46 protein-coding genes (2 of these 46 only partly in view) are annotated in these 57,671 nt (G+C 46.1%); 14 read left to right on the forward strand and 32 right to left on the reverse strand.

Translation table 11 applies throughout. From position 1 onward, the window contains the following. The 4 genes from gspF to gspC form a co-directional block, all read right to left on the reverse strand. Nucleotides 1-460, reverse strand: the beginning of a protein-coding gene (gene gspF, locus AWH61_RS12175) for a type II secretion system inner membrane protein GspF (protein WP_075177186.1). It extends 767 nt beyond the left edge of the window; 460 of the gene's 1,227 nt are visible here — the first part of the coding sequence; it begins with the start codon at nt 458-460; the stop codon falls past the left edge of the window. Further along, a complete protein-coding gene (gene gspE, locus AWH61_RS12180; RefSeq protein WP_014980696.1) occupies nt 461-2,026 on the reverse strand; it encodes a type II secretion system ATPase GspE in 1,566 nt (521 codons plus the stop codon). A gap of 1 nt (nt 2,027) precedes the next feature. Further along, nucleotides 2,028-4,079, reverse strand: coding sequence for a type II secretion system secretin GspD (gene gspD, locus AWH61_RS12185; protein WP_014951306.1), 2,052 nt, complete (start codon nt 4,077-4,079; stop codon nt 2,028-2,030). 98 nt (nt 4,080-4,177) lie between these two features. Further along, a complete protein-coding gene (gene gspC / locus AWH61_RS12190) occupies nt 4,178-5,095 on the reverse strand; it encodes a type II secretion system protein GspC (protein ID WP_014951305.1) in 918 nt (305 codons plus the stop codon). A 129-nt stretch (nt 5,096-5,224) separates the two neighbouring features. Here gspC and hslR point away from each other — a divergent pair, with 129 nt between their 5' ends. From hslR to AWH61_RS12205, 3 genes are all read left to right on the forward strand, one after another. Next, a complete protein-coding gene (hslR, locus tag AWH61_RS12195; protein WP_014977772.1) occupies nt 5,225-5,629 on the forward strand; it encodes a ribosome-associated heat shock protein Hsp15 in 405 nt (134 codons plus the stop codon). A 23-nt stretch (nt 5,630-5,652) separates the two neighbouring features. Continuing rightward, on the forward strand, nt 5,653-6,552 hold the full coding sequence (gene hslO / locus AWH61_RS12200) for an Hsp33 family molecular chaperone HslO (protein WP_014951303.1): 900 nt from the start codon (nt 5,653-5,655) through the stop codon (nt 6,550-6,552). Nucleotides 6,553-6,998: 446 nt separating this feature from the next. Next, nucleotides 6,999-8,561: a phosphoenolpyruvate carboxykinase gene (locus AWH61_RS12205; protein WP_075177187.1), complete on the forward strand. Its 1,563-nt coding sequence runs from the start codon at nt 6,999-7,001 to the stop codon at nt 8,559-8,561. Between the two features lie 137 nt (nt 8,562-8,698). Here the strand turns inward: AWH61_RS12205 and AWH61_RS12210 are convergent, their stop codons facing one another. Further along, the gene (locus AWH61_RS12210) at nt 8,699-9,190 is read right to left on the reverse strand and encodes a hypothetical protein (RefSeq protein ID WP_075177188.1); all 492 of its coding nucleotides are present in this window, start codon (nt 9,188-9,190) and stop codon (nt 8,699-8,701) included. Nucleotides 9,191-9,472: 282 nt separating this feature from the next. Between AWH61_RS12210 and AWH61_RS12215 the strand changes: the two genes are divergently transcribed. Continuing rightward, complete coding sequence (locus AWH61_RS12215; RefSeq protein ID WP_075177189.1) at nt 9,473-11,896, forward strand: glycoside hydrolase family 31 protein; 2,424 nt, start codon at nt 9,473-9,475, stop codon at nt 11,894-11,896. A gap of 140 nt (nt 11,897-12,036) precedes the next feature. Then, nucleotides 12,037-13,209, forward strand: a complete 1,173-nt coding sequence (locus AWH61_RS12220; protein ID WP_075177190.1) for an MFS transporter — start codon at nt 12,037-12,039, stop codon at nt 13,207-13,209. A gap of 26 nt (nt 13,210-13,235) precedes the next feature. Here AWH61_RS12220 and envZ read toward each other — a convergent pair whose 3' ends face one another. The 5 genes from envZ to AWH61_RS12245 form a co-directional block, all read right to left on the reverse strand. Further along, entirely contained in the window at nt 13,236-14,555 is a 1,320-nt protein-coding gene (envZ, locus tag AWH61_RS12225) for a two-component system sensor histidine kinase EnvZ (protein WP_014951299.1), read from the reverse strand. 135 nt (nt 14,556-14,690) lie between these two features. Then, nucleotides 14,691-15,413 (reverse strand): osmolarity response regulator transcription factor OmpR, encoded by a 723-nt coding sequence (gene ompR, locus AWH61_RS12230; RefSeq protein WP_014951298.1) that lies wholly within the window; start codon nt 15,411-15,413, stop codon nt 14,691-14,693. A gap of 333 nt (nt 15,414-15,746) precedes the next feature. Then, entirely contained in the window at nt 15,747-16,892 is a 1,146-nt protein-coding gene (locus AWH61_RS12235; protein ID WP_075177191.1) for a DUF2855 family protein, read from the reverse strand. Nucleotides 16,893-17,085: 193 nt separating this feature from the next. Then, a complete protein-coding gene (locus AWH61_RS12240; RefSeq protein ID WP_014951296.1) occupies nt 17,086-17,991 on the reverse strand; it encodes a phosphoribulokinase in 906 nt (301 codons plus the stop codon). A gap of 122 nt (nt 17,992-18,113) precedes the next feature. Continuing rightward, nucleotides 18,114-19,049, reverse strand: coding sequence for an ion transporter (locus tag AWH61_RS12245; RefSeq protein ID WP_075177192.1), 936 nt, complete (start codon nt 19,047-19,049; stop codon nt 18,114-18,116). 157 nt (nt 19,050-19,206) lie between these two features. Between AWH61_RS12245 and AWH61_RS12250 the strand changes: the two genes are divergently transcribed. Continuing rightward, nucleotides 19,207-19,968: a sugar-binding protein gene (locus AWH61_RS12250; protein ID WP_075177193.1), complete on the forward strand. Its 762-nt coding sequence runs from the start codon at nt 19,207-19,209 to the stop codon at nt 19,966-19,968. 170 nt (nt 19,969-20,138) lie between these two features. On the opposite strand, the gene AWH61_RS12255 is transcribed toward AWH61_RS12250, so the two are convergent. From AWH61_RS12255 to prmA, 7 genes are all read right to left on the reverse strand, one after another. Beyond that, the gene (locus tag AWH61_RS12255; protein WP_075177194.1) at nt 20,139-20,891 is read right to left on the reverse strand and encodes a glucosaminidase domain-containing protein; all 753 of its coding nucleotides are present in this window, start codon (nt 20,889-20,891) and stop codon (nt 20,139-20,141) included. A gap of 468 nt (nt 20,892-21,359) precedes the next feature. Beyond that, complete coding sequence (purD, locus tag AWH61_RS12260) at nt 21,360-22,652, reverse strand: phosphoribosylamine--glycine ligase (protein ID WP_014977766.1); 1,293 nt, start codon at nt 22,650-22,652, stop codon at nt 21,360-21,362. A gap of 27 nt (nt 22,653-22,679) precedes the next feature. Beyond that, complete coding sequence (locus AWH61_RS12265) at nt 22,680-23,495, reverse strand: class I SAM-dependent methyltransferase (RefSeq protein WP_039228695.1); 816 nt, start codon at nt 23,493-23,495, stop codon at nt 22,680-22,682. A 311-nt stretch (nt 23,496-23,806) separates the two neighbouring features. Next, nucleotides 23,807-25,405 (reverse strand): bifunctional phosphoribosylaminoimidazolecarboxamide formyltransferase/IMP cyclohydrolase, encoded by a 1,599-nt coding sequence (purH, locus tag AWH61_RS12270; RefSeq protein ID WP_014977764.1) that lies wholly within the window; start codon nt 25,403-25,405, stop codon nt 23,807-23,809. 82 nt (nt 25,406-25,487) lie between these two features. Beyond that, nucleotides 25,488-25,781, reverse strand: a complete 294-nt coding sequence (gene fis, locus AWH61_RS12275; protein WP_012520109.1) for a DNA-binding transcriptional regulator Fis — start codon at nt 25,779-25,781, stop codon at nt 25,488-25,490. A gap of 30 nt (nt 25,782-25,811) precedes the next feature. After that, nucleotides 25,812-26,810 (reverse strand): tRNA dihydrouridine synthase DusB, encoded by a 999-nt coding sequence (gene dusB / locus AWH61_RS12280; RefSeq protein ID WP_014951289.1) that lies wholly within the window; start codon nt 26,808-26,810, stop codon nt 25,812-25,814. Between the two features lie 370 nt (nt 26,811-27,180). Continuing rightward, nucleotides 27,181-28,059 carry a 50S ribosomal protein L11 methyltransferase gene (prmA, locus tag AWH61_RS12285; RefSeq protein WP_014977763.1) on the reverse strand — a complete coding sequence of 293 codons (879 nt, stop codon included), beginning with the start codon at nt 28,057-28,059 and terminating at the stop codon, nt 27,181-27,183. Nucleotides 28,060-28,350: 291 nt separating this feature from the next. On the opposite strand from prmA, the gene AWH61_RS12290 reads away from it, so the two are divergent. Both AWH61_RS12290 and AWH61_RS12295 read left to right on the forward strand, forming a co-directional pair. After that, on the forward strand, nt 28,351-29,112 hold the full coding sequence (locus AWH61_RS12290) for a substrate-binding periplasmic protein (RefSeq protein ID WP_014951287.1): 762 nt from the start codon (nt 28,351-28,353) through the stop codon (nt 29,110-29,112). A gap of 129 nt (nt 29,113-29,241) precedes the next feature. Beyond that, entirely contained in the window at nt 29,242-30,861 is a 1,620-nt protein-coding gene (locus tag AWH61_RS12295; RefSeq protein ID WP_075177195.1) for an amidase, read from the forward strand. Nucleotides 30,862-30,959: 98 nt separating this feature from the next. Here the strand turns inward: AWH61_RS12295 and AWH61_RS12300 are convergent, their stop codons facing one another. From AWH61_RS12300 to AWH61_RS12310, 3 genes are all read right to left on the reverse strand, one after another. Next, nucleotides 30,960-31,253 (reverse strand): high-potential iron-sulfur protein, encoded by a 294-nt coding sequence (locus AWH61_RS12300; protein WP_014951285.1) that lies wholly within the window; start codon nt 31,251-31,253, stop codon nt 30,960-30,962. Nucleotides 31,254-31,475: 222 nt separating this feature from the next. Further along, nucleotides 31,476-32,105, reverse strand: a complete 630-nt coding sequence (locus AWH61_RS12305) for a flavin reductase family protein (RefSeq protein WP_014951284.1) — start codon at nt 32,103-32,105, stop codon at nt 31,476-31,478. Then, nucleotides 32,098-32,289 carry a zinc ribbon domain-containing protein gene (locus tag AWH61_RS12310; RefSeq protein ID WP_014980678.1) on the reverse strand — a complete coding sequence of 64 codons (192 nt, stop codon included), beginning with the start codon at nt 32,287-32,289 and terminating at the stop codon, nt 32,098-32,100. The genes AWH61_RS12305 and AWH61_RS12310 overlap by 8 nt, the downstream gene beginning before the upstream one ends. Before the next feature lie 186 nt (nt 32,290-32,475). Between AWH61_RS12310 and AWH61_RS12315 the strand changes: the two genes are divergently transcribed. The 3 genes from AWH61_RS12315 (at nt 32,476) to AWH61_RS12325 (ending at nt 35,382) form a co-directional block, all read left to right on the forward strand. Continuing rightward, nucleotides 32,476-32,763 carry a hypothetical protein gene (locus AWH61_RS12315; protein WP_230598863.1) on the forward strand — a complete coding sequence of 96 codons (288 nt, stop codon included), beginning with the start codon at nt 32,476-32,478 and terminating at the stop codon, nt 32,761-32,763. Between the two features lie 117 nt (nt 32,764-32,880). Further along, nucleotides 32,881-35,016, forward strand: a complete 2,136-nt coding sequence (locus AWH61_RS12320; RefSeq protein ID WP_075177196.1) for an exonuclease domain-containing protein — start codon at nt 32,881-32,883, stop codon at nt 35,014-35,016. 102 nt (nt 35,017-35,118) lie between these two features. Then, entirely contained in the window at nt 35,119-35,382 is a 264-nt protein-coding gene (locus AWH61_RS12325; RefSeq protein ID WP_014977757.1) for a TIGR03643 family protein, read from the forward strand. Between the two features lie 52 nt (nt 35,383-35,434). Here the strand turns inward: AWH61_RS12325 and AWH61_RS12330 are convergent, their stop codons facing one another. The 8 genes from AWH61_RS12330 to cutA all read right to left on the reverse strand — a co-directional run bounded on the left by AWH61_RS12330 (nt 35,435) and on the right by cutA (nt 43,208). Beyond that, a complete protein-coding gene (locus AWH61_RS12330; protein WP_075177197.1) occupies nt 35,435-35,875 on the reverse strand; it encodes a hypothetical protein in 441 nt (146 codons plus the stop codon). Nucleotides 35,876-36,125: 250 nt separating this feature from the next. After that, complete coding sequence (locus AWH61_RS12335) at nt 36,126-37,070, reverse strand: hypothetical protein (protein WP_061096455.1); 945 nt, start codon at nt 37,068-37,070, stop codon at nt 36,126-36,128. A gap of 376 nt (nt 37,071-37,446) precedes the next feature. After that, a complete protein-coding gene (gene accC / locus AWH61_RS12340) occupies nt 37,447-38,790 on the reverse strand; it encodes an acetyl-CoA carboxylase biotin carboxylase subunit (protein ID WP_039228980.1) in 1,344 nt (447 codons plus the stop codon). 14 nt (nt 38,791-38,804) lie between these two features. After that, nucleotides 38,805-39,269, reverse strand: coding sequence for an acetyl-CoA carboxylase biotin carboxyl carrier protein (accB, locus tag AWH61_RS12345; protein ID WP_014951276.1), 465 nt, complete (start codon nt 39,267-39,269; stop codon nt 38,805-38,807). A 14-nt stretch (nt 39,270-39,283) separates the two neighbouring features. Continuing rightward, a complete protein-coding gene (gene aroQ / locus AWH61_RS12350; RefSeq protein WP_014951275.1) occupies nt 39,284-39,724 on the reverse strand; it encodes a type II 3-dehydroquinate dehydratase in 441 nt (146 codons plus the stop codon). Between the two features lie 303 nt (nt 39,725-40,027). After that, nucleotides 40,028-40,837 (reverse strand): M23 family metallopeptidase, encoded by an 810-nt coding sequence (locus AWH61_RS12355; protein WP_075177198.1) that lies wholly within the window; start codon nt 40,835-40,837, stop codon nt 40,028-40,030. 106 nt (nt 40,838-40,943) lie between these two features. Continuing rightward, nucleotides 40,944-42,830: a protein-disulfide reductase DsbD gene (locus AWH61_RS12360; protein WP_075177319.1), complete on the reverse strand. Its 1,887-nt coding sequence runs from the start codon at nt 42,828-42,830 to the stop codon at nt 40,944-40,946. 63 nt (nt 42,831-42,893) lie between these two features. Beyond that, nucleotides 42,894-43,208 (reverse strand): divalent-cation tolerance protein CutA, encoded by a 315-nt coding sequence (gene cutA, locus AWH61_RS12365; RefSeq protein WP_075177199.1) that lies wholly within the window; start codon nt 43,206-43,208, stop codon nt 42,894-42,896. A 214-nt stretch (nt 43,209-43,422) separates the two neighbouring features. Here cutA and AWH61_RS12370 point away from each other — a divergent pair, with 214 nt between their 5' ends. The 3 genes from AWH61_RS12370 to groL all read left to right on the forward strand — a co-directional run bounded on the left by AWH61_RS12370 (nt 43,423) and on the right by groL (nt 46,193). Further along, entirely contained in the window at nt 43,423-43,947 is a 525-nt protein-coding gene (locus AWH61_RS12370; RefSeq protein ID WP_075177200.1) for an FxsA family protein, read from the forward strand. Nucleotides 43,948-44,224: 277 nt separating this feature from the next. Next, nucleotides 44,225-44,515: a co-chaperone GroES gene (locus AWH61_RS12375; RefSeq protein WP_012520088.1), complete on the forward strand. Its 291-nt coding sequence runs from the start codon at nt 44,225-44,227 to the stop codon at nt 44,513-44,515. A gap of 40 nt (nt 44,516-44,555) precedes the next feature. Continuing rightward, nucleotides 44,556-46,193: a chaperonin GroEL gene (groL, locus tag AWH61_RS12380; RefSeq protein WP_014951270.1), complete on the forward strand. Its 1,638-nt coding sequence runs from the start codon at nt 44,556-44,558 to the stop codon at nt 46,191-46,193. A gap of 89 nt (nt 46,194-46,282) precedes the next feature. On the opposite strand, the gene AWH61_RS12385 is transcribed toward groL, so the two are convergent. The 4 genes from AWH61_RS12385 to AWH61_RS12400 form a co-directional block, all read right to left on the reverse strand. Then, entirely contained in the window at nt 46,283-48,106 is a 1,824-nt protein-coding gene (locus tag AWH61_RS12385; RefSeq protein ID WP_075177201.1) for a DUF885 domain-containing protein, read from the reverse strand. A gap of 143 nt (nt 48,107-48,249) precedes the next feature. Continuing rightward, nucleotides 48,250-54,387, reverse strand: a complete 6,138-nt coding sequence (locus AWH61_RS12390) for a pectinesterase family protein (protein ID WP_075177202.1) — start codon at nt 54,385-54,387, stop codon at nt 48,250-48,252. Between the two features lie 98 nt (nt 54,388-54,485). Next, nucleotides 54,486-57,419, reverse strand: a complete 2,934-nt coding sequence (locus AWH61_RS12395) for a TonB-dependent receptor (protein ID WP_075177203.1) — start codon at nt 57,417-57,419, stop codon at nt 54,486-54,488. A gap of 147 nt (nt 57,420-57,566) precedes the next feature. Continuing rightward, nucleotides 57,567-57,671: the end of a pectate lyase family protein gene (locus AWH61_RS12400; protein WP_075177204.1), read on the reverse strand. 1,218 nt of this gene lie beyond the right edge of the window; 105 of the gene's 1,323 nt are visible here — the last part of the coding sequence; the start codon falls outside the window, past its right edge; it ends in the stop codon at nt 57,567-57,569.

Below are 57,671 nucleotides of genomic sequence, written 5' to 3' on the forward strand. Positions count from 1 at the left end.
GGTTAAGCACGGTATCAAGGTGACCTGATTTTTCACCAGCTGCAACCATCGCACGGTATAGCTCGTCGAACACACTTGGAAATTGACCCAATGCATCGGCAAGTCCATGTCCTTCCACGACTTTACTGCGTACTGCCATCATCATGTTTTTCTGACGAGGCTTTTCACACTGTTCAGCGACGGCAAGCAGTGCTTCTTCAACGGGAAGGGCCGATTCTACAAGGGTGGCGAGCTGACGCGTGAGTAGCGCTAAGTCTGATGCTGAAATACGGGGTTTAAATAAAGAAAACGACAGGCCTTTGCCTTCGCTTTGTGCGCGCTCTGCGACCTGCTCTACTTCTAAGGGAATTAAGCCTTTTTCGCGCAGCTGTTGGCGAACCTGGCGTGCATTATCTCCTTCAAGTACGCCATTTGTATTTTTACCGCGGGCATTAACCGCCTTAAAAGCGAATGCCGCCATTTAGTCTTCCCTCGTAACTCGAAGCACTTCTTCAAGTGAGGTAGCGCCCGCCAGCACTTTACTACAGCCGTCTTCACGAATGCTTGGTGTCGTCTTTCTGATGTAGCGTTCAATGGCTTGCTCACCTACACCTTCGTGCATCATCTCGCGCACTTTTTCATCTACCAACAATAGCTCGTGAATACCGGTACGACCGCGATATCCGGTTTGATTACACGCGGCGCAGCCATGGGGCTTGTAGATGGTGGTCTCGCTTGTGGCGTTTTGCCCTAATACTTCAAGCTCAGAAGCGTCAGGCGTATGTGGCTTTTTGCAATCTGGGCACAGGGTACGAACGAGCCGCTGTGACAAGACGGCCAATAAGCTCGAAGACAGCAGAAATGGCTCAATACCCATGTCTTCTAAACGGGTGATCGCGCCTGCTGCCGTATTGGTATGCAGAGTAGAGAGTACTAAGTGACCGGTTAAACTGGCTTGAACAGCAATTTGCGCCGTTTCGATATCACGAATCTCACCCACCATCACTACATCGGGGTCTTGACGCAAAATAGCGCGAAGGCCTCTGGCAAAAGTCATATCTACACGGGGATTAACCTGTGTTTGTCCGATGCCCGGAAGATCGAACTCAATAGGATCTTCAACGGTTAAAATGTTTCTGTCTCGCGAATTTATTTCGGTTAACCCTGCGTACAAGGTAGTACTTTTACCCGAGCCCGTTGGACCGGTAACCAAAATAATGCCGTGAGGCTTGCGAATAAGAGATGAAAAGTGGTTACGGTTTTGCAGCGTCATGCCTAAATCTTCTAGATTTAAGCGCGCATTGTTCTTATCCAATAAACGCAGCACCACGCGCTCGCCGTGACTTGAAGGCATAGTAGAAACACGCACATCCACCGCTCGCCCTGCAATACGCAACGTTATACGACCATCCTGAGGCACACGTTTTTCGGCAATGTCTAACTTCGCCATAACTTTTATACGTGACACCAACATGGAAGACAGCTTGCGGTTAGGACGTAAAATTTCGCGTAATACGCCGTCTACCCTGAAACGAACCACAAGCTGGTTTTCAAAGGTTTCAATGTGAATATCTGATGCACCTTCTTTGATCGCCTCGCCCAACATGGCGTTGATAAGCTTGATGATAGGCGCATCGTCTTCACTGTCTAACAGGTCTTCAGTGTCAGGCAAGTCTTCAGCAAGAGCGAACAAATCACTTTCGTTACCAAGGTCTTCCATAAGTTGTTTAGCCGCAGAACTATCGCGCTGAAAGGCGCTGGTAAGCAGGCTTTCAAACTCATTGGCAGGAATAGTTTTAGGAACAAAAGGTTCGCCGTAGAAGCGTCGCACTTCGGCAAATACATCAAACGGCGTATTCTCTGTGAAATACAAAACCGCAGGTGTTTCATTGGTTTCCAGCAACACCTGATTACGCTTTGCAAAGCTAAAAGAAAGCTGTCTTGGGCCGGCCTCTTCTTCAGGCAAACCGGCGTCTTCACCCATGGCTTCTAAGGCTTCTTCTTGTGCCTCTAATGCCTGAGTAATCTGTTCGTCCTGCCCTGCCATGTTAGTCGTTACCTTCTTCTTGTTTCTGCTTCTCTTTCTCCGAGAGGTATTCTTCAAATGAAGGAGGTAAAGCGAGTGCGTCATCCCATTGAGGAATGCTTGGCGTCTCTTCATAAGGCATTAGCGAAACACCTTCTTGCTGGCGTTTAAGCTGAAGTGCGCGAATGTAGTTGTATTTGCGATGGCTGATTGCGTTCATTGTTGCGCCGTCGCGGACGATAGTCGGCTTTAAGAATACCATCAAGTTACGCTTACGCTTGCTGGTTGATGTCGATTTGAATAAGTGACCGAGTATTGGAATGTCACCTAATAACGGCACTTTTGATTCACTTTCTTGCACGTCTTCGTCAATCAAACCGCCAAGAACAATAGTGCCGCCATCATCTACAATCACCGTGGTTTTAATTTCACGCTTGTTAATTGAAATATCTACCGATGTAGCGCCACTTACGCTAGACACTTCTTGTTCGATCAGCAGCTGTACCGCGTCGCCTTCGTTGATTTGTGGCGTAACTTTAAGTTTGATACCCACTTCTTGGCGGTCAACGGTTTGGAAAGGGTTAGAGTTGTTCGCCCCTGTAGTTGTGCCTGTGATAATAGGCACTTCCTGACCTACAATGAAAAACGCTTCTTCGTTATCCATAGTAGTTAGGTGAGGTGTGGCAAGAATATTTGAATTGGTGTCGGTACTTACTGCTTGTACTACCGCGCCCCAGCCATTTTCGATAACGCCGGCAATAAGGCCGTTAGCGCCGCCTAAAAGGCTCGCTAGTGCGGTGTAATCGCCTTCATCGGTGGTGTTAACTGTGACCACTTCGCCATCATCTGTTACATAGGCTTCGGTATCGGTATCGTCTTCTGCTTGCTTAAGGGCTACCGCCAATGATCCAACCGGTACAACACCGTTGCTGAACTGTGTACCGCCGCCGGCTTCAGAAGCCCACTGCACACCCAATGTAGTGCCGTCGCCTTCAAAGACTTCAACGATAATGGCTTCAACTTGTACCTGCGCACGGCGAATATCAAGCTGACGTACTACCTCTTCTAACGAGCGCATCATGTCTGGCTCTGCGGTAATAACAATGGCGTTAGAATCTTCATGTGCATCAATGCTGATTTCACGGTTTGAACCCGCTCGGCGCGATGTAGTGCCACCGCCTTGTTCTTCTGCTTGAATGCTAGCAGATACGCCCTGCAATACTTTTACTAAATCTTCCGCTTTAGCGTAGTTAAGAAACAGCACGCGGGTGTTGCCGTTTGATTCAAGCTCTTGATCCATGCGCTGAATAAGGTTGATAAGACGCTGGCGTGCTTTAATATCGCCGCTCACAATAACCGAGTTAGTTCTGTCGTCTGCCACAACGCGAGGCTCCGACTTAGTTCCTGTATTAGCTTTTCCTTGCGACTTATTAATGCTGTCAATGATGCGCACCATTTCTGATGCTGACGCATAGCGAAGTTTAACGATTTCTACTTCTTCGTCACCGGCACGGTCCACGCGCTCGATAATTTCTACTAGTCGGTTAACTACCGCAGCACGGCCGGTTAACATCATTACGTTCGATGGGTCGTGGCTAACCACGTTACCGCCGCCCGCCTGGTCATTTAGCTGACGTAAAATAGGTGCAAGTTCGCGCACCGGTACGTTATAAACAGGCACAACGCGAGTGATCATTTCATCGCCGTCGCGATTAGCGCCTTCAACAACAGGAATATTGGATGTTTTAGCGTCTTTCGAGCGAACCACTTTCAAAATACCGCTAGGCATTTCTACAACGGCGAAGTCATACACTTGTAGTACGTTTAGGAAAAACTGGTAGTACTGATCTTCATCGAGCATGTCATAGCTGCGTACGCTTATTTTTCCACGTACGTTAGGGTCGACAATAATGGTGCGCTCAAGATTTTTACCAACAATATTAATAAACTCGTTGATGTCAGTATCTTTGAAATTAGGCATGTACTCAGCGGCCGTCACCGAGAAACACAGAAGCGCTGTACACATGGCTGTGCTCAAGCGAGATAATAGTTTTTGGCTAGTGCGCCTTTTCATTCTAACTTCCTTCATTTCCTAACTTGTCGATGACCGAATTGCTTTATTTGTTATTTTGCTTACCTAGCGACAATATAGCGCTGCTACCGTTAGTGGTATTAAGACTCGGGTAAATCTAGGTATAGCGTAGTTAAACTGCCATCTCGAATAATCGTTAATTCTATAGTTTGTGCATTGCGTAGCTCAGACAGCGCCTCTTGCGATTGCTGCAAGTCGGTAAGGTCTAGCCCGTTAATCTGTGTAATGACATCACCAGCCTGAAGCCCTGCCGATTTAAATAATTCAGGCTCTTTGCCTGGGCTCACTTGGTAGCCGATAAGCTGGCCTTCTTCAGTTTTTGGCGATATTGAAATAAAGTCTGTGAAGTTGGCTGGACGCTCTCGCAGAGCTGCAGTTGCCTCTAATGCTTCGTCGCTAAGCTCAACGGTGTCTTCTTCTAATTCTTCTGGCTCAGGTCGGTTTCTTGCCTGCATTTCACGGCGACGATTAGCTTCGTCGTAGTCAATTCCGTCAAGCATCAGGGTTTCGTTTCTCACCCCGTTCTTAATAATAACGCGATCGTTGTACACTTTTTGCAACGTGGCATTGGTGCCTTCAATCTTCTCACCTAAGCCATAAACCGCTTGGCTGCCGCGATTTTCAATAATAGCGGTACCAGCCTCCTGCTCTGAACTGGCCACAACGCCCGTCAGTGTTAAGTTTAAGCGCGTTTCTGGTGCGTCGGTAACCTCGGCGACCGGTTCAGCAGGTTTGGCCGCAGCATTACCAAATAAATTCAGCTGTTGTATTTTGGCGATGTTGACCCCATTTTGGCCTGACGACGAAGAAATAACCGGAGCACGGCTTACTGTGGGTGTCGCAGATAGTTGAGGTTCGGGTATAATTCGCCACACGAGTTTGGCAGCAAATGCAATTAAATACAGGCTGAGCAGAACCACTACGATGGTATGTAGCTGTTTTTGATGCTGGTTCAGATAAACAACCAGAGATTGTGGGTTGGGTTTATTGAATGTCATGCTGCCACTGATGGTACTGCTTTATTATAATATAGTGAATTTTTGGTTAACCGCGCTTTAGCAAACCCATAATAGCCTAGTAAAGGTGAGGGTCACAACACTAAAGCCACACCATTACGAAAATATTACATGAGCCAATCGGATAGCAACAATACAACACAAAATGTCAGGCTGGACAAGTGGCTATGGGCTGCAAGGTTCTTTAAGACCCGCGCAATAGCAAGAGACATGGTGCAGTCGGGAAAAGTCCAGTACAACGGGCAAAGAGCCAAACCTGGTAAGCATGTAGAGCTTGGCGCCATGATTAAAGTTCCCTCAGGATGGGATAATCGTGAAATTAAGGTGCTAGGCTTAAGCGACAAGCGTTTGAGCGCGCCTTTGGCGCAGGCGCTTTTTGAAGAGACGATTGAAAGTGTAACAAAACGTGAAGAAAACCAAACGGCGCGCAAAATGAACGCCTTTCACAGCCCTAAACCAGATCATAGACCTGATAAAAAGCAGCGACGACAGATTATTAAATTTAAGCAGCAATAATGAGCTGCTCAACAGGATTAGTTATGAGCGATTTCGATAAATTACACCGCTTCTTATTTACCCAAGCTAACGTTCGTGGCGAATTGGTTCGTCTTGATGAGAGCTTAAATCAAATTGTGCACAGCTATGAATACCCTGTGCAAATTCAAACATTGCTAAGTGAAATGGCGGCAGCGACGTCATTGTTAACGGCAACGCTTAAGTTTAAAGGTGAAATTTCTCTTCAAATTCAAAGCAAAGGCCCAGTAAGTTACGCGGTGTTAAACGCCACTCACGAACAAACGCTTCGCGGTGTAGCGCGCTGGGACGAGACATTAGAAACATTGCCAGAAACGTTTTCAGAGTTATTGTCTCAAGCGGTATTGGTCATTACTATCACACCAGATGAAGGCGAGCGTTATCAAGGCGTTGTTGCATTAGATAAGCCTTCTTTAGCTGAATGTATTGAAGGCTACTTTGCTCAGTCAGAGCAGCTAGCGACCAGCGTGCACCTAATGACCGACATGAGCGACCCTAAAAACGCGAAAGCGTCGGGTGTGTTACTTCAGGTCTTACCGACTGATGCCAGCGCTACTGATGTGTCGCAAGCCAATGAGTTTGCTCATATCTCTAAACTTACTCAAACGTTGACCAAAGAAGAGATGTTTACGTTGTCGGTTGAAGACATTTTATATCGTCTTTACCACCAAGAAGACGTGGAAGTGTATCCAGCGAAGGACGTAACCTTTGCCTGCTCATGCTCAAAGGAGCGCAGCGCTGAAGCACTTCGTCACGTTGAGAAGTCTGAGCTTCACGCAATTATTGCTGAAGAAGGTGCGATCAAAATGAACTGCCAGTATTGTCATACCGAATATCGCTTCGATAGTATCGACGTAGAGGCTATTCACAGCGGCAACTTCGACGCACCGTCTTCAAATCAGTAACTACTTGTTTACTGCTGTGTTAAAGCACCTTCTTTCGAAGGTGCTTTTTTGTTTCTGAATCTCTCACCGTCTAGATAGGTTCATTTTCCCAACACTTCACTTGTGGTTAAAAAATGCCCAGTAGTAAGTGTTTAACTTTCCTACATCATCCTATTTTCCTTTTCTTCCTGTCGTGGTGAAAATTTTCACCTTCACTTTCTAAAAAAAATTGTCATTTTTTATTTTGAAATTCATCGATCAATATAGGTTTTCTACGCCCTATTTTTGCATTTATATCCAAGGAAAAGGCTTTCCTTGTAATTAATTTACAATATTTATGAAATTAACATATGAGAAATAGTGAGTATGTGTTTTATAAATGCGCGCTAGGCCTTGTTTACATTACACTCGAAGAGGTGATACTTTTTTGAAAGTGCTTTTGAAAAATTACATATAGGGTAACAGCCATGACCGCAGCAGCCTCAATTCAAACGGATCTGAAAGTAACGCCACTCACCGACCTGCCAAATGCAGAACTTATCGAGCGCGCCGTAAAGCGCGGCGAAGGTGTCCTTGACAAAAACGGGGCGCTTGTCGTTGAGACAGGAAAACGAACCGGTCGCTCTCCAAATGATAGATTTATCGTTAAAGAGTCAACAACCGAAAATGACATCGATTGGGGCAAGGTGAACAAGCCTTTTGACGCTGACAAATTTGATGCGCTGTGGGACCGCGTTGAAGCCTACCTGTCTACCCAAGAACACTTTCTTTCACACCTTCAAGTGGGCTCCGATCCTGAACATGCTTTGTCGCTTGAAGTAAGAACGCAAACCGCGTGGCAGCACGTTTTTGCCCGCAACCTTTTTATTATTCCTGAACAATGGAATGTTAAAGGCGACCAGCCTTGGCAAATCTTAAACGTACCTGGTTTCACTTGCGAGCCAGAGCGTGACGGCACAAACAGTGATGGCACAGTTATCATCAACTTCGCTAAAAAGCGTGTGTTGATTGCAGGCATGCGTTACGCAGGTGAAATGAAAAAAGCCATGTTCTCCGTGCAAAACTTCCTGCTTCCGGCAAAAGACGTGCTACCTATGCACTGTTCTGCCAACGTGGGTGAAGAAGGCGATGTGACTCTGTTTTTCGGTCTTTCAGGCACAGGTAAAACCACGCTTTCAGCCGATCCTAAACGCTTCTTGATTGGTGACGACGAGCACGGCTGGGCACCAGGTAGCGTATTTAATATTGAAGGCGGTTGCTACGCTAAATGTATCGACCTATCTCAAAAGAACGAGCCAGTAATTTGGAATGCTATCAAGTTTGGTACCATCCTAGAAAACGTAGTGCTTGATGAAACACGCACGCCGGACTATACCGACACATCGTTAACCCAAAACTCACGTGCGGCCTATCCGCTTTCACACATTGAAAAGCGCGTTGCTGAAAACCGAGGCGGCGAACCTCGCTCAGTTGTATTTTTGACCTGTGACGTAAGTGGCGTATTGCCTCCTGTTTCAGTGTTAAGTGAAGAAGCTGCGGCGTATCACTTCTTAAGCGGTTACACAGCGAAAGTAGGCTCTACTGAAATTGGCTCTACTAGCGATATTGAATCAACCTTCTCAACGTGTTTTGGTGCGCCTTTCTTCCCACGTCCAGCAGGCGTGTATGCAGAGCTTCTGATTAAGCGTGTTAAAGCGTTTGGCGCTAAGGTTTACTTGGTTAATACCGGTTGGACAGGCGGCCCTTACGGCACAGGTAGCCGTTTTGATATCCCTACTACGCGCGCCATCATCGACGCAATTGTATCGGGCAATTTGGCTGATGTTGAAACCCAGCACATTGAGGCGTTAAACCTAGATGTGCCAGTTGCCATTGAAGGCGTAGACAGCAATTTGCTTGTGCCACAAAACACGTGGGCAGACAAAGAGAAGTACAACGAATACGCCGCTAACTTAGTTAACGATTTTAAACAGAACTTTGAAAAATACGACGTTAGCGACGCTATCGTTAAAGCCGGGCCGGGTAACTAACACTCGGTTCGCCCCTTCCCAACGTTCATCACACTCAACGTGATTGATGTTTTGCCCGCACCGTGTTGCGGGCTTTTTTATGCGGATTGGTATTATTAGGCTTTCGAGAGCTAGCTGTTTTAATGGCACCTTTAATATTAGAGCATTGAGCTAAACCAATTTGTGGATACTGGAGTAAAGTTGATGTCGGCCTTGTACTGAAAAAGTGCGCTGTCCATATGACTATCTCTTATCCAGTATTTCTGTTTATCAATAGAGATAAGTCTTAGGGTGTAGGGCACGCCAAATGGATCTAGAGGAGCAGTTTCGATAAGTAGCGAAGTATCAAAAATACTAATCTCTCTTTGTTTATTGTTTGGTGGTGGAGTTAATTTGTTTTGAGCATCATAAATAACTGGAACATGTAAATACACAACGCCTTGTGGGAGGTTATGTTTACTGACAACCTCAAATAACTCTTCGCGATCAAATCCCGATTGTTGGATGTCCCAACTGGAGTCAATAAATACTGTCGCTAAAGCGACGGTATTATCTCCAACATGAATAAATGCGCTAGGCTGAAATAATCTGACAAAGCAATAAAACCCAAATAAAGATGTAATGACACCAAACAACATCCATCGCATCATTCATTTCGCTTTAGATTAACTTTATTAGGAAAGGTTGGCATCGGCGCATAAGGCATAACGAAGTATTCTCCAATGATTAATAGACTCCCTGTTTATACATCTTTTTATATCAGTAAGTGAGCCAAAGAGATAATCATTAATAAAGCAATTGTTGTTAACAAATTTAACATTATGAATACGTATGTTTATTTAAGTTGAGCAATGCACTGGCTATCATTCACCTTACACAAGTAGGCTTTAATTAAGCGCGCTTCGCATCGAAGCATAAAAAAGGTTTTAAGTATGATAGACAGGCAACTGCGTGTATCACTGGCATGTGCGGGTTTTGCACTCTTTTCGGCAAATGCGCTAGCGGAAGTTCAAACAGCAACACTTGAAAACGCAACGCTTACCATTGATACGGATACTAATGATTTTAAGATAAAGGCGCTGCGTAACAACAGTTTTCAGGTAACCTACCTTACCGATGGCAAAGGTGCGCCCTACGCAAACCTACCTTCTATGGCACTTCCTGAGGAAGCCACGAGTGCAGTTACAAAAGATATCGCAGGCGATGTTGAGCTAGAAGAAACCGCAACAACGCTTACCTTGAAATTCAATAATATTTCTGCACATGTCGATAAATCAACGCACGTTATCAGTTACTCGGTAAACGGCAAAGTAGTAGCAAAAGAACAAGATGGGCTAAACATTTCTGATAACGGCGTCAGCCTGTCGTTTGCGTTAGATGAAAACGAAAAACTCTACGGTGGCGGCCAGCGCGTTTTAGGTATGGATCGTCGTGGTCATAGCATGCCGCTTTATAACAAAGCACACTATGGTTACACCACGTCCTCAAATCAAATGTACTTTGGTTTGTCGGCTGTGATGTCGTCAAAAAATTACAGCGTATTGTTCGATAACACCGCTTCTGGTGAGCTAGATATTGGCAAAACGAACAGCGACGAGTTGCTATTTAAGGCACAAGGCGGCCGTGCTAGCTACATCATGGTGTTGGGTGAAAATTTAGAAGACACGGTTACGAATACCGTAGCAGTTACGGGAAAACAGCCGCTTCCTCCACGCTGGCTGCTGGGTAACTTTGCATCTCGATTTGGCTATAAATCACAAAATGAAGTGATGGATGTCGTCGATGCCTTTAACACGCAAGATATTCCCGTTGATGCCGTAGTGCTCGATTTATATTGGTTTGGTAAAGACATTAAGGGGCACATGGGGAACTTAAGTTGGGACGCCGCCACTTTCCCTGAGCCCGAGAAAATGATTAGTGAGCTACGCGCTCAAGACGTGAAAACCGTGCTTATAACAGAGCCTTTTATTCTTACGACGTCAAAGCAATGGGATAGCGCCGTTGCCAGTAATGCCCTTGCTCAAAACGATGATGGTGCGCCGTATACCTTCGATTTCTATTTTGGCAATACCGGCCTTGTCGATGTGTTCAGTGAAGCGGGTCAAAATTGGTTTTGGCAATATTATGAAAAGCTTGCTGCACAGGGTGTTGCCGGCTGGTGGGGCGACTTGGGCGAGCCTGAAGTGCACCCTGATGACATTCAGCACATGTGGCAGTCTACAAAAGTAAGCGGCGCAGAAGTGCACAATGCCTATGGTCACCAGTGGGCGAAAACCGTATATAACAACTTAACAGAGCTTCAGCCTGATACGCGCCCCTTTGTGCTGATGCGTTCAGGATTTTTGGGCAGTCAACGGTATGGAATGGTGCCGTGGACAGGCGATGTGAGTCGAAGCTGGGGCGGACTTAAACCTCAGGTAGAGTTGGCACTCCAAATGAGTGTTTTTGGAATGGCGTATACCCATTCCGACTTAGGTGGGTTTGCTGGAGGCGAAACCTTTGATCCTGAGCTTTATACAAGATGGCTTCAGTTCGGTACCTTTTCACCGGTATTTAGGCCTCATGCCCAAGATAATATTGCGCCAGAGCCAATTTTCCACGCCGATCCCGTAAAGTCTATTGCGCGCAAGTTTATCCAACTTCGCTACGACATGCTGCCTTATAACTATTCATTGGCCTTTGAAAATGCGCTTTACGGCACGCCATTAATGCGCCCGTTAGCTATGGCGTACGGTGAAAGCGATTGGTTTGAAAATGCAGACAGTTATCTGTGGGGCGATGGTCTGTTAGTTTCGCCTGTGACGAGCGCTAACCAAGCGGAGTGGCCGACTTTGCTTCCCGAAGGCGTATGGTTTGATTTTTTCTCTGATACGAAATACCAAGGTGGTCAAACCGTTAACTACCCGCTAAGCCAAGATAATTACCCAGTGTGGGTAAAAGCGGGAAGCTTTATGCCAATGACTAAAGGGCTTAGCCGCACAGAGCAGTTTGATGCCCGTAAAATAGAAATGCACTACTGGCATGACAATTCAGTGAATTCATCTTCATATACTTATTACGAGGATGACGGCAAAAATCCAGCGTCTGTCAAAAAAGGCTTATATACAAAGCTACTTCTTAATGCGTCAGTAGACGATAAGGCCGCATTAACCCTGACGCTTGATAGCGAAGGCAGCTATATAGGCATGCCAGAGCAGCGAGACATCACTTACATCGTGCACGGTTTAAGCGAAAAACCACAGAGCGTTTCAATTGATGGCAGGAGCGTGCCTGTAATGTGGGATGAAAAAGGGAAAACGCTTTCACTTGCAATTTCTTGCGATTATCAGCAATCTGTAAAGGTAGTGATTATGTGATAATTAAGGGCTGCTGTTCTTTCTTGCACAGTAAAGGTCAGCGCCCTCAAAAGGTTCACTTTGTGTTCAAGGGCATAACTACGCTGTGCCCTCACGCCTAAATCGGATGTCTTTCTACTGATATCAGCCATGGAGCCTAAATGAGCCGACTTCCTGCCACCATCGTTATTTTCGCTGGTTTTTTTCTAATTGGTAAATTGTTTCTCTTGTGGGGAATATTACTGCCAGATATTGCAGCCGATTTGCAAATGTCTGAAGTAGTCAGTGGCGCACTTTTTTCGCTCTTCTCTGTAGGCATGATGTTAGGCGCTGTGATTGGTGGCAAGTATGCCAGTCGCTTTGAGTATATGCCGCTATTAGCCACGTTATTCAGTATGAATACGGCGCTGTTGCTGCTTGTGTCAGTACTTACCGCTTGGCAGTGGTTTTTGGTGTTAGCGGTATTAATCGGTGTGGTGAGCTCAACAATATTTACTATTGGCCACACGCTTATTGCACGAATGTACGCAGAAAAGCGCTTTACTATGATGGGCTTAATGGATTTTATGTTCAGTTTAGGAACGTTTGCGGCGTCGTTCTTTGTAACGCTGTTATACCTTGTTGAGCACAACTGGCGTTTACCTATTCAGGTGTTGGCAGGCGTTATGATTGTGCTTTCGTGCTATGCATTTATTGCGGCGCGTTCTCAGGCAAAAGTGCTTAAAGGTCAGCCTAAAGCGCCTAAAAAGACCTTGGCATTTGGGGTCATTATTAAGCAGCCTGTTTTCATATTTCTAACTTTGCTTACCTTTGGCTATGGTGCTGTAGAATTTGGTAACGCGAACTGGTTTGTGAGCTATGCGCAAAACGGCTTAGGCTTTACTGGCGAGCAGTCGAGAACCTTACTGGCATTTTTTACCGCTGGCATGGTGATTAGTCGTCTTACCTTCCCGTTTTTACTGCGATTCGTATCGGTACACCGCATGATTGTAATCATGGCAACAGCCTCGCTAGCGGGTGTATTTGCACTGAAACTAATGCCTTCATTTTATGGGATTGGCGCTGGTAACTTACTGCTTGGCTTAGGGCTAGGTGGGCTCTTCCCGTTAGCACTTTCTGCGGCAATGAATATCGACAGTGACAACGGCCCCGTACTTTCTGGTATTTCTATTATCGGTAACTCTACTGGCGTGCAAGTGGCATCGTTTTCTACCGGACTATGGGCGAACTTCGCGCCACTTACTACGGCGTTTTGGGTAATTCCCCTTGGCGGCTGCGTGCTGTGGTTGGCGTCTTATGGATACAGCCGAAAAATTAAGTACCACCGAAGCTAATACCAATCCGTGTAGTGTTTTTGGGCTTAATGGGTTTGATAAGGTAAATAAAACTCTGCGACCAAGCCCTGCTGAGGATGATTTCGCAACGTCACCTCACCATCGTGAGCTTCTACAATTCGCCTTATTATGGCAAGGCCAAGGCCTGAACCTGACGAATTGCGGGCTTTGTCGCCTTGTGCAAACGGCATGAATACACCGTCGAGCTCCGCTTCCGGTATTCCCGGGCCAAAGTCGCGTACTTTGCAATACACGCGCTTTTCGTGGCGATTGTAAAAGCTGCTAATTGCAATATCGTCCGAGCCGTACTTGAAAGCATTTTCGATGAGGTTGTCGATCACGCGTTTCATTGCAATTCGCCGAAGTGACAGCGGAGGAATGGCGTTGAGTTTGAGTTCGATGTGGTGCTTGTCGTCTAAATGTCTGGCTTGTACCAGCTCTGCAATAATCGCGTTTAAATCAGTTTCTTGAGTGACTTCTTCGGTGTCGTAGCGCGCATAGTCAATGAACTGGTCGATGATGGCATTCATGTCTTCTATGTCATTTACAATGCCATCTTTAATCCAGTCTTGATCTTCTGGCAGCATTTCTGAGGCAAGGCGAATACGGGTAAGCGGTGTGCGCAAGTCGTGAGAAATACCTGCTGTCATGATATTTCGGTCATTCTCAAGCTGCTTAATACCTTGATTCATGCGGTTAAACGCCCGGGTAACCTGAATCATTTCGGTGCTGCCTTGTTCGCGAAGCGGCGCCGGGTGCTCGCCTTTACCCACCGCTATCGCTGCTTTTTGCAGGGCTGACAATGGACGGGTCATGCGTCTTACAAACAACCAGCCCCCGGCCACACTTAATATACCAATTACCATTAAATACATAGTCAGAGGGGATATATTCGCTTCGTTAAGTCCTGAAATAGGAATAGAGATCCACGTGTCTGGGTATCGGTTCAGGGATATCCACACAATGTAAGGTGCATTTTCATCACTGGCCTGCGTGGTAGTGCTAATACGTACATCAGCAAGTTGCCTGAGCTGCTCGCTAACTTGAGAAGAAATATAGCTATAGTATACGGCGCTTTCTAATCCGTTCTGTTTGGCAACACTTTCGTCAAAGACCTGCACCTGTGTTTTTTGAAAATAGCGGTCTCGGGTCTCTTGGTTAGTCACCAGCAAATCGTTTGCGAGCACAGATTTAACTTGGGTGGCCAATAAACTGTTAATTTGTTGGTAGCTGGGCTGAATAAAGTAATAGGTAACAGAGATGTAGGACACAATCTGATTAATAAGCAACAGCACGCCAATAAGCATGACGGTTTGGCCAAATGCACTTTTGGGAATTAAACGCATAACATGCCGTCGCTTTGAATCATAAGCCAGTGTTTGGAATGGCAGTAGGTGAACGCATAATTAGGGGTCATGAGTAAACATACTTCACTTGCGCACAGGCCAAGACGGTAGAGCCCGCCGTATCAGTCATAGGTGCTAAACTTGTTCGCCATCAGGCACGAATACGTAGCCCAATCCCCATACAGTTTGTATATAACGAGGGTTGGCAGGGTCTTCTTCAAGCATTCTTCGTAAGCGTGAAACCTGAACGTCAATACTGCGCTCTAATGCGCTGTAGTCGCGACCACGCGCTAGGTTCATCAGTTTGTCTCGTGACAAAGGCTCACGTGGGTGAGTAACCAGAGATTTCAATACCGCAAACTCACCGCTTGTCAGGGTTAAAGGTGTATCGCCAGCTGTCATTTCTCGGGTGGCAAGGTTCAGTTTGTAATTGCCAAATTCCACAATTTGCACATCTTTAGACGGCGCGCCCGGCGCTTCGCTGCTGCGTCTGCGCAATACCGCTTTAGCGCGTGCTAGTAGCTCGCGTGGGTTAAATGGTTTAGGCAAATAATCGTCTGCGCCCATTTCAAGGCCGATAATACGGTCAACTTCATCGCCTTTTGCAGTAAGCATAATAATGGGCATGTCGTTTTCTTGCTGGCGCAATCTGCGGCATATAGACAAGCCGTCTTCGCCAGGTAGCATAAGGTCCAAAACCATTAAGTGAAAATTCTCGCGCTCAAGCAGTCTGTCCATTTGTTCTGCGTTAGCCGCACTGCGAACTTGATAGCCCTGCTCAAGCAAATAGCGCTCTAATAGGCTGCGCAGACGCATGTCATCATCAACAACGAGAATTTTAGAGGTTTCCTGACCCATACTCATACCTTTCGTTTTACTTTTGTTTCACTATAACCACAAGATGTGAAATACAAAAGCGAGAAAAGCGTAAAAGGCTAGGGATGTTTGTTACAAATAGTGTCTAGGGCCTGTTGCTCTTTTATGTACAGCAAAATCCAGCAATGACCCAGCAATGACCCAGTAAAGACCCAGAAAAGACCCAGAAAAGACCCCGCAAGCTTTAGAGAAAAGGAGGCCGTTAAGCATTTCTCCTCTCTAAACTTATTGAGAACTGCCGTTGATTACAAGCTGTAAAAAACGTAGGCGCTGCAACAACACACCAGCAGTTCAAGTTGTAATCCATAAGGGGCGCTAATCAAAAGTGATGACGTTAAGGGCTTTTGTTTGCGCCGAGCCATTAAGCGTTTCTAAATATAACTGCGTTATAGCATCAGCTCCGCGGTGCGATTGCTCATAAAACTGATCGCTCACTTTCTCTGCGAAGCGTTTCCATGCACTGGCGTATTTTGCCAAAAAGGCCTCGTGCCCCCATTCATGTTGGCGCAGTTTCACGCGAGCTGGCGCGAAAAATATCTCTGCATTGAGCAATTTGGGGTTGGGCTTCTCTTGGGCTTTCCAATCTGTCGCACCAATGAGTGTAACGTCGCTCAGGCTGTCGCCAAGCTGCTTGGTAAGGTCATTAATCAACGTACCGTTGGCAGCGAAATCAAGCAGCCAGTAGCGCGCATCGCTGCTTTTACTGCTATTGCCTTCGCTACTTAGGGCTGAGAGTTCGTCATAACTATACACTTCATCGTAGCAGCCGGACGCTTTTACCAAATCCACGTTTTGTTTCGAGGTTAGCCCAACCACCTTGTAGCTTGCGTTTCGAGTGGCCTTTTGGTCTTTAAGTAGTTGCGCTGTACCCAGTGCGGTTTTACTCGAAGCGCTCGACAACAGTAAGGTTTCATTGTTTGCTTTCTCTGCCACATAGTCATCGAGAACAAACGAAGTCATATAAAGGGGTCTAAAATTAAGCTGCCATGCTTCGCGGTTTTTGTCGTAGCCGGGGTCGGCGGCACAGCGAAGATATTGATCGTAAACAGGGCTAATGCTCTTCCGTTTTTCGTGGATGTCTGAAAAACCGTGAGGGGCAACTTTGCCAGCTTTTATCACCCAATGGCTAGCCATAGGCAGGTAGCCGAACACCTTTTCACCTACTTTGATATCGCTATGACAAGACGCCTTAACGGTAGCAAAGCCCCAAACGGGCACAATACCGAAGCCATGTGCTTCATCAACGTCATTATCACTCTTTGCAGGGAAAAAGCCCCAATAGCCCATTTTAAAACCCAGTGCAGCATAGGTGATGTTGTTGGCAGAAAAGCCAAAGCTGTCTGTTTCAAGCAATACTTCGTCTTGCTGTAAGTCGCTGATGTTTATATCGCGGGAAACAACGTTAGTGTTGGCAAGGTTTTGCTGGTCTACCCAAATTTGTTGGCTTTTAATTGTGGTCATAATAGGAGCCTGCTGTGTCAAAAACTAGGTCGAGAAACTAAATCAAGAAACTAAATCAAGAAACTAAATCAAGAAACTAAATCAAGAAGCTAAACCAAGAAAGTTTCCGAATAGAACCTAGATTGACGCAGGGCATGAGCCATTACGACTTACTGTTTTAAATACATGCCTATAGAAGCGATGTATATTGGGCTTACTCGTCGCTGCTCAACCAATCCATCTGATGACCAGCTCTGCGCTTTTTATTTAAGATGTCTTCAAGGAGCGGAGTTAAAATGAGCTCCATGGCTAAGCCCATCTTTCCGCCGGGTACAACCAAGGTGTTGATGCGAGACATAAACGCGCCGTCGATCATTTGAAGGAGGTAGGGGTAGTCCACAGTCTTCATTTCCCGTCTAAAGCGCACAACCACAAAGCTTTCATCTTGGGTTGGAATTTCCCGTGCACTGAAGGGGTTGGAGGTATCAACGGTTGGTACGCGCTGGAAGTTAACGTGGGTGCGTGAAAATTGTGGCGTGATGTAGTGGAAATAGTCGTCCAGTCCTCGCACTATGCTGCTCATTACCGCTTCACGAGAATGTCCTCGGTCAGTGGTGTCGCGTACAATTTTTTGGATCCATTCTAAGTTTACAATCGGCACCATGCCGACCAGTAAATCTACATGTTTTGCTACGTCATTTTCTTCCGTTTTTACACCGCCATGTAAACCTTCATAGAACAGCAAATCAGTGTTTTTGGGTAAATCTTGCCAAGGTGTGAAGGTGCCGGGCATTTGATTAAAAGGCACGGCTTCATCGAACGTGTGAAGGTATTGTCTAAACTGTCCTGTACCCGAGCTGCCGTATTCCCTAAACAGGGATTCCAGTAGCTCAAAGTCGTTGGCTTTAGGGCCAAAGTAGCTGATATGCCTGCCTTGCTCTTGGGCTTTGCGAATTTCCACTTCCATTTCCGGGCGGGTAAAACGGTGAAAACTATCGCCTCCTACAACCGCAGCATTAACACTTAAGTTCCTGAAAATATGGCGTATAGCGTTGGTCGTGGTAGTAGTACCCGCGCCAGAAGAACCTGTTATAGCAATAATAGGGTGTTTGACAGACATAGGAATTCTTTTTGGAAATGACGGGTACTAGTTATAAGCTGATGTGAGCTAAGAATCAAGGGGAGGTATAAGCGCTTAGCACTCGATTCTTGGGAGTCGTTTTCGCTCCAGCCTGCGTCTAATCAATCATCTAGCCGTTTGTGATGGTGCTGCAATAGGCGCACAATTAGCTTTGCCTCTTCTTCATCTAAATCCAGAAGTGCGCGAACATGTTCTAGGTGGTGCACATCGTGCTCACTCAACTTTCCGTCGTCCAAAACGCTTCTTACTGTGTCTTTAAACCTATCGCGTTTTAGCTGCATCTGCGACGTGTAGCTAGAAGATAAAATACCCGCTGGTAGGGCGTAAAAACAGATACCCATAATAGTTATGAGGCCGCCAAATATTTTACCCAATGCAGTTATAGGAACGGCGTCACCATAGCCCACCGTGGTCAGCGTGACGAGTGCCCACCACAATGAAGCGGGAATACTGCTAAAAACATCGGGCTGAGCAGCATGTTCAATGTAATAAATACAGGTGGCGGCGATAATCGTGAACAACAAAAGTACGCTTAACGCCGCAATAAGGCTGTGAGACTCGTTGCGCAATACGGTAACGAGAGTTTGCATAGAGCGCGAATAGCGCCCAATTTTTAGAATTCGCATTACGCGGAAGATTCGCAAAATACGTAAATCGAACGCCACGAAAACGCTTAAGTAAAAAGGCAGAATTGCCATTAGGTCGACGAGCGCCATGGGACTTTTCAAATAGCTCCAGCGCTTTTGCCATGTCGTTGTACGTTCGTGATTAGGGCGGTTTGGGGCCGATGCGCTGCCGTATAAACGAAAAAAGTACTCAACGGTAAATATCAGTACTGAAACCACTTCGATTATATGAAGTTCGTACTGCCAAATGGCAGGGATACCCGGCACTGTTTCCAGCATCATAGCGACAACATTTACGATAATTAACGCGATAAGAAATACATCAAATATTTTGCTGAGCTTTTTGTACTCGTGAGCCTCGCTGGCAGGCGCAAGGATGTGATAGCACGCGTTTTGAAATGACATAGCCATGGTGGTGTGGGAGCGAATGTCCTTTTTATACCAATTACCGTTGCAAATTGGTAATGCTTCTAAAAAAGAAGGAGGTGTTCGGTGCTATTTTCAAGCGCGGATGGGGTCAAAACATGGTAGTTTAAAATACAAATAAGCAAACAAAGAGCGTATCCAATTGAAAAGTGCAAAACATTTAGGGGCAGTACTAACCTCGGCACTGCTTGTGGCTATGTCTGTGCCCACAGCACAAGCTAAGTCTGACAGCGTACTTTTTTCATCAACGCCACCTGTTATAGATGGTGTAGCCAATGACGCTGCATGGAAAGGGGGCGATTGGCATGAAATGACGTCGCTTATGTGGGGCTCGGCTCCTGAGTCCGGTGATTTTTCTGGTCGATATAAACTGCGATGGAACAAGGATGCGCTGTATCTGTTGGCAGAAATACAAGACGATCACCTCTCAGATACCTATCCCAATCCCCTTGAACGTTATTGGGATGATGACTGTTTAGAAATTTTCATTGATGCTGATGCCTCTGGTGGCGATCACCTTAATAACTACAATGCGTTTGCCTATCACTTAGCGTTAGATAATCAGGTTGTTGATATAGGTCCAAATGAAGCAGGAGAGGCTGTACCACAACTCTACAATGATCACGTAGAGAACAAATGGCAGCGAGATATATCGGCGCCGCATAAGATTCATTGGGAAGCAGCGGTACGTGTATTTGATGATAGCTATCAACACGGAAAAGATAATTCGCCTGTCACCTTAAAAGAAGGTATGACACTGGGCTTTATGCTTGCCTATTGCGATGCGGATGGTGGCGACAGAGAACACTTTTTAGGCTCTCATGAGATCACCCCAGTAAACGGCGATAAAAACTTGGGGTATAAAGATGCGTCGGTGTTTGGAAAGGTGAAGCTGACAAAGTAGTGAACCATAATTTGTCGCTACTTTAATTGATTGACTTGCAGCGCGTAATTGGAAGGAGTCGCAGAAATGCCACTCCTTTTAACCTGCAATCACTCACCTTGACTAAAAGCCATGCCATTTGGCGATAAAAAAAATGCGCAACAGAGCTCGTCACGCTCTAGCTGGTTGAGTTAATTGGCTTCGCCTTCCTGCTTACTCAGATCTAACTTGTCCAGCACTGCAAGTTTATTAAAACTGATCATCTCACGTATTTCTTTTCCATATTCATCGCCACGCTCAGAATACTTCCCTAAGCCATAGCTAAGCGCAACCCCGGTGACAGCCTTGTCTTCTTCACGTAAGGATTGGCGAATGTTACGCAATGGTTTGTAAGCATCGTGGGTGTTTAAATTTAGCATGTAGCTTTCTACTGAGTCGGCAGGCGAACGGAAATCAGCCACTTCATGATTTTTGTTAGTGTCCCGCGATTTTGGAACGATACCGCAGCCCTTAGAGAAGCACCACTGACCAAAAAAGTTGTTCCCTAATTTTGCAAAACGAGAGGTACCCCATGCACTTTCATTCGCTGCTTGTGCAATAGCTAACGACGCAGGAACAATGTCGGTACGCCTTAACAAAACCTCGCAGGCTGACTCCTGTTCAAGGTCAGCATCGTCAACACGAAACTTTGTCAGGAACTGGTCTAGATTGTCTGCTTCATCCGCGTTGCATGAACTTTGAATTTGCTCCCTGTCGGTGGCTAGCTCTTTGTTCACCTCGACTACAATAGGAGTGAAATACTCAAAAAATGCCGCTTTTCGGTCGGGGCCTGCGGCATAAGCAGTAAAATCTGGAGCAGATTCTTTGGCAAAAAAGGCGAACCACACTGCGGTACTCGCCACTACTGCTACAAGCAACACAGCTATAAGTTTAGTGTTCGACATCAGGTGATACCTCTTTTATTAGAATGAAATAATACGCTTTTTAAGCGGACTACCTGAGCTTATTAAATCTCGCTAAGTGGTTAATCATCTTTGCGGATTGAAACCAATACCATACAGGTTCTTGTATGCGCTGCAACATATGGAGAAGGTCAGTAAATTAAAGATTTATAATGTATACAGTACTATCGGCAAGTACCAAATCAGACTCGATGTGAAATTCAATACCTTATTGCTTATGTACTGAGCGCGAGTTTTCTTTTGTGTTGAGCGTTAGTATCAGGTTAAGCAGTGATATGTAGCTGGGAAACTACGATTTCTGCGTTTACTGCACGTTAGCATGGTGAGTAAGTGGTAAGAGTAGGTAAGAGTAAAAGTGGGGGGCGTAGAATTCACACCCTGGCTTTTCGTAATTATGTAAGAACGCAGCATTACGCTGCGTTCATTTAGCACTTTCTATGAGGCTTTCGGCTACTTGGCTTCAGCTTCACGCGCAATCGCACGGTGCGCGATATCAGTGCGGTAGTACACATCTTTAAACTGAATGGCTTTTAGTAGCTCGTAGGCTTTTTGCTGCGCTTCGGTAACGTTGTTACCCAAAGCTGTAGCGCAAAGTACGCGGCCACCTGCGGTTACCACTTCGCCATCTTGCAGGGCGGTGCCTGCATGGAAAACCTTTCCGTCTAACTTAGCGGCTTCTTCGAAACCAGTAATCACGTCGCCTTTATCATAGCTGCCTGGATAGCCGCCAGCGGCAAGCACAACACCTACCGACGCGCGCTCATCAAACTCAATCGTTTTACCAGCAAGTTCGCCTTTGCACGCTGCTTGGCAAAGTGGAACCAAGTCAGACTTTAAGCGCAGCATGATTGGCTGGGTTTCCGGATCGCCAAAGCGACAGTTGTATTCGATTACCTTTGGAGTGCCATCAGCCATAATCATAAGGCCAGCATATAAAAAGCCAACGTAGTCGTTGCCTTCAGCAGCCATGCCGTTAACTGTTGGCATAATCACTTCTTGCATAATACGGTCGTGAATGTCCTGCGTTACAACCGGAGCCGGAGAATATGCACCCATTCCGCCTGTGTTCGGCCCTTTGTCACCGTCAGCAGCACGCTTGTGGTCTTGGCTGGTGGCAAAAGGAAGTACGTTTTTGCCGTCTACCATGACAATGAACGACGCTTCTTCACCGTCTAGGAATTCTTCAATAACTACGCGGCTGCCGGCTTCGCCAAACGCGTTACCTGCCAGCATGTCGCGGATAGCGTCTTCCGCTTCTTCAAGGGTCATCGCAACAATAACACCTTTACCCGCAGCAAGACCGTCAGCCTTTACTACAATCGGCGCGCCTTTCTCACGCACATAGGCAATAGCTGGGTCAATTTCTGTGAAGTTTTGATACTCGGCCGTTGGAATGTTGTGGCGAGCCAAAAAGTCTTTGGTAAAAGCTTTAGAGCCCTCAAGCTGCGCGGCAGCTTGAGTGGGGCCAAAAATCATTAAACCAGCGTTTGTGAACGCATCAACAACACCTGCAACTAGCGGCGCTTCTGGGCCTACAATAGTAAGCTCAACATCGTTACCCTGAGCAAAAGAAACCAAGCCAGCAATATCATTTACATCGATAGCTACGTTCTCAAGCTTAGGTTCTGTAGCTGTGCCTGCATTGCCAGGTGCTACAAATACTGTTGAAACATCAGAAGACTGCGCTGCTTTAAACGCTAGCGCGTGTTCGCGGCCACCGCCGCCAATTACAAGTACGTTCATTAACTGTTCCGTTTTGAGTGTTTAATTTTATGATTTTGGTTTGGTGAATTTTAGCGTCATGCGATTGCTCTCGCCAATCGCCATGTATTTTTCGCGATCTTGATCATCTAGCGCCAAACGTGGAGGTAGCGTCCACACACCTTTCGGGTGGTCGGCAGTATCCATTGGGTTCGCGTTGACATCGCTGCTTGCTTCAAGCACAAAGCCTGCTTTTTCGGCGGCAGCCACAACGTAAGAACGCTTCATGTAGCCACTTTTCTTCATTGCTTCATCATCTGCGCTTTCAGGAAGCTCATGTTCCACTACGCCCAGTACGCCACCTGGCTTAAGTGCTTTGAAAAATGCGCCAAATGCATTGTCGATACCCTCGTCACCGTGACGCATATACCAGTTGTGTACGTTGCGAAACGTCAGCACCATATCGGCACTACCTGCGTCGCTAATATCTAACGCTTTGATTGGGTCGAATGCAGTAAGCTCAGCACCTTCGTACTTCATGCCCGGCTTCATTTTTTCTTTGAAGCCTTCCACCGATTTTTTAAAGTAACCGCTGGTTTCATCATCAACGTAAAAGTGAGCAGCTACATACTTACCGTTATCTTTTACAACAGAATAAAGGATGTCGGCGTACCAACCACCACCTGGAGAGATTTCTACCACAGTCATGTCTGGGGTAAGGCCAAAAAAGCGCAGTGTTTGCTGAGGATTACGGTACTCATCGCGTACTTTTGCACTAGCAGAGCGGATATCGCTCATTGCGGCATCAGAAATCGCATCTGCGCTGGCATAAGTAGCACTTACACCTAGGGTTGCGGCTAACACATATTGGGCTAACTTTTTCATTCTTATTTCCTTTTTCTGTCGAGGGTAGGCGAATAACATAACACTATTACTACAAATTACCACGGGTCAGATCAAGCCTATCAGCTAACCCCTATTTGCACTTACGCCTTAGCAGAATAATTCGCGACTCTGTCGCTTCGATGAGATTTCACTACAACTAAGCAAATGACCTCGAGTCTGCGTATTTAAAAGGGTTAAGGAAAAATAACAAACACACAGTAAAGCCACTAAATGCCACTTTACTGCGTGTTTAACTTAGGTGTTGGTGTCCCTCACTAAGCCTGCACTAAAAGGTATTGCGTAAATACTTATTAGTGACGGAAGTGGCGCATACCCGTGAACACCATAGCAATGCCGTGCTCGTCAGCTGCATCAATGACTTCTTGGTCGCGCATAGAGCCGCCTGGCTGAATGACTGCTTTAATACCTGCTTCAGCCGCAGCGTCGATACCGTCGCGGAATGGGAAGAATGCATCAGACGCCATTACAGAGCCTGCAACTTCAAGGTTCTCATCAGCTGCTTTAATACCCGCAATTTTCGCAGAGTAAACACGGCTCATTTGACCTGCGCCCACGCCTACCGTCATACCGTCTTTGCAGTAAACAATCGCGTTAGACTTCACGTATTTTGCTACCTTCCAGCAGAACATAAGGTCGCGTAGTTCATCTTCGCTTGGCTTACGCTTAGTCACAACTTCTAGGTCTTCCATTTCAACCATGCCGAAGTCGCGCTCTTGTACTAATAAACCACCGTTTACGCGCTTAAAGTCATAACCTTCAGTTAGCTGACCAGCCCAGTCACCACATGCTAGAAGACGTACGTTTTTCTTCGCACTTACTACTTCTTTCGCTTCATCGCTTACTGTCGGCGCAATAATGACTTCCACAAATTGACGGTCAACAATCGCTTGCGCCGTTTTCGCATCAAGCTCTCGGTTAAACGCGATAATGCCACCAAATGCAGACGTTGGGTCAGTTTTAAACGCACGGTCGTAGGCACTTAAAATATCATCGCCAATGGCCACACCACATGGGTTAGCGTGCTTAACGATTACACATGCTGGCTCTTCGAATTCTTTTACGCACTCAAGCGCCGCATCCGTGTCAGCAATGTTGTTGAATGACAGTTCCTTACCCTGAAGCTGAGTAGCGGTAGCCACAGACGCTTCTTGAACATTGTTTTCAACATAGAATGCCGCTTCTTGGTGGCTATTTTCGCCATAGCGAAGGTCTTGCTTCTTAGTAAGCTGCATGTTGTAGGTACGTGGGAATTCACTGTGCTGGTGGTCACAGTCTGCTTCACAACCTGTGCTGTCTAAACGAGCACCAAAGTAGTTTGCAATCATGCCGTCGTACTCGGCCGTATGTTCAAACGCTTTAATCGCAAGGTCAAAACGGGTGTTGTACGTTAACGAGCCATTGTTGTCGTTCATTTCTGCAAGCACGCGAGAGTAGTCCGCCGCATTAACAACGATGGTGACATCTTTATGGTTTTTCGCGGCAGCGCGAACCATCGTTGGCCCACCGATATCAATATTTTCAATCGCATCTTCTAGCGTACAGTCTTCGTTTGCCACGGTAGCAGCAAACGGGTAAAGGTTAACCACCACAAGGTCGATAGGCGCAATGCTGTGTTCTTCCATCACTGCTTCATCGGTACCGCGACGACCAAGGATACCGCCATGAATTTTCGGGTGAAGGGTTTTAACGCGGCCAGCCATAATTTCTGGGTGACCTGTGTGATCAGACACTTCTTTAACAGGTAAGCCAGCGTCAGCGAGAAGTTTAGCAGTACCGCCCGTCGACAGAAGTTCTACGCCAGCGTTATGCAGCGCTGTCGCGAAATCGAGGATACCGGTTTTATCAGAGACACTAAGGAGAGCACGTTTAATTGGTTTTGGTGTTTGCATAAATTTTAAGTTTCTAATGTTGTAGTGTTGAAACAAAAAGAGCACCGATTGGTGCTCTTTGGTGGGCAAAGCCCTTGGAATCTTAGTTCATGCCGTATTGCTTAAGCTTCTTGCGAAGTGTGCCACGGTTGATGCCCATCATGATGGCAGCGCGGGTTTGATTGCCGCGTGTGTAAGTCATGACTTCTTCTAGCAGCGGCGCTTCAACTTCAGCCAGTACCATTTCGTACAGGTTATCGATGTTTGCGTTATCCAATTGCTTAAGGTACTTATTAACCGCTTGCTTTACAGAGTCACGCAGTGGCTTTTGAGCTTGCGTTTGTGAAGGCGTAGTTACTGTAGTAGTAAAAGGTGAAGTCACGTTTTGATCGAACATAATACTGTGTTGCTCTTAAGTTAGTCATCACTATGCTGCGGGAGAAATCTGTCGGGTTTCTCGTGTCTGCAGCGCTTGAAAATATGCATTTAGTGCATCGAGTTGCTCATTCGCATCATCGATAGCGTTAAACGTTTTACGAAACTGACGATCCGTATCGTGCTCCGCGAGATACCAGCCCACGTGCTTACGGGCAATTCTCACACCGGCTATGTCGCCATAAAAGTCCTGCACATTGGCTACGTGCTCATGCAAGAGTTCATATAACTCTGACAGCGGCGGTGCTGGTAGGTTCTCGCCCGTTTCAAGATAATGTTGGATTTGCTTAAATATCCAAGGTTTACCTTGCGCGCCGCGACCTATCATTACGCCATCTGCACCGGTGTAATTCAGCACCTCTTGTGCTTTCTCTGGAGAAGTAATATCACCATTTGCAATAACAGGAATTGAAATTGCCGCCTTTATTTGACGTATGGTGCTGTATTCAGCTTCTCCTTTATACATACAAGCTCGTGTTCTGCCGTGAACAGCAAGCGACTGTATGCCGTTTTGCTCTGCAATGCGGGCAATCTCTACCCCATTGCGATTTTCTGGGTTCCAGCCGGTACGAATTTTTAGTGTCACGGGTACATCAACAGCATTAACTACTGCTTTAATAATCGCTTCCACTGTGTCTGGGTATTGAAGCAATGCAGAACCTGCTAGCTTCTTGTTGACCTTTTTAGCAGGACAACCCATGTTGATATCGATGATTTGCGCACCGTTCTCAACATTAAATTGTGCTGCTTGAGCCATAAGCTCAGGATCAGCCCCAGCTATCTGTACAGAGCGAATGCCTTCTTCACCCTCATGATTCATACGCGCTTGTGATTTAGCTGTGTTCCAAACTTTCGGATTACTCGAAAGCATTTCTGAAACAACAAGCCCTGCACCTAAGCGCTTACAAAGTTGGCGAAACGGTCTGTCTGTTACGCCAGCCATGGGGGCCAACATCAAATTGTTTTCTAACTCGTAAGGTCCAATTCGCATTATAAAATGTATAGCTCGCCATCTAAAACTGCACAGAAAATATACACCCGGCTAAAACGGGGCGCTAAGTGTACGTGTTTTCGCAAGGCTTGAAAAGGCTAAAAATCGCACAAAATTTCACTCCGTGGTCTTGACAGTGAAAAAAATCTGTCACATTAGTAAGCTAACGTCGATTTTTAGTTTAAATATTGCACGAAAGTCTTACAGCCCCCGATTTGAAAGGGCTGTAATGTGAAAAAAATTAACAATTAATTAGGCGGTAACGTGCTTTGTCGTACAAATTTTCGTCGCAATTTTGAGGTGGTTTACCGAAAACACACTATTCTAACTGGGCGTAATTTTCACCGACTGGTCGGTTTATCACTCAAACTTAGTGTTTTTTGCCCGACACTCTCGCCCATTCACCATCAATGGCACTGGGTTCAAGAGTAATATCGTTAGCGTACGCTTCTTCTATGCGCGTAACTTGCTCCGCCAAAATGCCAGAAAGGACTAACAAACCGCCTGATTTGCAGTAGTTTGTAATAACGCTTTGAAGTTCTAGTAATGGACCTGACAAGATGTTCGCCATCACGACATCGGCTTCAAGCTCAGGCTGGTCTTCAGGAAGGTATACATCCAAACGGTCTTCAACGCCGTTGCGTCGTGCATTTTCTTTTGTTGCTTGTAGCGCTTGTGGGTCGATATCAATGCCGATGACGCGTTTAGCACCCAACTTCAGCGCAGCCAGCGCTAATATTCCAGAGCCACAGCCAAAATCGACAACGGTTTTATCTGTCATATCTATGCCGTCTAGCCAGCGCAAGCAAAGCGCTGTGGTAGGGTGCGTGCCAGTACCAAAGGCAAGCCCAGGATCTAGCATTACGTTAACGGCGTTTGGATCGGGAACATCGCGCCAGCTTGGGCATATCCACAAGCGCTCGCCAAATTGCATGGGATGGAAGTTATCCATCCACTCTCGCTCCCAGTCTTTGTCTTCAAGTGGCTCAAGCTTATATTTAAAATCAGGGCCTAAGACTTTGGCTTTACCCAAGCGCTGAAGGATGCCTTTCATATCGGCATCAGCTTCAAATAAGCCGACGACTTGTGTATCGGGCCACAGTAACACTTCACCCGGCTTGGGCTCGTACATAGGGGTGTCTTTCGCATCCACATAGGTCACTGCTTGTGAGCCGTTGGCCGTTAGCATGTCGCCTATTGATTCTGCATGTTCAGAGGAGGTATTAATTCGAAGTTGTAGCCAAGCCATAGTTATCGTTCATTGAGACCTTTGCGCTTTATTGTACCTTTGCTTGGCAGTAAACAAAATGCAGGCAAGCGAAAAGCTTTCAGTAAATGAGAACGCGATGCTTACAGAGGCATGATCAAATCTAACCACTTTGGTTTTCAACAGGCTCTCAAGTACCCAATAAAACTTGGCTGCTCAATTGATTACGTAAGCCTCGAGAAAAACTAACCTTTTGTTGACTGGTGAAATTCTAATATAAGTTTATATTATGAGAAGGGTATCGTTTAATTTATAGTCTGGTTAATCTGTTGTATGCGCGCACTTTTATCTGCTGTTTGTTTACTGTGTTTTATCATACCGCTTAGCGCGAAAGAGCTAGATGTGGTTGTAGGCTGGAACAAGCCTCCATACGTTATTTCACAAGAGCACACCGGCTTTGAAGTTGACTTGGTGCGGGCGATCCTTGCTGAAATGGGATATGGATTGTCGCCTATTTATGTTCCTTTCGGGCGTACGGCAAGGTTATTAAAAGATGACGCCGTTGACATTGGACTTACCCTTAATCCTGCACACACGGTCGATCAAAGCATTTTATCTGAGCCATATATTATCTATCAGAACGTCGTGGTAACACGGGCAGACAGAGAACTGACGATAGACAGTATCGACGATTTGAAAGGTAAAAGCGTCATTGCTTTTCAAACCGCTCAATCGGTATTAGGTGAGGACTTTGGGCGAACTCTTGCATCGCAAACTACCTATATAGAAATGGCACGACAAGATCGTCAAGTGGACATGCTGATGCGCGGCAGTGTCGATGTTGCCATTCTCGATAGAAATATTTTCAACTACTTCAAATCTGCAAACAGTGCTTATGCCGAAGACGCAACCGTCTTTCATGAGCTTTTTCCTATATCGCCTTACAGTGCTGCGATCCCCGACCCAGCGCTAAGAGCCAAGTTCAACGCCACCCTTCGGCTATTTATTGAAGATGGGCGGTATCAGTTACTGCTTGATGAATATAAGCTCGATAACCTCCTTCATAAGCTTCCCGTAGCGGAAACGGCAAAATAATTCTTAGACAGTGAACTATTTCTGATTCAACGTATAAGAAACTAACATTACGTTACCTTCTATTGCCGTCAAAAGCTGCATAATAAGAAGGAGTAACAGGCGCTAGGATCATACGTTAAGGAAAGGTTTATGTTGAAACAGGGTTTTTTGCTGGCCGTAGTCGTGCTATGCACTGCATGCGTGTCTCAAGCAAATCATACAGATAAGATTGAGCAATGGTTAGATAAGCCTGCTCACGTTCAGGCACAAGCTATTGCGAGTGGCGACACGACATCTGCTGAGCTCGTTAGCGGTTATCTTGCGCGAATCGAACGGCTAGATGAAAAGGTAAATAGCGTTTTAGCGTTGAACCCTAACGCGCTGAACGAAGCGAAGGCCATCGATAAACGACTCGCGAATGGCGAGACGCTTGGCCCTCTGGCAGGTATTCCCGTGCTGCTAAAAGATAATATAGAAAGTAAAGAGATGCCCACCACAGCCGGCTCAATGGCGCTTATTGCTAATTACACTGGTCGCGATGCGCCTATCGTAGAAAAACTGAAAGCGGCAGGGGCAATTATTTTGGGTAAAACCAATTTGTCTGAATGGGCAAACTTTCGCTCTGAATCCTCTATCAGCGGCTGGAGTGCAGTTGGCGGGCTTACCCGAAACCCGCATATGCTATCAAGAAGTGCTTGTGGCTCGTCATCGGGCTCGGGCGCTGCCATGTCACTTCGCCTCGCGTCACTTGCCGTGGGCACCGAAACCAATGGTTCTATTATTTGTCCGGCATCCATAAACGGGGTAGTCGGCTTTAAACCAACCGTGGGCTTGCTTTCCAGAACTCACATAGTGCCTATTTCTTTCAGTCAGGACACCGCAGGACCAATGACGTCTAACGTTCAAGACGCCTGGCTAATGACGGCAATCATGGCGGGCCCTGATGCAAGCGATAACGCGACACTAGACGCAGAGTCTCACCGCCCTTCTATGCCAACATCTTCAATGCTGGCTACAGATTTAAAAGGCAAGCGTATTGGTGTGGTTAGGTACCGCCAGGGCGATAACCCTCATGTACTGGCTGTTTATGAAAAGGCGTTGAACCAGCTTAAAGCATCGGGCGCGACGCTGGTGGACATCAGTGACTTCTCTCAGCCAGATTCATTTTGGGCCGACTCCTATAATGTTCTGCTGAGCGAGTTCCATCATAGTATTAACGAATACTTGTCGGGGTCGCCGGCAGACCTCCCTGCAAGGAACTTGTCTGAGCTTATCGATTTCAATAACAAAACAGAGCGCGAGTTAGCGCTATTCAATCAAGACATTTTCGAAAAATCGCTCGCGTCGGCAGCCATTGACAGCGAAAAGTATCAAAATGCACTGCGCCTTATTCAAGACACGGCGGGCAAAAATGGTATTGATACGTTGTTAGCAAAGCACAATGTTGATGTACTAGTTGCGCCCTCAAACAGCCCTTCTTTTTTAATAGACGGCGTATATGGTGACCATTCGCCTGTCGGTTTTATCGGTATCGGGTATTTGGCCGCAATTGCAGGATATCCGCATCTCACAGTGCCCGCTGGACAGGTGAAAGATCTTCCTGTGGGGATTAGCTTTATTGGTGGAAAGTGGCAAGACGAAAGCGTGTTGAAAATAGGTAGAGTCTTTGAAGCAAAACACGGCTTCTTCATTAAGCCTGGCCTTCTGCCTACACGTTTTGACAACCCAGCGCTAAAAGGTATCGAAGACGGAATTGATGTAGTTCGCTAGCGGGAAATGAGGATACATAATCGTATTTCGCCTCAACAGAAACGAAAAAAGCCCTTGGTTTAACTCAAGGGCTTTTGAACGTCTTTTCTTTCGATTGGTTAGCCAGGCTTTTTCACCCAAGCGCTACACCAGCCATCAGCGTTAACAAGCTTATTAGGGAAAATGTTACAAGGGCGGTGTTGTTCGCCATCGGCGCCCTGCACGTACATGCAGTTTGCGCATTTTGCACCTTCAACAGTTGACGACGGTGTGTAGTTCAGTGCTTTTGCAGTAGGGTCATCAGCACTCAATTGTTCTTGAGCCTGAGCACGTAACGCTACACCACCTAATGTAAGACCGATAACTGTCGAGCCAGAAAGCTTTAAAAAGTCACGGCGATTTACAGATTTCATAACATTCTCCTTAAGAGATAGAAACGATAATGATTCTTTTTTATTCAGTGCCTTAAACGCAAAAACCTGCCCAAAGAGGCAGGTTTTGTTTCATGTTTAAATACTATCTCTTTTTGAAAAAAGATCGAACGAAATGTCGCATTTTCGCTTGATCCAGATTAAATAAACTTCAGAGTTACAACCTTAAGTATTGAATGTAAGACCGTTGGACAGTTTATTAGTTCACTTCACGGTTAACTTTACATCGGGCTTTGCATACGCAAATTGCGCAATTCGTTGTGTGCTGTGGTAGCTGTCTAGGCCTGAGATACAGGCCGTTTGCGCTTGCTCTATATCTGCATAGCCGTCTGAATCTATTATTTGCTCAGGAACGTAGAGCTCCTGGATTTCGCCGATAACCATTTCGGTTTCATTAAGCAAAGTAAAATGCTGTGCTACTTTTAAGCCCATTTTAATTTCACTTTCTTTGACATACGGCGCACTGAAGGACTCACTGATCTGCGCGGTTAACCCAACGGCTTCAAATTCACTTTCATCTGGCGCATAGCGGGCTGATGTTTGGTGGGCTTTGTCGACCCAGTCAACAGCCACGTGATTTAGCGTATAAAAGCCCTGCTGTTTTATGTTGCTCAACGTATCTCGCGTGACGGTATGTGGACGCATGATCATGCCAATGAGAGGCGGGTTTGCACCGACATGAACAATAGAGCTCACTATAGCCAAATTGTTTGTAACGCCGTTTGTTGTACCCACCAAAGTCGCCGATTTAAAACCAGACAAACTATTAATTAGGTTTGCGCGGTAGCGCTGTGCAAGGGCGTCTATATCACCGCGGGTAAACTGCTTAGTCATTCTCTCTTTCTGCCTCTATCTGAATGTCATCACCGTGCTGATAAGCAGTAAGCTCAATGGGCTGACAACACACTTGGCAGTCGAGCACCTGTACTTGGCCAACATCGTTAATTTCATCTATTTCAACATCATTTGGAGCCATGCAGTAAGGACAGGAAAAGCCCATGGAACGAGTTAAACTCATATTTAAATGCCTTTGTAATCACTAATGCTATTTGTTACGTAATGCAAAGACGAGTGGATTTTCTTTTAGACACGCCCCTTGTATCTGATTTTAAGGGAAAAGGACAAGACTGCCATTTGACGCTTATGAGTAATCAGAAAACTGGGTGCACAAATAATAGATGTGATAGACGAAAAAGGTGACCTTGTGGCAAATAAAGTTGGTCAATGCCCGTGCTGTAATAGAGAAACTCGCCTTACTTACCATCATCTTATTCCGCGAAAAATGCACAGGCGTACCTATTTTAAAAAGCACTTTAGCAAAGCGGAGCTTCAGGACGGCATTTACATTTGCAGACAATGTCACAGCGGTATACATCGATTTTATGATGAGATGACGTTGGCCAAACACTACTTCAATTTGCAGCGTTTATTGGCAGATGCGCAGCTTTCTTCGTTCTTTCATTGGGTGTCTAAACAGCGCGTACGCGTGTAAAAGTACACGCTGTGCACTATTGGCAGCAGATGTGATACCCAATCGCGGAGGATTTAATTTGATTCGCGTGGCTGTATAAATATACACTATTGGTGTTTTCATAGCCAAAGATACCTCATGCGAAAAGATTTACCGCCACGTTATTACCTTACACACTTTCACGAGTTCCTTGGGTTCTTTGAGGGTGCTAGCAGGGCGCTTCTAAGTGACGAAGCCACTGATTTTGTTAGGCGTTTTAAAGCGTTAGACGATGACAAACAGTGTATTGTTGTGCGCGCTGCAAATCGCAAGTACGCAGTGATTGACAGGACGCAGTTCAATTATAGCGAAATCGCTGTGCCACAAGAGCAAATAGATTGGCTTACCGACAACGGCTGGTTTGGTGACCTTACCCACGCTTCGCTTAATGACATCGCTGGTGTCTTGACCAAAGATGCTCTGCTTGAGCTACTTGCTGAATACGGCAGTATTCAGGGGCTCGCATCTCTCACCAAGCCTAAACTCGTGACGTTGCTTAATGAACATATCGAAGCTAGAGGCTGGCCAGAGCGTTTTTCGCTAGATAACTACTTAGTGTGCTTGTTCGACGATGCACTTCGCTATTTGCTGTTTATCTATTTTGGTAACACCAAAAGCCGCCTAAATCAGTTTTCTATGCGCGATTTAGGCGTAATGAGAACCCGTTCTGATTCCGTAACGGATACGGCGCGTTTTGAAACTAAAAGCGACGCCCAAGCGTCATGGTTTTACGCCAACCATTACAGCCAGTTAGCTTTTTATAACGATGATATGTTGCTTGCCATTGCCGAAGGTGAACTGCCCATTACAGAAGGTGTGTCGGCATGTTTTTATCGCGACCAGTTTCTCTATGCACTAGGTCTAAAAGTGCTGATGTTTGATAGAGCGAAAGGGCTAGAAGTATTGAAAGCGGCGCAAAGCGATAAGGCAAAAGAAAAGTGGTTAAGAGAGAACTACAAGGACGGAAATGAAAATAGTGTTAAACAGACCCTTGAAGAGATAATTGATAATCCGCAATCGGATACGCTGCTAGCATTTGCAGAAGATTTCTATGCCCGTAAATACCACAAAAAACGCACCAGCACGGTTACCGACATGCTTCGCAATGCTAGCCGTACACTGGATATTGACGTAAGCCAAAACCAACAGGTTGAGCGTGGTGTGCTGGCGCATTATGCAAGGCACGGCATTGAAGGCTGGCGCACGGAAAACCGATTATGGCGCACTTTGTTCGGCCTTACCTTTTGGAAGCAACTTTACGAAGAAGACACGCTGGTTACTGAGTTTGATCGCAGACCGTTATCGCTTAAACAGAATAACTTTTACGCCAAGTTTGAACACAGTATTGAAGCGTTGTTACAGGCGCTTGATAGCAAAGAAAAACTGCGTTTTCATATTCACAAAATGGCCACGATGCACTATGGCAAAGTGAATAGCCTGTTTATGTGGTCTAGTCATTTGCTTACGCCTATAGAAGCGCTAATTGAGCATGGTTCGCTAGATTCTATTTATGCTTTACTTCGCATGATGTGCAAAGACTTTGAGAGCCTCCGAGATGGCTTCCCCGATATCATGGTATTTGACGGCGCACTTCGCTTTGAAGAAATCAAAGCGCCTGGCGATCAGCTTCGCCGAAATCAGCTGGTTTCAATTCAACGTTTGCAGCAAGCTGGATTTGACGTTGCGGTAACAACAGTGAAATGGATACGCGACCCAGCACAGCCTTATGTTGTGGTAGATATAGAGACCACTGGGGGAAACAGCAGCTACAACCGGATTACCGAAATAGGTATGGTAAAACTTGTTGGTGGGAAAGAGGTAGACAGGTTTCAAACCCTGTTAAATCCGCAGCGCCGCATTCCTAGCAACATTACCCGCCTTACTGGAATTTCGGATGACATGGTGGCAGATGCTCCGCTTTTTGCTGAAGTAGCGGAACACGTGGCAAATTTCACCGAAGACGCTGTGTTCGTTGCTCACAACGTAAACTTTGACTACGGGTTCATTAAGCAAGAGTTTGCAAGACTAGAGCAGAGTTTCAGGCGACCCAAAATGTGTACCGTTCGCGAAATGCGTCGCACCTATCCTGGGCTGCCTTCTTACTCGCTGGCAAACTTAACAAAGCATTTTCACATAGAAATGGAGCAGCATCACCGCGCGCTGAGCGATGCGAAAGCCGCCGCCGAGTTGTTGAAGCTAGCGTTTGAAAAAGACGATGAGCAAGTGAGCGTTTAAGTCGGCCACTAATTGTTTGGAATTTTAGCGTAGTTGAACTGAACAAAATGAGCCGAAAATAAGTATGTAGTGGGGTTAAACACGCATATTGAGATGTAAGAAATGGCATTAACTGAAGAACAAGAATCACGGGTAATTGAAATGGCGTGGGAAGACCGTACGCCTTTCGAGGCAATAGAGCGTTTATACGGGCTGCCTGAAAAAGATGTGATAAAGCTTATGCGTAAAAATCTCAAACAGAAAACCTTCAAGAACTGGCGAGAGCGCGTGTCGGGTAGAAAAACCAAACATGCCAGCCTGCGCCCTGAAGGTGTGGACAGAGGATACTGCCCCTCTCAATACAAATTTAAAGGCGCTAATAAGTAGCGTGTAGAAGCCTTTCCTATAGAAGCGGAACTGCCTTACGTTGTAGCTGCCTTTATTTTTTGGGAGGCGAAATAGTAGTAATCGGCAAAAGAAACGCAGTTAACTGCTGACGCATGGGGGTAGGAAAAACGATCGTGTTTTCTGATTGCAAAATACTCTTCGCGTGTTGAACCTGACGCAATAGATTTTGATAGGTGTCGTTATTTTGCTGAATCGCTTCTACCTTGTTCATGACAAGCTCAATGAACTCTGCAGGAGAAACGTCTGTATGTTGTTTGATCTCAAACGCCAGTGCCTTTAGCACGTAGGCTTCCCACTCCTTTCTATAACTGTCTTTCAGCCGTTCTGGGTAAAGCGTTAAGTCAGATATATCTTGCGCTAAGTCTACGATATCGAGAGGATCATCAAAAAGGACGCGAAACGCAAGCAGCGCTTCATCGGAGAGTCGGGAAATGGGAAGTTTTTCTTTGAACTGAGCGTAACGGCTGGGCACAAGAACACCTTCAAATTACGATTATTAGAGTTAAACAGTACGAGCTTTAGCGCTTCATTAGACTAAAGTTTAATAAACTCAACTTTAAGTTTAAAGCTCAAGAGATTAAAAATACGTAATCTGCGGTAACTGAACTCACAATGGCGACAAGCCGTAACTTATTATGCACTGTTAAAGTGTGTACGCGTTCTTGCTGTTTGGCCCATCGTTTGATGGGCCTTTTTTATCTGGAGTAGGCGCTTCGTTTCATTCAACTATCGAAGGAGAGTTTTACTCCTGCCAGTAATCGACTGACACTATCTACCACATCAGCTCTTATAAACCATTCAACATCATGCTTCTCCGATAGCACGCCACTAAATTCCAGAGAGCCGCCGTGACCTGTTCCTAGGAAGTCTTCAATTAATTCAGCGCGCTCACCAAAACTACTGTCTATATAGGAATAGTAAGCAAAATATTCGATAGGATATGATGTGTTAAAAGCGCTTGCAGCGAATTCGCCGCTGGTGCCCACTACAACTTTCGCAGCACTTTCATCAGTACGCTGCACTAATTCAATGAACGCGGTATCTTGTTCATTAATACGTAATCGATATTCTGCCCTGGCAAATGTACCGTTCAGCATTCTTTCAAAACTGGCTTCGTAGCTATGTCGTTGTCCCATCTTGGCCGAATATTCAATTTCGAAATACTCATCCTCTCCGCCAATATTAAAGGCTTCAGATGCTTCAGCATTTGCAAGTTGACCAACGACTATTTCAATGGCGGTGTCGTTTTGCAATTGCCTCACATGACGTACCCCCGTTATCCAACCATCTTTCGACAAGCCGGTGGAAGAAACACGCCCTTTGTAAGTTGGAATAACACCTAACTCAGTTTTCCCCGAATCGGTTTCATGCCTTAAGTACAGACGCCTTGCGTAGAGATAATCAGTGTTGTCGCTGCCGAATGTATTGTGACTTGATGAAAAGTCATCGCCAGTCACCACAAAGCTGTTTACTGACCACGCAGAAGTGATGGCAAGAGAGGGATAGTAACGCAGTCGATATTGTTCGCGGCTCGGGCGGTTGGAACGATTATCGTAACGAACCTGAATATCTAGCTTCTGTGAGAAGGTGGGCGCTATTTGTTCTGCCTGCGCGTTAGTTCCTGCAATGGCTATCAGCGGTAAAATAAACAAAAAAAGATTTCGCACCTGTTTAACCCTAAACAACATGATTAAGTAGTTTATACATTAAATCTAATTACTTAGCGCAACGAATAGCGGTTTAAGGAAAAAAATACAAAAAAAAAGCCGGCAGGGATGCCGGCAATAAGTGGAGTGGGACTCCAATGAGGGTAAAACACACAAAAGCATTAAAACTCAGGGAGATGTCTTAAAACTTGTATGCAGTATAGAACCAAGTTTTAAATAGGAAAATCGTTAAAAATTGATTGTAGTAATCGGAAAATTAGAATGTGCTGAATAGCGAATAGCGAATAGCGAATAGCGAATAGCGAATAGCGAATAGCGAATAGCGAAGAAAGAAAATTGGGCTACACAAAAAACAGCGTGTAGCCCAAAGGGGGGATTAGGCTAAACCTAGCTTCTTCTCTAGGTAGTGGATGTTGGTTCCACCCGCGAAGAAGTTTTCATCGGCCATAATGGCACGCTGAAGAGGGATATTCGTTTTAATTCCTTCAACTACAATCTCTTCAAGGGCGTGGCGCATACGAGCAATCGCTTCGTCGCGGCTTTCACCGTAAGTGATAAGCTTGCCTATCATTGAATCGTAGTAAGGAGGTACGTGGTAGCCCGCGTAAATATGCGACTCCCAACGAATACCTAAACCACCTGGCGCATGGAACATATCGATAGGACCAGGGCTAGGAATAAAGGTTTGTGGATCTTCTGCGTTAATTCGACATTCAATAGCGTGGCCACGAATTTGAATTTGCGACTGATCAATTGACAGTGGCTGACCAGCTGCAATGCGAAGCTGCTCTTTAATAAGGTCAACGCCTGTGATCATTTCAGATACAGGGTGCTCTACCTGAATACGGGTATTCATTTCAATGAAATAGAATTCACCGTTTTCATATAGGAACTCGAAAGTACCTGCTCCGCGGTAGCCAATTTCAATACAGGCTTTGCGGCAGCGATCGCCAATCTTGGTGCGCATTTGCTCAGAAATACCCGGTGCAGGCGCTTCTTCAACCACTTTTTGGTGGCGACGTTGCATTGAACAGTCACGCTCACCTAAGTGAATGGCGTTACCTTGGCCATCGGCTAATACCTGAATTTCAACGTGACGTGGGTTCTCAAGGAATTTTTCCATGTAAACCGTTGAGTTGCCAAATGCAGCGCCAGCTTCTGCTTGCGTTGTTTCAATGGCTTTAATCAACTCAGCTTCGCTGCGCACCACGCGCATACCACGACCACCGCCGCCGCCCGCAGCTTTAACGATGATTGGGTAACCAATGCGCTTAGCAATGGCTTTGTTGCGCTCTACGTCGTCAGTTAGCGGGCCGTCGGAACCGGGTACACACGGTACGCCTGCTTTTTTCATGGCGTTGATAGCAGAAACTTTGTCACCCATAAGGTTGATAGTTTCAGCTTTAGGGCCAATGAAAATAAAGCCGCTTTTTTCTACCGCTTCAGCAAAGTCTGCGTTTTCCGCTAGGAAACCGTAACCTGGGTGAATAGCAATAGAGTTAGTGACTTCTGCAGCAGCGATAATGCGAGGAATGTTCAGGTAGCTTTCGGTTGCCGATGCTTTACCAATACAAATTGATTCGTCAGCCAGCAACACGTGCTTCAAGTTTTTATCCGCAGTAGAGTGCACCGCTACGGTTTTGATGCCTAGTTCTTTACAGGCTCTCAAAATACGCAGGGCAATCTCACCACGGTTAGCAATAAGTACTTTATCTAGCATAGTTAAGCACTCGCTTATTCAATGATGAACATTGGCTGGTCGAATTCTACAGGGTCTTGGTTTTCAACCAAGATTGCCTTAACCACACCGGCTTTATCTGCTTCAATTTGGTTCATCATCTTCATCGCTTCAACGATACAAAGCGTGTCGCCAACTTTCACTTGCTGACCCACTTCTGCAAATGCTTTTGCCGTTGGTGAAGATGCACGGTAGAACGTACCTACCATTGGAGACTTAACAACGTGACCTTCTGGCTGAGCTGGCTCTGCTGGTGCTTCAGAAGCAGTGGTAGCGGCCGCCGCTGGAGCAGGAGCCATTTGCGGTGCAGCAGGTGCTGCAAAGCTGTAGTTCATTGGCGCTTGAACACCCGTTGGGCCACGGTGGATGCGTACAGACTCTTCGCCTTCAGTGATTTCTAGCTCGGCAATGCCAGATTCTTCCACTAGTTCGATGAGTTTTTTAATCTTTCTAATATCCATGTTCTGTCTCTGCTTTATTTATGCGATTTCGGTAAGTTGATTGCTGCAGTTAGCGCGAGCGAGTAGCCCATGGCACCAAGGCCAACAATGACGCCAGCTGCAACATCAGAAAAATAGGAATGATGACGAAACGGTTCACGGGCGTGAACGTTCGACAAATGCACTTCAATAAACGGGATATTGACACTTAATAATGCATCGCGAAGGGCGACGCTGGTGTGCGTGAAGGCAGCAGGATTAATAATAATGGCATCAACAGTACCCATAGCAGCGTGCACGCGATCAATCAGTTCAAACTCAGCGTTTGACTGAAAATGCGTTAAGGTCACGTTGCTTGACGCAGCCTGCGCCTGCAAATCATCTACGATGTCTTGCAAGGTTTGTGTGCCGTATTTGTCGGGTTCTCTTTGGCCTAACATATTCAGGTTAGGGCCGTTCAATAACAAAATATTCATCTAGTTTGCTGCTATCTTCGGGAAAAAGTCACGGTTATTGCCATTTCAACAAACTTTTGTGACAGTTGCACGAAAAAAAGCCAATTAATTTGCTCGTTTATTGTGTTAAATGCTGATTATAGTGATAGATAAAGATTTCGCAGCAAAATACTGGTCTAATCAGGTGTTTTCGGCGCAAAGTTTATTGGAAAGTTTGCTTATTTGCTGCCTGTGAAACCGCAGCATGCTGCACTCTCAGAAGGCGTTAGTGGGGGATGAGATGGTAGTTTTGACGAAAAGTATCAGTATGTATTGCTATAAATGCTAAGGCGAGGCCTTAGTTAGGGCGCTGTCGAGCGAAAACTGCACACTCACGTACTTACCATGGAATTTGGCTACATAAATGCCAAAGTGAAGGTGGGGTAAGGAAGAAAACCCCGTATTGCCGGTATAACCGATAAGCTGCCCGCGCTTTACAGTTTGCCCTCTTGTTACTACAACACCTTTATATTTCAGGTGGTAGTATTCGCCGGTGGTTCCGTCGCTATGAAGAATAACAACGTAGTTAGCGTATTTTGCAAACTTCGGCGTTGGCCCGCCTTTCGTGCCGTCATCTTTCGTGTCGATCACTACGCCTTCCCGGGCGGCTAAAATAGGTGTACCTACAGGCGCGGCAAAATCGAGAGCATACCTTGACGCACCAGAATGACTAAAATTGCCGTTAAAGCCTTGCACAATACGGTATTTGCTAGCTGGTTGTAGCGGTGGCAGATACGTATAGGCGTTGTCGTGTATCGCGTCTACGCGCCCCACCGTCCATTTAACGCGCATAGAATCCCAGAATGCGTCGGCATTTTTTACTACGCCAAGGGGCACTTGGTCATTGGTATCTAAAAATGCATTAACGTGGGCTTTTGATTTAAGCTCCCCATTGCCTGTGGGAATGTCTTGCATCACATTGGAATACAGAGTTAGCGCTACGGGCAATTCTACTTTTCTTTGTACCGAGACTAGAAAAAGAGAAGAAGACGAAGGCGTAAGCTCAAAACAAAAGCGCTTGTTATCGAAGCACCCCGTGGTTTTCGCTGTTATTGATAGGGAAAAAGTGAGCGAAATAAATAAGAAGGCCAGCATTGAAGCCAACCTTCTTTTCTGAAACCCGTCTCTACCCAAAATAAAAAGAGCGGCGCTTCGCACCGCTCGCCATATTAAAGGAGGAAAGGCCTCGAATAGAAGCGCCTTAGTCCAAGCGACCACTTTGAGCATCATTAACGTCAGACCCATTGTTAAGCCACTCGTTTACATGACCGGCAAAGGCGTCTGCTTTCATAAACCCGGTAACACGGGCCTTGGTTAGCTCGTCGCCGTTTTTGTCAAAGAACAAAATGGTTGGCAGGCCTAGCACAGTGAAGGTGTCAAAAATCTCCTGACGTTCTGGTGTGTTATCGGTAAGATCCATTTGCATCCATACTGTATTGCTAAGCGCAGATATCACTTGCTCGTCTGGGAAGGTGTACTTTTCAAATTCCTTACAGGCAACGCACCAGTCGGCATACAAATCGACCATCACAGTTTTACCTTGTGCGTTAGCCGCCGCAATTTTATTGCGTAAGTCTGCCAAATCTCGCGCAACAACAAAGTCTGGGTGCCCTGCGTGAACACCATCAGCATGTTCGCCCCAAAGTCCGGTGTTGAGCCCTGCTTGATAGGTAAGGCCAGCACTTCCCATAATGCCTATTGCAACCACAACAGCACGTACAAGCTTCATCAGTGAGTTTTTGCTGGCGCGGTTAAGTGCCCAGTAATAGCCGAACAAACCGAAACCAAGCAATCCCCATAGGAAGCCAGTGGCAGGGCTATTATATAAACGCTCAATAAACACAATGGCCACGGCAAGCATCATAAAGCCAAAGGTAACTTTAACCACATTCATCCAGTTACCTGCTTTAGGTAGGAGTTTTCCTCCTGTCATGCCGAACAGAATAAGTGGAACGCCCATACCAATGCTTAACAAGTAAAGAGAAATAAAGCCCAGTGTCATATCGCCAGTTTGGGCGATGAATAACAATATGCCGGTTAGCGGGGCCGTCGTACAGGGCGAAGCGATAAGACCAGACAATACACCCATAATAAACACCCCTGCAAAGCTGCCGGGTGTTTGATTGTTACTCATGTGAGTGAGCTTTTCTTGATACTTTGCCGGTAGCTGAATTTCAAAGCCACCAAACAGAGCAACGGCCAGCGCCACAAATAGCACAATGAATACGCCGAGTACTACAGGGTGTTGAAGCGCAGCTTGAAACTGCGCGCCGGCTACCGCAACCACTAATCCAAGCAGTGAGTATGTGATCGCCATACCTTGAACGTAAACAAAGGTTAGCCAGAATGAATGCGATGCGGTTTTAGGTTTGCCCTGACCAATCACAATGCCCGACACAATGGGATACATCGGGAATACGCAAGGTGTAAAGGCTAAGCCTACGCCTAGTGCAAAAAATAGAGCTAAAGTAAGAGCAAGGTTATCTTTATCGATTAGCCTTTGCGCTAAATCGAACTGCTCGCTTTGTGAAGAAGTTGCTGCGTTATTTGGTTCTGAGGCCGTATCTGTCTCAGCAACTGCACTGCTTCCCACTTCATTTAAATACACGACTTTCACTGTTGGCGGGTAGCAAAGCCCTGCGTCAGCACAGCCTTGATAGCGAATTTTTACTACGCCGTCACTGCTCGCTGATTCTATGGGCAAAGTAATAGATACGCCGTTGTAAAACACTTCAGACTCGCCAAAAAACTCATCCTGAATCATTACCCCATTTGGGTACTCAGGCTCGCCAATTTCGGCTTGTTTCGCCACAAACTTAAACTGCTTTAGGTAAAGGTAGTAGCCGTCGGCAATATCGAAGCTTACCGTAAGCACATCGTCTTCTTGGTTAAAGTCGAACGCAAACGCTTGGTCTACATCCAAAAACTGGGGTTCATCCACGAACGGATCGTCAAAGGCATTGGGCACCTGAGCCAATGCGAACGTGGTTAATAACGTCATTAAACAGAACGCTGAGAGAACATAAGCAGTAAAGCGCTGGAACAGCGAAGCTGATGCATTGCCTGATGAGAAAGAAGGTAAAGTCATAAAGTTACAGTTCATTTTTATCTATTTTGCGTTATCGTTATTTTTATTAGAATTACGTTTTAACTAGCGCTGTAGCGTGGTTTGTAACCACTGACCGTAAGCGCTGCTAGCCTCAGCATTAAGTTCTAACCATTCAGGGACATCATACGGATGTAGTTCGCTTACTCTATCGAAGGCCTGTAAAACGTGTCGTGTGTTCGTTTTAATAAGCAGTTGGCATTCTACGTCGGTTTCCACCTTCCCCTGCCACTCATAAACGGACTCTATACCCTTGATTATGTTGACGCAGGCGGCAAGCTTTTCTTCAACGAGCGTGCTGGCAATTAACTGCGCTGTCTTTTCATCGGGCGTGGTGCACAATACAAGCTTAATTGTCATGAACTTTTCCTACTTTATTTCGCGCCTGTTACTTTGCTAATGGGTCGATATGTAATTGACCTGAAAAGTCGCACTATTCTTTCATAGCTACAGTATATCACGGTCGTTATCGGTCGCTTTAAGTGGCTATTTAAGCGAAAGGGTGGGCACCTTTTCTTGTTATTACGTACAAAGACCCTATAACAGGTTATGAATACATGAAAGAGGAAGCATTTTGCGGGTTTTATTTATACTGTTTGCCCTATTACCTATTTTAGAGATTGCGTTGCTGATAAATGTGGGCAGCGTGATCGGTGGTTGGAATACCGTTGGCTTGGTACTTCTTTCTGCCTTTATTGGTGCTTACTTTGTTAAACGCGAAGGCGTGAGTACACTGCAAACTGCACAAGAAAAAATGCAGCGAAATGAAGTGCCAGGAAAAGAACTAGTTGAAGGCTTGATGCTGGTGGTTGCGGGTATTTTACTTGTGACGCCAGGCTTTATTACCGATATTTTCGGCTTCTTATTGGCAATGCCAGGCTCACGTCACTTCTTTGCTGCTCAGGTCAGTAAGCACATGAAAATGCGTGTTGTCGCTCCGGGTATGGGGCCGGGAACTGCAGGCTTCGGACAGGGTCAGTCACCGTTTGGGCAAAGTCCTTTCGACCAGCATTCACGCTCACATAATAGCGATGGTGATGTGTTTGAAGGTGAGTACACCGATCACACCACTAACGACCCAGATAAGCGCTTAAAATAGCGAGCCCCAACGCCCTCTCCGTCAGGTTATGAGCGCCGTTTACCGCGATAAACGGCGTTTACTTGCCCAATAAAAAGAAGTATTTAGCGAAAAAACCAAATTTTTTACATTTTTTTGCTTAAAAACCCTTGAAGTTATCTGGGTACTACCCCATCTATCCGTGCAGAAACGATTTTAACTGCTCAGCAATGAGCAACCTTAAACACACGGCATTTAGATTGTCTGAATGTCGACAATTACATTCATTTGAATAGTGGAATTTTCAGGAGACTTGAAAATGGCAATTCGTCCTTTACACGACCGCGTAATCCTTAAGCGCGCAGAGCAAGAAAGCAAATCTGCAGGCGGTATCGTTCTGACTGGTTCTGCAGCAGAAAAATCTACACGCGGCGAAGTAATCGCAGTAGGTAACGGTCGCATTCTTGAGAACGGCGAAGTTAAAGCGCTAGACGTTAAAGTAGGCGACACCGTTATTTTCAACGACGGTTACGGCGTTAAAACAGAAAAGCTGGATGGTGAAGAAGTACTAATCCTAAGCGAAAGCGACATTCTAGCGATTGTTGAGTAATTACAACTAACGTTAAAACGAATTTTAGAGGAATTTAATCATGGCAGCTAAAGAAGTACGTTTTGGTGATGACGCTCGCAGCAAAATGCTGAAAGGCGTAAACACACTAGCTAACGCAGTTAAAGTAACACTAGGTCCAAAAGGCCGTAACGTTGTTCTAGACAAGTCTTTCGGTGCACCTACTATCACTAAAGATGGTGTGTCTGTAGCGAAAGAAATCGAGCTTGAAGACAAGTTCGAGAACATGGGCGCGCAGATGGTAAAAGAAGTTGCGTCTAAAGCGAATGACGAAGCAGGTGACGGTACAACTACTGCTACTGTACTTGCTCAAGCAATCGTTACTGAAGGTCTTAAGAGCGTTGCAGCGGGTATGAACCCAATGGATCTTAAGCGCGGTATCGACAAAGCAGTTGCGGCAGCAGTTGAAGAGCTTAAAGCTCTGTCTACTGACTGTGCAGACAGCAAGTCTATCGCTCAAGTAGGTACTATCTCTGCAAACTCTGATTCAGAAGTTGGCGACATCATTGCTCAAGCGATGGAGAAAGTAGGTAAAGAAGGTGTTATCACTGTAGAAGAAGGTCAGGCACTTCAAAACGAACTGGACGTTGTTGAAGGTATGCAGTTCGACCGCGGTTACCTATCTCCATACTTCATCAACAACCAAGAAAACGGTACTGTTGAACTAGACAACCCGTTCATCCTATTGGTTGACAAGAAGATTTCTAACATCCGCGAACTACTTCCTACCCTTGAAGGCGTAGCGAAAGCTGGTAAGCCGCTAATGATCATCGCTGAAGATGTTGAAGGCGAAGCGCTTGCTACACTAGTAGTTAATAACATGCGCGGTATTGTTAAAGTTGCAGCGGTTAAAGCACCAGGTTTCGGTGACCGTCGTAAAGCAATGCTTCAAGACATCGCTATCCTAACTGGCGGTACAGTAATCTCTGAAGAAATTGGTCTAGACCTTGAAAAAGTTCAGCTTGAAGACCTAGGTACTGCTAAGCGCGTAGTTATCAACAAAGACAACACAACAGTTGTTGACGGTAACGGCGACCAAGAAGCGATTGAAGGCCGTTGTGCTCAAATCAAAGGTCAAATTGAAGACTCTACGTCAGACTACGACAAAGAGAAGCTTCAAGAGCGTCTAGCTAAGCTTTCAGGCGGTGTTGCAGTAATTAAAGTTGGTGCAGCAACTGAAGTTGAAATGAAAGAGAAGAAAGACCGCGTAGAAGATGCACTACACGCAACTCGCGCAGCGGTTGAAGAAGGTGTGGTACCTGGTGGTGGTGTAGCACTAGTTCGCGCAGCAGCTAAACTTGCTGACCTTACTGGCGACAACGACGACCAAACAGTAGGTATTAAGCTTGCACTACGTGCAATGGAAGCGCCTCTACGTCAAATCTCTATTAACTCAGGTGCAGAAGCATCAGTAGTAGTTAACGAAGTGAAGAACGGCGAAGGTAACTACGGTTACAACGCAGGTAACGACACTTACGGCGACATGCTAGAGATGGGTATTCTTGACCCAACTAAAGTAACGCGCTCTGCACTACAGTTCGCATCTTCAATTGCTTCACTAATGATCACAACTGAAGCAATGGTAGCTGAACTACCTAAAGAAGACGCACCAGCAATGCCTGATATGGGCGGCATGGGCGGAATGGGCGGCATGATGTAATCATCCCCCAAGCTTAACGCTTAAAAGAAAGGCGCTGCTCATAGAGCAGCGCCTTTTTTGTTTGTGTGACAAACCTAGAGCGTAACAGGCTATGCGCCCTGTTTTTCTGCAATATACTCGTCCACCAATTCTTCAAGAATGGCAAGTGGCACCGCACCGTTTTTAAGTACCACGTCATGGAAATCACGTAAGTCGAACTTATCGCCTAATTCTTGTTTCGCTTTCTCACGAATTTCTAAAATCTTAATCATGCCCACTTTGTAAGAGGTGGCCTGACCCGGCATAACAATATAGCGCTCAATTTCAGATGTAACGTCGCTAAGCGCCATACCTGTGTTGCGTACCATATAGTCAATTGCCTCTTCACGGGTCCAACGTTTATCGTGAATACCCGTATCTACCACTAAGCGTACTGCTCTGAATAGTTCAGCTTGAAGGCGCCCCAAGTTATCTAGAGGTTTATCTTGAAAGCCCATCTCCCATGCTAAGTATTCTGAATACAAAGCCCAGCCCTCGGTGTAGGCAGTAAAAGGCGACATTTTGCGAATAAAGGGCATGCCTTCCAGTTCCATCGCCAAGGCTACCTGGAAATGATGGCCCGGAATGCCTTCGTGATAGGCCAATGTACGCATGCTGTACTTAGGGGTTGCTTTAATATCATATAAGTTGGCATAAAATCGTCCCGGACGAGAGCCGTCAATAGCGGGCTGCTGGTAGTAGGCGCCAGGTGCAGTTTTCTCTTTAAACTCCGGAATACGTACCACTTCCATGCCGGCCTCAGGGCGAATTCTAAATACATCACTTATACCTGCATCAATCTCATCAAGTATGGTTTGGTAATCTTTTAGAATTTGCTCGCGGCCTTCATCACTGTCTTCGTAATAGTGAGAAGGATCGGCGGCCAACGCGTCCATCGCGCTAGAGAAGCCCTGAGTTACGTCGTAGCCTTCACCAGCAAGAATAGTCAACATTTCGCCCTGAATTCTTGCTACCTCTTTTAAGCCTAGGTTGTGAATTTCATCGGCAGTCATGTCGGTGGTAGTGAAAAAACGCAGCGCATTGGCATACACTTTGTCGCCGTCAGGTAAATGCCAGTAGCCGTGGTCATTGCCAGCTTTGGCTTGAAGCGTGGTGAAGTAATCTATAAATAGCTGGTAGGCGCGGTCAACGTCATCACCTATGACTGTTTGAGCTTCAGCTAAAAATGCGTCTTGCTGTTCCGCAGAGATTTCTTCAGCCTTAGACATCTTTTCTTTCAGTGAGCTGTAAAGAATATTCTCTTCTATTGGCGAAGATATAAAGCCATTCATTTCATCTAGTACGCGGTCTATCACGAAGCGCGGAGGGATAATGCCTTTTTCTTCACGAAGCTTAAGCCCTTCAAGTACTTGCGCGAATTTCTCGTCTACGGCACGCAAACGGCTTAAATAGTTCTCTACGTCGGTAGCATCATTAACCTGATGCTGACCTTCCATAAAGCTTGGAAACCCGTTTTGTACACCGAAAAGCTGGTTTACTGGGTAGCTGTGATACTGAAACGGCTCGTTACTAATGAGATAATCAAGCAAGTACAGCGTGATTTCTTTTGAAAGCTGCTCATCGTCGTTTAAATCTTCGTCGTCATACGCTAAAACTTTTTCTCGTATATCATGGGCTTTTACAAACAAGGCTTCATTTTTTTCTTGGCTAACGTCATCAAGCTCGGCGTTGTGGCCTTTAATGCCCATTGATTCTAAAAAACCGAGAGAGGTTAAGGTTTCAGGACTATCAAAAGCTACTTTCACCATTTCTCGGTTAAGTAGGTTATTAAAGTAAAAAGGTTTATCCGCATACCACTCGTGCGCAGCAAAAGTACCGCCTGCCAATACAATTACCAGTAAACCAGTACCAATCCATTTAAAAAATCGTTTCATCGTTATTATTGTCCGAATTTCATCCAACGTTTACGTTAACGGAAAAACTTAATAAAAGTAAATGGTAATTATGAACCCGGTTTAAAAAGAAAGGCGCTGCTTATAGAGCAGCGCCTTTTTGTTTGTGCTAACTCTTTTGGGAGTTAGTTTAACGGAGGAATGTCATCGGCATTCTGGTTAATTTTACCTACGCCCGAGTAGTTGATAACTCGCTGCTTAACCACGTCGGCATCATCTAGTACGTAGTCGTACGGCACTTCGTAGCTGGATGTTGGCGTGGCATCAGGTCCTGCTACAACGTCACCATCAGCTGGCGTTGTCCAAGTTACGCCTTCGCCAAACAGGTTGCCTGACGTGTTCCAATATCCAATAACGTCTGAGTAGAAGGAAACAATTGGGTTTTGCGTGTTCTCAAACACATTGTTTTCTACCTGTAGCTCTGCACCAATTCTTGAATTGATTGCCGTAGAGGATATCTGATTGTAATAGTTGTTATACAAGTGACCGTGACCGTAGCGGAATAACGGTAAACGTGACTCGATATTCTCAAAGCGGTTGTGGTGGAAGGTAATTAAACGCTCGGTATTATCACTGTCTACATCATTCTCAGTGTGGCCGTGTAACGAGGCTTTCCAATGATCATGAAGGTAGTTGTAAGAGATAGTGATGTTTTTCGCGCCGCGTTTACTATCTACTAACCCGTCGTAGAAATCCTTGTCCACAGACAATGTGCTGTAAAGCTCATTGTGGTCAATCCAAATGTTGCTGGTGGTAGAGCCGTCGTTATCACCTTCAATAGAGATAGCGTCTTTTCCATCAGTAAGCACGTGGTGGATTTTCAGGTTTTGAATAATCACGTTATTTGCACGTCTAATTAAGATGCCAATACCGTCGAATTCGCCCCTGTCTGCAACCCCGATAATTGACACATCGTTCATGTCTTTTATTTCAATCGGTGAGCCCGTACCGCCATTGTTTGCGTCGGTAATGGTGCCATCTACATAAACCGTTACTGGGGTGTTGCTGTTCGCTGCGCTATCTAACGCCGCCTGCAGATCAGCACCGTTATCTACGGTGACTACCGTACCGCCAGCGCCGCCGGTTAATGCATAGTTGTATTGCGCAAAACCGTACGCATCAAGCGTTGGAGCTGGTGCTACATTCGGCAAGTTAGGCTCGCTTGGCACCCAGCCTTCGCCGTTATTAAAGTGAGAGAATATCGCCGTTCTGCTGGTAAGTTCAGTCACTTCGCTGTCGGTAAGAATGTGGGCAAACTGACGGCTTGAAAGATCAAGCGGGTTACCCTGCATATCCATGCTGCCGTATTCACGCCATCCAGCTGCTGCGGTTGCAGGGCTAGGGTTTGGTGCAGGTTGGTCGCGTACTCCTTCGCCCGCCCAGCCGATAGTGGCAATGTGGGTGTCGAAACGGTTATTAATAAGCGTAATATTGTCGAAGTAACTCGCGCTGCCGCCACTTCTTGCAATATACGTAGAGTCGTCGAGTACACCGTTACCAATAGGGCCTGGGCCATTGGTGAAGCTGCTGTTTAAGAAGATAAACCCTTTATAAGAAATATCAGGTACGCGAGCTTGTAGAATGTAGCCGCCCGCTGTGTCTTCGTCAGGGTTACCGTTTTTAGAGTCGCCAATGGTGCGAATTTCGCTGTTTTCAAACAGTGCGGTATTTACGTAACCCCAAATGAAATCAACGTTGCCGGCAATCAATGAATTGTAGAACCAACTAAAGCCTTTTAACAGCAGCGTATCTTGTTCACTCACAAAGTTCATATCAACGGCAGTTAGACGACCTGAATCACTGTTAAAGTAAATCGTCTCAGCTTGGTTAGAGTAGTCGTTGCTTCTGATGTGTGAGTTTTTCAAAGTGAAGTTCGTTAGCGTCAGGTTATCTACGCCTTCCACTAAAAACACGCTTCTTCCGCCTGATGGCGTGCCCGCCGCAGGTGCTTCGCTCTTGCCGCTACCGCTGTTAAAGCTTTCAAAGTTATCGTAGTACACCACGGTATTGTCTCGGCTCTCGCCTTGAAGCGTGACATTGTTGTTACCACGAAGGAACAGCATTTCCTGATATTCGCCGTCACGAATCGTAATGCGAGATGGCGTATCGCTGCTTACGTTTTGCATCACGTAATTAAGCGCACCTTGCACCGTGCGGAAATCCGCTTCGCCGTCATCATCTACGGTAACATTCGCGCCAGAAGGTGCGGCGGCTCTTGTTGCAAAGCGCCAGTTCGCACTCTTGCCAATACCACTAAAGCTTTCACCATTTAGCGTTGCGCCGGTTACCGCACCATCGCTAATGGCTACGTAATACGACTGACCATATTGAAGGGCATTTGTATGAGGCTTAATCACTAATTTGTTGCCTACAACTGATGCTGGGCGGTAAGCCACTTTGCGCTGTCTGTCTTGGCCTTCAAAGCCAATAAAGTCTTCATCAGCTGCAATATTGATAACGTCTACTAGGGTGTCGTCTGTCGCATTGTAAATGCGCACTTCACCGCTACTTCCTAAGGTGGGTTCGCTGTCGAAGGTTAACGAGAGTAGGGTATCGGTATACGCATTGTTATTGCCCGAATACGGTGTGGTGTCTGGGAATAAGTCGCCATAGGTAGCGGTAGGCATGGTAAAGCCTTCGCCAACATTAACGGCAATGTGTTTGCTTAACGTAGGGTCAGAGCCAGAGGTAAAAGTTACTATTGCGCTGCCGGCAGCGCGAGGGGTAATGGTAACTTGTGGACCTTGCTGCTCTACGCTGACCACACTCGCATCATTGCTGGTGACGGTAAACGTGTCTTCAGTTATACCGTCGTTTTGTACTGCGGTAACGTAAACGAACAACGGATCGCTACTGGTGGTGGTTTCCCACTCTGTTTCTTTGAAATCTAGAGTAAGTTGAACTGGTTTAACAGCGGGGTCACCCACTTTTAAATCGTCCAGCTCGAACGAGCGGTTATTAGTGAAAAGGCCAATCAGTCCCGCTGCACTATAGGTTGTATCTTCTGCTGTACCCATATTCTCGCCGTCTAAATAAACGGTGAGTTTCTCGTTTTCCATTTCAAAACGTACGCGGTACCACGTGCCGTCTGTACCGTCTTTTTCACCCAGTACAATAGGTGACTTAGCTTGGACAGGGCGAGAAATACTACCTTCGGTACTTACCGCTACTTCAACTTGTGTACTGCTTGACGAGTTTTGTACATTCAAACCTCCGCCGTACCAGTTTCCAGCGCTATCATAACGACCTAGAAGGAAGATCTGTTTGTTTCGCGTGGTGCTGTTTTGTCTTGGACGAATGCGCGCTTCAACAAAGTAATTTCCATTTTCTGGCAGGTTGCTAAGCACCGACTCTTTAACCAAGAAAATTTCGCCACCTTCACCGCCAGCGGTGTAGCGCATCACTTTGTTGCCGTCGTCTTCTACAACATCAAACGTGCCTTGTGGGCCGTTTGAGCCTGCGTCGTCTGAAATAAGTGTGAAGTTATCTAAAGAGCCCGATGCAAAGTCGTCACAGAAGTAAAGCTGTGGTTCATTTTCACAGCTAAACTTGCTGTCATCTGGCGCTTCACCCACATACGATATAACAAAGTTATCGATAACCACTTTGCCGCCACTTTCAGTACGAAGCTGCAGGAACGAGGTGGGTGTACCAATAAATCCATCGATAGTTAGGCGTTGCCCTGGCACAAGGTTATTAACCAGTTCACTGTAGAATTTAGAGTCGCCACCATGTATCGATTTGCTGCTACTGCTGGTGTTGTTATCTACATATATCTGGAAGTTGTTGTCGCCTTCACTGTCTTCAACGGCAATGATGTCCATACTAATGGTATATTCACGGCTTAAATCTAATATACCCGTGGTTACAGTGTCATCAGCGGTTGTGTCTGTATCAGGGGTACTGTTGCCCATGGTAAAGCGTGCGCTGTCGATAGCTAGTTGGCCTTCGGAGATCACTAAACCTGAGCCGCCGCCCGTTACGCTATAAAACGGCGTGGCACCACCATCAGTTGATTTGTATTCAGGGCTGAAGAAGGTGTCTGCGTCTGTTTCAAACGTTTCCTCTAACAGGGTGTTTTCATCAATATATTCAATGCGAATATTGTCGATGACCACAATAGAGCCACTTTCCGTTCTAAATTGAAGGTACGAGTTAGGCGTTGCTATCTGTCCTTCTACTGTCATGGTGGTTCCCGGTACTAAATCGAGCACAGGCTCATTAAAGAAACGAGAATCTGAACCTAGGTGTGAGTTGGCGCTGCCAGAAGTATTGTTATCCACGTAAATCTGGAATTTGTTGTCGCCTTCGGAATCTTCAGCAGAAATGACATCAAAGATAACATTGTAAGGACGGCTCAAATCCAGTGCACCGGTTGATGATGTATCGTCAGACGAGCTTTGGGTATCAGGTTCAGTATTACCAAGCGTAAAGCGTCCGCCGTCAAGCTGAATACCAGTGTCAATTTGCGTTACCGAGCCACCGGTAATGGTAAACATGGCGACTTGCTCACCCGCTGCATTTTCAATCGCGGCAAAGTTTGTCGAGAAAATATCCTCGCTTTCGCCTGCAAAGGTATAGGAAAGCGGCAGCGGTACACTTGGAATAACTTCGGGCTCTTCAGGCTCGGTAGGCTCAGGCTCAACCGGAGGCACTGGGTCAACTGCGTCAGCTACCGTTTCAATTTTTAAGTTATCGATAGTGATAGTGGCACTCGAATCTGTGCGCAATTGGAAGAAACTATTAGTTACCGAGCTATCGAGAATTTTAGCGTCAGGTGCACTAGGATCGCCGCCACCAATATCGTCACCCGGCTCATAAGTGTAGGTAAAGCGTGTGCCGGGTACCATTGTGCCGTCCGCTAATCCTTCGCTTACAAACTTAGAAGCAGCACCGTGTACAGAGTTATCTTGCCCTGTGGTGTTGTTATCTACATAAAGGCTGAATGTACCGCCGCCATTATGAGAAATAACGTCGAAGCTGATGGTAAAACCTTCGCTAAGGTTATAAATACCCATGCCTACCGTATCTGATGCCGACGTATTGGCTCCTGGGTTGGCTGCAGCATTACCTATGCTGAATCGATCGCCTTCAAGGGTAAGTTGACCTGTGGTGGCGTCGACTAGTGGGCTACCACCTGTTACATAATAAAGCGCGCCAGCATCTGGCTCTTCACTTAAACGCTTGTACGACGATGAGAAAAACGTATCGGTGTCGGTATCAAAATTCTCTTCAAGCGCTGCCTGGATAGAATTCGCTGCTTCCTCTAGCTTTGCCAGTTCAACATCTGCTTGTTCTTGGGTAAATGCAAACAGGTAGTTCTGTGGATCTTCGTTGGCAAGGCAATTTTCAACATGCAGCACTAACGGCATAGACTGAGCGTTATCCGGAGATACCACGCACAGGCTGTATACCTCGTTAACCGTGTTGAAAGCACGGGAAATAAGATACTCAGTTTGCTCACCGTAGCTAAGGGCAATAACTTTTCGTCCAAAAGAGAATTCATAGCTACCTGTTGTGCTTTCCTCACCGTGCACTCTTACAAAAGTACCTGACAAGTTCGTTTCGTCGTCTGGCGTAAAGGTGTAAGTGGCTTGAGATACACTTCTGCCTTCCAGTGTTGGTGCGTAAATGTCGCCTGTGAAGCGGGTTACATCAAAGGTGTTAGGGAACAGCGTACCTAATTCGGCTTCAAGGTAATTTACGAAATGGCTGATAGCCTGTGCTTTATCCACAAGCGTAGCACTGGCTCCGCCAGCAGAACCAAGCCACACCTCTACATCGGCTGCAAAATCTGCATCAGATTGATTAAAGAAGTCTTCAATGGTTTGCTCTTCGTCTAGCGTAGCTACCGCCACATCGCCAGCACTGGCGCTTAGCGATATACCGTTACTTGGGTCGCCATCGGTATCAAGAGATTGTAAAAGTCGAAGCGTGTTTACGACCGACTGGTTAAAAGGGTTGTCAGTTGCGAACAGGTCAAGAGGAGAGATAACGCTTGATGCCGGTGTTTCTGGAAACGTCAGCTGACCTATGCTGAAAGCGAGCTGCTCTCCTCTGAAGTAAGAGTATTCACCCTGCGCATTCGTGGTACCGTTTTCCACAGAAGCAGAGGAATAATTGATTCCTTCAACGGGGCTATCTACAAATACGCCAGTAAGTGCTGGGTCGGGGGGGAGGGTTACATTGGTAGAGCTTTTCTCGCCACAGGCGGCAACGAGAATAACGCCGCCCATAAGGGCAGCAATTTTCGTGAGTTTCATGGTACTCAATCTCCATATTTTACTGGGCGTACTACCGCACTACATGTCCGCTCCAGCTTTATTATGTGGAAAAGGCCGGGTTTCCCCGGCGCAGACAATTAGTAGAACTTAATGTTTACACCCAGCTGGTAGCTGCGGCCGTATTCTTCTTTTTGGTACAGAATGTTGCCGCCGCTTAACGCGTTACCTTGGAAGTAGCGAAGGTCAGACTCCTCGGTAAGGTTGATGGCGTCAAAGTACAATTGTGCGTACTCGGTAATGTCGTACTGAAGTTTAAAGTCTAAGCTTTTAACCGAATCTTGATATTGGTCGCCCCAAATCTTGCAGCCTTTCGGGTCGTTAAGATCGGCAGTAATTGGGCATGAGCCAATTTGTTCAAGAACTTCAGAACGCACGTTACCAATTAAGCGAGCAGAGAACGTTTCGCTCTCCCAACCAAATACAAGGTTGAAGGTGGTATCAGCTTGGTCGGGCAGTGCTACCTTGCCTTGACGAATACTGCTATCCAGCGTGGCTTCACTATCTAGGATGGTGGCATTACTTTGAATGAATAGACCATTTTCAAAGTACTGGTTGTAGCTAAGCTCTAACCCGACAACCGAGGCTTTGTTGCCGTTAACGGTAATGTTTATCTCGTTAAGGTATAAGTCTTGCGGAATAACAAACTCAGTAACTTGGTTTACCGGAAGCGTTAGCGGCAGGTCATTAAGCGCCATGCCAATTCCGTTTACATCTACGATAAAGTTGTCGATGTCTTTATAGAAAACTGCCGCTTCCATAAAGAGGTTTTCGCTTGGATACCAGCCAATTGACGCATCGTAGTTAATAGATGTCATTGCAACGAGGTTAGGGTTACCCACATCTAGTGCATTATCAGAACCCAACACATACTGACTTAACTGTTGAAGCGATGCGCCACCTTGACTGTCATCACAATCGTCAGAACCAGGAGGACAAAGCTCAATATCGCTGTCAAACACTGCAAATGCACGGGCTTGTTTAAACGACGGGCGAGTAAAACTCGTCCATGCTGCGGCACGCACTAAGAAGTTTTCACTCGGTTCCCATTTAATGTGTGCACTAGGGAAAAACTCACTGTATTTAATAGACGCTTCTGGAAGAGGGATAGCAATATCCAATGCACCAGCCCCTGCGCCATTAAACTCAAAGTCATCGTTCTCTAAAGACAAAAAGCCGGTAGAAGAGAACTCGGTTTGAGTCCAGCGAACGCCGGTTGTTAGTGTGGCATCTGCGCCTAATGGCAACTCTGCCATTGCGTATACAGCTTGCGTATCTTCGGTAATGCTGTAGTCGCCCTTAGTGCTTTCTATCGACACTTCGCCATTTGTGGCAGGCTCAACCGTTTGACGAGTAGCATCAACAATTTGGTCGACAACTGCGCGGCTTTCAAACGGCAGCTGGAATGCACTGTTTGAAGGAATCTGGGTGTCATAGTCGGCAAGGGTAGAATTCACTGCGGCAATACATGCGTCGTCGCTACAGTCGCCGGCAGAAGGGTCGAAACTCCAGCGATCCTTGTCACGCACGTGATCGCGCTCACTCACCTGCACACCAAATTTAATGGTATTTAACCAGTCATTAAAAATGTCGGTTCGCAAGTTAAGGTTCACTGTCTTAATTTCATCAATTCGCGTTCCGCCCTCTAAAAACAGGTTATCGAATTGATAATTTGAAAGGTCAGAACCATCGCCACTACCCGACGTTCCAAAAATACTGTTTTCCGGGTCGTAGGTTAGACCTGCGATTTCGGCAGCTTCCTGTGGGCTTAAAATGCGGGCGTTAATGTTGTCGCGACCGCCTTGACCATAAACAATCAGGTCTCGTTCACGGAATTGAACGCGGCGGTCGCCAGTGGAGTCCTCTTCAGAGCGAGATTGAGCGTATTCGTAGTCAAACACGAAGCGTTCAGCAATACGGTTTTCTCCCCCTAAGCTGAACGTTATGGTTTTGTTCTTACTTTCTTGTAGGAAATGCTGGTGGAATACGTCTATATCGCTAAGAATAAACTCTTTCGTAGCGCCGTTTACGTATACAATTTCATCGTTTCCGACAGAGCCAGCATCTTGAAAATCGTAAAATTCTCGTTGTGCGCGATCATCATCTTCAAACTGAGTGAACGTGCCTTTGGCATAATAGTAGGCGTCTGCAGAGGGCTTGTATTCGAGGTTTAGTGCTGCTGCTTGGCGAGTTCTTCCTGCAATTTCGCGACGAACTTCTAACTGAGAAGGTGCAAGAATTTCGTCACCCTGGGCAATTTCTTCTTCTGTTTTACCCAAGTCGGCGGTGTAAAACTTCATTTCGTTGGTGCTGTGGTGGCGCGTTTCGTCTATCTGGGTTTTGCGGTCTTCGTGAGAGATGGCAAAGCCAATACCAAAGGTGTTGTCGAGGAAAAACTGGGTGCCGTCTAAGCTAAATTTCGGAGAGTGCTTTTCGCGCGCTTCTGAATATGCGTCTTGAACACGCATTTTTAATGTATTTTTGCCGCGATCGAAAGCTGAAATTGCTTTAACGTTGACCGTACCGCCAATGGAATTTAGGTTTTGGTCTGGGGTGAGTGTTTTCAGCACTTCAATGGTACCGAGAAGGTCAGCAGGAAGTGCGTCTAATCCCACTTTCCGTTCTTCGCCTGCACCAGACATTTGTGCGCCGTTCATATTTATGGATACGAAGCCGGGTCCTAAGCCCCGTACGGTGACAAACTTACCTTCGCCTTCAGAGCGCTGTAGCGTAACACCCGGCAGTCGTCGAAGGGACTCCGCCACGTTCTGATCAACAAAATTGCCTAAATCATCGGTAGAAATAACAGAGCTAAAGCCGCTTTTCATGCGTTCTAAGTCACGCGCTTTAAGGTCTGCCTGTTTAACACCCTTTACTTCAACTACTTCAATTTCGCTAGGGGTCTCATTTGTTTCAGTTTGCTCGGTATTTTCCTGAGCGGGTGCAGTTTGCGCCATGCTGGAAAACGCCGTGGACACGGCTAGAGCGAGGGCTGTCCATTGAAACACTTTCATGTTTTGAACTCCTAAATTCCAAAATCGACATAGCTGTAGTATTTATATTTTGCTATGCCACCGGTGGCAGTATTGATCTTGTCAGATAGGAATGCACTAACATTTAACGTTTATTTCACAAATTATTAATATATGAATATTTAGTGATCACAGTGTTGGGATTCCTGCGAGTACCCGCCATGAGTTTTCTTCATGAAAAGTAAGAGAGGGCGCGGGGTTGGCAGTAAAGTAGCTGCTGTAAATTGACCAGTC

The sequence above is a fragment of the Alteromonas sp. W12 genome (assembly GCF_001924945.1).
Taxonomy (GTDB): domain Bacteria; phylum Pseudomonadota; class Gammaproteobacteria; order Enterobacterales; family Alteromonadaceae; genus Alteromonas; species Alteromonas macleodii.

What these genes read in the sequence shown, in the direction of transcription:
- gspE (WP_014980696.1), bottom strand. Translation starts at nt 2,026, where the DNA reads ATGGCAGGGCAGGACGAACAGATTACTCAGGCATTAGAGGCACAAGAA.
- gspD (WP_014951306.1), bottom strand. Translation starts at nt 4,079, where the DNA reads ATGAAAAGGCGCACTAGCCAAAAACTATTATCTCGCTTGAGCACAGCC.
- gspC (WP_014951305.1), bottom strand. Translation starts at nt 5,095, where the DNA reads ATGACATTCAATAAACCCAACCCACAATCTCTGGTTGTTTATCTGAAC.
- hslR (WP_014977772.1), top strand. Translation starts at nt 5,225, where the DNA reads ATGAGCCAATCGGATAGCAACAATACAACACAAAATGTCAGGCTGGAC.
- hslO (WP_014951303.1), top strand. Translation starts at nt 5,653, where the DNA reads ATGAGCGATTTCGATAAATTACACCGCTTCTTATTTACCCAAGCTAAC.
- AWH61_RS12205 (WP_075177187.1), top strand. Translation starts at nt 6,999, where the DNA reads ATGACCGCAGCAGCCTCAATTCAAACGGATCTGAAAGTAACGCCACTC.
- AWH61_RS12210 (WP_075177188.1), bottom strand. Translation starts at nt 9,190, where the DNA reads ATGATGCGATGGATGTTGTTTGGTGTCATTACATCTTTATTTGGGTTT.
- AWH61_RS12215 (WP_075177189.1), top strand. Translation starts at nt 9,473, where the DNA reads ATGATAGACAGGCAACTGCGTGTATCACTGGCATGTGCGGGTTTTGCA.
- AWH61_RS12220 (WP_075177190.1), top strand. Translation starts at nt 12,037, where the DNA reads ATGAGCCGACTTCCTGCCACCATCGTTATTTTCGCTGGTTTTTTTCTA.
- envZ (WP_014951299.1), bottom strand. Translation starts at nt 14,555, where the DNA reads ATGCGTTTAATTCCCAAAAGTGCATTTGGCCAAACCGTCATGCTTATT.
- ompR (WP_014951298.1), bottom strand. Translation starts at nt 15,413, where the DNA reads ATGGGTCAGGAAACCTCTAAAATTCTCGTTGTTGATGATGACATGCGT.
- AWH61_RS12235 (WP_075177191.1), bottom strand. Translation starts at nt 16,892, where the DNA reads ATGACCACAATTAAAAGCCAACAAATTTGGGTAGACCAGCAAAACCTT.
- AWH61_RS12240 (WP_014951296.1), bottom strand. Translation starts at nt 17,991, where the DNA reads ATGTCTGTCAAACACCCTATTATTGCTATAACAGGTTCTTCTGGCGCG.
- AWH61_RS12245 (WP_075177192.1), bottom strand. Translation starts at nt 19,049, where the DNA reads ATGGCTATGTCATTTCAAAACGCGTGCTATCACATCCTTGCGCCTGCC.
- AWH61_RS12255 (WP_075177194.1), bottom strand. Translation starts at nt 20,891, where the DNA reads ATGTCGAACACTAAACTTATAGCTGTGTTGCTTGTAGCAGTAGTGGCG.
- purD (WP_014977766.1), bottom strand. Translation starts at nt 22,652, where the DNA reads ATGAACGTACTTGTAATTGGCGGCGGTGGCCGCGAACACGCGCTAGCG.
- AWH61_RS12265 (WP_039228695.1), bottom strand. Translation starts at nt 23,495, where the DNA reads ATGAAAAAGTTAGCCCAATATGTGTTAGCCGCAACCCTAGGTGTAAGT.
- purH (WP_014977764.1), bottom strand. Translation starts at nt 25,405, where the DNA reads ATGCAAACACCAAAACCAATTAAACGTGCTCTCCTTAGTGTCTCTGAT.
- fis (WP_012520109.1), bottom strand. Translation starts at nt 25,781, where the DNA reads ATGTTCGATCAAAACGTGACTTCACCTTTTACTACTACAGTAACTACG.
- dusB (WP_014951289.1), bottom strand. Translation starts at nt 26,810, where the DNA reads ATGCGAATTGGACCTTACGAGTTAGAAAACAATTTGATGTTGGCCCCC.
- prmA (WP_014977763.1), bottom strand. Translation starts at nt 28,059, where the DNA reads ATGGCTTGGCTACAACTTCGAATTAATACCTCCTCTGAACATGCAGAA.
- AWH61_RS12290 (WP_014951287.1), top strand. Translation starts at nt 28,351, where the DNA reads ATGCGCGCACTTTTATCTGCTGTTTGTTTACTGTGTTTTATCATACCG.
- AWH61_RS12295 (WP_075177195.1), top strand. Translation starts at nt 29,242, where the DNA reads ATGTTGAAACAGGGTTTTTTGCTGGCCGTAGTCGTGCTATGCACTGCA.
- AWH61_RS12300 (WP_014951285.1), bottom strand. Translation starts at nt 31,253, where the DNA reads ATGAAATCTGTAAATCGCCGTGACTTTTTAAAGCTTTCTGGCTCGACA.
- AWH61_RS12305 (WP_014951284.1), bottom strand. Translation starts at nt 32,105, where the DNA reads ATGACTAAGCAGTTTACCCGCGGTGATATAGACGCCCTTGCACAGCGC.
- AWH61_RS12310 (WP_014980678.1), bottom strand. Translation starts at nt 32,289, where the DNA reads ATGAGTTTAACTCGTTCCATGGGCTTTTCCTGTCCTTACTGCATGGCT.
- AWH61_RS12320 (WP_075177196.1), top strand. Translation starts at nt 32,881, where the DNA reads ATGCGAAAAGATTTACCGCCACGTTATTACCTTACACACTTTCACGAG.
- AWH61_RS12325 (WP_014977757.1), top strand. Translation starts at nt 35,119, where the DNA reads ATGGCATTAACTGAAGAACAAGAATCACGGGTAATTGAAATGGCGTGG.
- accC (WP_039228980.1), bottom strand. Translation starts at nt 38,790, where the DNA reads ATGCTAGATAAAGTACTTATTGCTAACCGTGGTGAGATTGCCCTGCGT.
- accB (WP_014951276.1), bottom strand. Translation starts at nt 39,269, where the DNA reads ATGGATATTAGAAAGATTAAAAAACTCATCGAACTAGTGGAAGAATCT.
- aroQ (WP_014951275.1), bottom strand. Translation starts at nt 39,724, where the DNA reads ATGAATATTTTGTTATTGAACGGCCCTAACCTGAATATGTTAGGCCAA.
- AWH61_RS12355 (WP_075177198.1), bottom strand. Translation starts at nt 40,837, where the DNA reads ATGCTGGCCTTCTTATTTATTTCGCTCACTTTTTCCCTATCAATAACA.
- AWH61_RS12360 (WP_075177319.1), bottom strand. Translation starts at nt 42,830, where the DNA reads ATGACTTTACCTTCTTTCTCATCAGGCAATGCATCAGCTTCGCTGTTC.
- cutA (WP_075177199.1), bottom strand. Translation starts at nt 43,208, where the DNA reads ATGACAATTAAGCTTGTATTGTGCACCACGCCCGATGAAAAGACAGCG.
- AWH61_RS12375 (WP_012520088.1), top strand. Translation starts at nt 44,225, where the DNA reads ATGGCAATTCGTCCTTTACACGACCGCGTAATCCTTAAGCGCGCAGAG.
- groL (WP_014951270.1), top strand. Translation starts at nt 44,556, where the DNA reads ATGGCAGCTAAAGAAGTACGTTTTGGTGATGACGCTCGCAGCAAAATG.
- AWH61_RS12385 (WP_075177201.1), bottom strand. Translation starts at nt 48,106, where the DNA reads ATGAAACGATTTTTTAAATGGATTGGTACTGGTTTACTGGTAATTGTA.
- AWH61_RS12390 (WP_075177202.1), bottom strand. Translation starts at nt 54,387, where the DNA reads ATGAAACTCACGAAAATTGCTGCCCTTATGGGCGGCGTTATTCTCGTT.
- AWH61_RS12395 (WP_075177203.1), bottom strand. Translation starts at nt 57,419, where the DNA reads ATGAAAGTGTTTCAATGGACAGCCCTCGCTCTAGCCGTGTCCACGGCG.